This window comes from Corynebacterium sp. (genome assembly GCF_030826625.1).
GTDB lineage: Bacteria > Actinomycetota > Actinomycetes > Mycobacteriales > Mycobacteriaceae > Corynebacterium.
On sequence record NZ_JAPJNQ010000008.1, the window covers coordinates 1 to 41,241 of the forward strand.

37 protein-coding genes and 1 pseudogene are annotated in these 41,241 nt (G+C 58.1%); 27 read left to right on the forward strand and 11 right to left on the reverse strand.

The window, feature by feature from the left end; all coding sequences use genetic code 11:
• Positions 1-33: 33 nt before the first annotated feature.
• Entirely contained in the window at positions 34-510 is a 477-nt protein-coding gene (locus RCH87_RS02005; RefSeq protein WP_018120783.1) for an inorganic diphosphatase, read from the reverse strand.
• Between the two features lie 113 nt (positions 511-623).
• Here RCH87_RS02005 and RCH87_RS02010 point away from each other — a divergent pair, with 113 nt between their 5' ends.
• The 11 genes from RCH87_RS02010 to RCH87_RS02060 all read left to right on the forward strand — a co-directional run bounded on the left by RCH87_RS02010 (position 624) and on the right by RCH87_RS02060 (position 11,442).
• Positions 624-2,000, forward strand: coding sequence for a D-alanyl-D-alanine carboxypeptidase/D-alanyl-D-alanine-endopeptidase (locus RCH87_RS02010; protein ID WP_306515084.1), 1,377 nt, complete (start codon positions 624-626; stop codon positions 1,998-2,000).
• On the forward strand, positions 2,001-3,329 hold the full coding sequence (locus RCH87_RS02015) for a tRNA lysidine(34) synthetase (protein WP_306515085.1): 1,329 nt from the start codon (positions 2,001-2,003) through the stop codon (positions 3,327-3,329).
• Positions 3,330-3,385: 56 nt separating this feature from the next.
• Entirely contained in the window at positions 3,386-3,997 is a 612-nt protein-coding gene (gene hpt, locus RCH87_RS02020) for a hypoxanthine phosphoribosyltransferase (RefSeq protein ID WP_306515086.1), read from the forward strand.
• Positions 3,998-4,104: 107 nt separating this feature from the next.
• On the forward strand, positions 4,105-6,276 hold the full coding sequence (ftsH, locus tag RCH87_RS02025; RefSeq protein WP_306515087.1) for an ATP-dependent zinc metalloprotease FtsH: 2,172 nt from the start codon (positions 4,105-4,107) through the stop codon (positions 6,274-6,276).
• Positions 6,273-6,860, forward strand: a complete 588-nt coding sequence (gene folE / locus RCH87_RS02030; RefSeq protein WP_306515088.1) for a GTP cyclohydrolase I FolE — start codon at positions 6,273-6,275, stop codon at positions 6,858-6,860. The genes ftsH and folE overlap by 4 nt, the downstream gene beginning before the upstream one ends.
• A 120-nt stretch (positions 6,861-6,980) precedes the next feature.
• On the forward strand, positions 6,981-7,784 hold the full coding sequence (gene folP / locus RCH87_RS02035; protein ID WP_306515116.1) for a dihydropteroate synthase: 804 nt from the start codon (positions 6,981-6,983) through the stop codon (positions 7,782-7,784).
• Between the two features lie 83 nt (positions 7,785-7,867).
• Positions 7,868-8,218 (forward strand): dihydroneopterin aldolase, encoded by a 351-nt coding sequence (gene folB, locus RCH87_RS02040; protein WP_306515089.1) that lies wholly within the window; start codon positions 7,868-7,870, stop codon positions 8,216-8,218.
• 2 nt (positions 8,219-8,220) lie between these two features.
• The gene (gene folK, locus RCH87_RS02045) at positions 8,221-8,739 is read left to right on the forward strand and encodes a 2-amino-4-hydroxy-6-hydroxymethyldihydropteridine diphosphokinase (RefSeq protein ID WP_306515117.1); all 519 of its coding nucleotides are present in this window, start codon (positions 8,221-8,223) and stop codon (positions 8,737-8,739) included.
• Between the two features lie 7 nt (positions 8,740-8,746).
• On the forward strand, positions 8,747-9,208 hold the full coding sequence (locus RCH87_RS02050; RefSeq protein ID WP_306515090.1) for a DUF3180 domain-containing protein: 462 nt from the start codon (positions 8,747-8,749) through the stop codon (positions 9,206-9,208).
• Positions 9,209-9,222: 14 nt separating this feature from the next.
• Entirely contained in the window at positions 9,223-10,521 is a 1,299-nt protein-coding gene (locus tag RCH87_RS02055) for a DUF6779 domain-containing protein (RefSeq protein ID WP_306515091.1), read from the forward strand.
• Positions 10,522-10,602: 81 nt separating this feature from the next.
• Positions 10,603-11,442, forward strand: a complete 840-nt coding sequence (locus RCH87_RS02060) for a pantoate--beta-alanine ligase (RefSeq protein ID WP_306515092.1) — start codon at positions 10,603-10,605, stop codon at positions 11,440-11,442.
• 105 nt (positions 11,443-11,547) lie between these two features.
• On the opposite strand, the gene RCH87_RS02065 is transcribed toward RCH87_RS02060, so the two are convergent.
• The 3 genes from RCH87_RS02065 to RCH87_RS02075 are packed head-to-tail and all read right to left on the reverse strand — an operon-like array spanning position 11,548 to position 14,618.
• Positions 11,548-12,606, reverse strand: a complete 1,059-nt coding sequence (locus RCH87_RS02065) for an ArsA family ATPase (RefSeq protein WP_306515093.1) — start codon at positions 12,604-12,606, stop codon at positions 11,548-11,550.
• Positions 12,597-12,860, reverse strand: coding sequence for a cory-CC-star protein (locus RCH87_RS02070; RefSeq protein ID WP_306515094.1), 264 nt, complete (start codon positions 12,858-12,860; stop codon positions 12,597-12,599). Before RCH87_RS02070 ends, RCH87_RS02065 begins: the two co-directional genes overlap by 10 nt.
• Positions 12,861-12,896: 36 nt before the next feature.
• The gene (locus RCH87_RS02075) at positions 12,897-14,618 is read right to left on the reverse strand and encodes a carbon starvation protein A (protein WP_306515095.1); all 1,722 of its coding nucleotides are present in this window, start codon (positions 14,616-14,618) and stop codon (positions 12,897-12,899) included.
• Between the two features lie 222 nt (positions 14,619-14,840).
• Here RCH87_RS02075 and lysS point away from each other — a divergent pair, with 222 nt between their 5' ends.
• The 5 genes from lysS to RCH87_RS02100 all read left to right on the forward strand — a co-directional run bounded on the left by lysS (position 14,841) and on the right by RCH87_RS02100 (position 25,310).
• Entirely contained in the window at positions 14,841-16,484 is a 1,644-nt protein-coding gene (gene lysS, locus RCH87_RS02080; RefSeq protein ID WP_306515096.1) for a lysine--tRNA ligase, read from the forward strand.
• A gap of 16 nt (positions 16,485-16,500) precedes the next feature.
• A complete protein-coding gene (locus RCH87_RS02085) occupies positions 16,501-18,003 on the forward strand; it encodes an MDR family MFS transporter (protein ID WP_306515097.1) in 1,503 nt (500 codons plus the stop codon).
• A 27-nt stretch (positions 18,004-18,030) separates the two neighbouring features.
• Positions 18,031-19,512, forward strand: coding sequence for an NAD-dependent succinate-semialdehyde dehydrogenase (locus tag RCH87_RS02090; protein WP_306515098.1), 1,482 nt, complete (start codon positions 18,031-18,033; stop codon positions 19,510-19,512).
• A gap of 433 nt (positions 19,513-19,945) precedes the next feature.
• On the forward strand, positions 19,946-22,183 hold the full coding sequence (locus tag RCH87_RS02095) for a YhgE/Pip domain-containing protein (RefSeq protein WP_306515099.1): 2,238 nt from the start codon (positions 19,946-19,948) through the stop codon (positions 22,181-22,183).
• Positions 22,184-22,433: 250 nt separating this feature from the next.
• Positions 22,434-25,310, forward strand: a complete 2,877-nt coding sequence (locus RCH87_RS02100) for an ATP-dependent Clp protease ATP-binding subunit (RefSeq protein WP_306515100.1) — start codon at positions 22,434-22,436, stop codon at positions 25,308-25,310.
• A gap of 162 nt (positions 25,311-25,472) precedes the next feature.
• Here RCH87_RS02100 and RCH87_RS02105 read toward each other — a convergent pair whose 3' ends face one another.
• Both RCH87_RS02105 and RCH87_RS02110 read right to left on the reverse strand, forming a co-directional pair.
• Positions 25,473-26,051 carry a lipase family protein gene (locus RCH87_RS02105; RefSeq protein ID WP_306515101.1) on the reverse strand — a complete coding sequence of 193 codons (579 nt, stop codon included), beginning with the start codon at positions 26,049-26,051 and terminating at the stop codon, positions 25,473-25,475.
• Positions 26,048-26,206, reverse strand: a complete 159-nt coding sequence (locus RCH87_RS02110; protein ID WP_306515102.1) for a hypothetical protein — start codon at positions 26,204-26,206, stop codon at positions 26,048-26,050. Before RCH87_RS02110 ends, RCH87_RS02105 begins: the two co-directional genes overlap by 4 nt.
• Positions 26,207-26,272: 66 nt before the next feature.
• Between RCH87_RS02110 and RCH87_RS02115 the strand changes: the two genes are divergently transcribed.
• Together RCH87_RS02115 and RCH87_RS02120 are read left to right on the forward strand one after the other, a co-directional pair.
• Positions 26,273-27,139, forward strand: coding sequence for a type IV toxin-antitoxin system AbiEi family antitoxin domain-containing protein (locus RCH87_RS02115; protein WP_306515103.1), 867 nt, complete (start codon positions 26,273-26,275; stop codon positions 27,137-27,139).
• Complete coding sequence (locus tag RCH87_RS02120; RefSeq protein ID WP_306515104.1) at positions 27,114-27,857, forward strand: hypothetical protein; 744 nt, start codon at positions 27,114-27,116, stop codon at positions 27,855-27,857. Before RCH87_RS02115 ends, RCH87_RS02120 begins: the two co-directional genes overlap by 26 nt.
• An 81-nt stretch (positions 27,858-27,938) precedes the next feature.
• On the opposite strand, the gene RCH87_RS02125 is transcribed toward RCH87_RS02120, so the two are convergent.
• Positions 27,939-28,964 carry an A/G-specific adenine glycosylase gene (locus RCH87_RS02125; protein ID WP_306515105.1) on the reverse strand — a complete coding sequence of 342 codons (1,026 nt, stop codon included), beginning with the start codon at positions 28,962-28,964 and terminating at the stop codon, positions 27,939-27,941.
• A 35-nt stretch (positions 28,965-28,999) separates the two neighbouring features.
• On the opposite strand from RCH87_RS02125, the gene RCH87_RS02130 reads away from it, so the two are divergent.
• Positions 29,000-29,617, forward strand: a complete 618-nt coding sequence (locus RCH87_RS02130; RefSeq protein WP_306515118.1) for a carbonic anhydrase — start codon at positions 29,000-29,002, stop codon at positions 29,615-29,617.
• Positions 29,618-29,738: 121 nt separating this feature from the next.
• A complete protein-coding gene (locus tag RCH87_RS02135; RefSeq protein ID WP_306515106.1) occupies positions 29,739-30,557 on the forward strand; it encodes a hypothetical protein in 819 nt (272 codons plus the stop codon).
• A 131-nt stretch (positions 30,558-30,688) separates the two neighbouring features.
• Here the strand turns inward: RCH87_RS02135 and RCH87_RS02140 are convergent, their stop codons facing one another.
• Together RCH87_RS02140 and RCH87_RS02145 are read right to left on the reverse strand one after the other, a co-directional pair.
• Entirely contained in the window at positions 30,689-31,369 is a 681-nt protein-coding gene (locus tag RCH87_RS02140) for a response regulator transcription factor (RefSeq protein ID WP_306515107.1), read from the reverse strand.
• Between the two features lie 179 nt (positions 31,370-31,548).
• Positions 31,549-32,607, reverse strand: coding sequence for a sensor histidine kinase (locus RCH87_RS02145; protein WP_306515108.1), 1,059 nt, complete (start codon positions 32,605-32,607; stop codon positions 31,549-31,551).
• Positions 32,608-32,995: 388 nt separating this feature from the next.
• Between RCH87_RS02145 and RCH87_RS02150 the strand changes: the two genes are divergently transcribed.
• Together RCH87_RS02150 and RCH87_RS02155 are read left to right on the forward strand one after the other, a co-directional pair.
• Entirely contained in the window at positions 32,996-33,553 is a 558-nt protein-coding gene (locus RCH87_RS02150; RefSeq protein ID WP_306515109.1) for a hypothetical protein, read from the forward strand.
• Entirely contained in the window at positions 33,554-33,832 is a 279-nt protein-coding gene (locus RCH87_RS02155; protein WP_306515110.1) for a hypothetical protein, read from the forward strand.
• Positions 33,833-34,057: 225 nt separating this feature from the next.
• Here RCH87_RS02155 and RCH87_RS02160 read toward each other — a convergent pair whose 3' ends face one another.
• Positions 34,058-35,617, reverse strand: coding sequence for a DNA repair protein RadA (locus RCH87_RS02160; protein ID WP_306515111.1), 1,560 nt, complete (start codon positions 35,615-35,617; stop codon positions 34,058-34,060).
• Positions 35,618-35,773: 156 nt separating this feature from the next.
• On the reverse strand, positions 35,774-36,436 hold the full coding sequence (locus tag RCH87_RS02165; RefSeq protein WP_306515112.1) for a hypothetical protein: 663 nt from the start codon (positions 36,434-36,436) through the stop codon (positions 35,774-35,776).
• Positions 36,437-36,728: 292 nt separating this feature from the next.
• On the opposite strand from RCH87_RS02165, the gene RCH87_RS02170 reads away from it, so the two are divergent.
• The 5 genes and pseudogenes from RCH87_RS02170 to RCH87_RS02190 all read left to right on the forward strand — a co-directional run.
• Positions 36,729-37,313, forward strand: coding sequence for a CarD family transcriptional regulator (locus tag RCH87_RS02170; protein WP_306515113.1), 585 nt, complete (start codon positions 36,729-36,731; stop codon positions 37,311-37,313).
• Positions 37,300-38,211 (forward strand): annotated as a pseudogene (locus RCH87_RS02175) (2-C-methyl-D-erythritol 4-phosphate cytidylyltransferase); the annotation flags it as partial. The gene RCH87_RS02170 and the pseudogene RCH87_RS02175, both read left to right, overlap by 14 nt.
• A 129-nt stretch (positions 38,212-38,340) precedes the next feature.
• Positions 38,341-38,817 carry a 2-C-methyl-D-erythritol 2,4-cyclodiphosphate synthase gene (gene ispF / locus RCH87_RS02180; protein WP_306515119.1) on the forward strand — a complete coding sequence of 159 codons (477 nt, stop codon included), beginning with the start codon at positions 38,341-38,343 and terminating at the stop codon, positions 38,815-38,817.
• A gap of 30 nt (positions 38,818-38,847) precedes the next feature.
• The gene (gene cysS, locus RCH87_RS02185) at positions 38,848-40,323 is read left to right on the forward strand and encodes a cysteine--tRNA ligase (protein ID WP_306515114.1); all 1,476 of its coding nucleotides are present in this window, start codon (positions 38,848-38,850) and stop codon (positions 40,321-40,323) included.
• A gap of 119 nt (positions 40,324-40,442) precedes the next feature.
• On the forward strand, positions 40,443-41,241 hold a 799-nt coding region (locus RCH87_RS02190; RefSeq protein WP_306515115.1), incomplete at its 3' end, for an RNA methyltransferase.

The window sequence follows — 41,241 nt, forward strand, 5'->3', positions numbered from 1 at the left end:
CCCCCGCACCCCCTGCACGGCGCCGCAGCAGCTCTAGCCCTTGTAGCGCTCCAAAGCCTCGGCGTGAATCTTTTCAGCTTCTGCCTTGTCGCCCCAACCCGAACCGGTGACTTCCTTGTTTGGCTCGAGGTCCTTGTAGCGGGTGAAGAAGTGCTCGATTTCGTCCTTGGTGTGCTGGTCGACGTCGTCGATGTCCTGGATGTGCGCCCAGCGTGGGTCGTCGACAACTGCCAGCAGCTTGTCGTCGCCGCCAGCTTCGTCGGTCATTTTGAACACGCCGACGATGCGCGATTCCACCACCACGCCCGGGAACACTGGCTCTGGCAGGATGACCAGCGCGTCGAGAGGGTCGCCGTCCTCGCCGAGGGTGTGGTCGATGAAGCCGTAGTCAGCCGGGTATGCCATCGGGGTGAACAGGTAACGGTCCAGGTAAACCTTGCCGGACTCGTGGTCGATCTCGTACTTGTTGCGGGAACCGCGTGGGATTTCAATGGTTACTTCTACGCTCATTGCATCCACCTTTCTGTGTTGGAAAATTCGAGGAACTCGATTGCACAGTTTACCTTCCTCGCCGCTGGACCTGCGCAGACCTTCGGCACCCATCCGCGCTAGAATCAACCGCCATGAAAGTTTTTTGGTGGGTATCGCTGGTCATTGCCATCGTTGTCGTCGCTGCTACCACGGTGGTTGGCGTTGCCTACCACCAGGCTTATCGTGATGTGGAATCCGCGCCCGCCTATGAGCTGGCGCCCGCGCAGTTGCCGGTTCACCCGGTAGAAACCGCGCTTGACGACGGCACCCCGCCCGCCAGCCCTGCCGCAGGGTTCCAGGCACCGTTGATTGATGGCGAGCTGGGCGCATCCGTCGTTGATCTAACCGCAGGTCAGTCGGTCTATGAGCACCAGCCAGATCGCCAGCTGCTGCCGGCCTCGTCGACGAAAATTTTGACCGCCACCGCCGCATTGGCGGGCATGGACCTGGATAAACGCCTGGAAACCGTCGTCGAGCAAGACGGCGGCCGCGTGGTGATTCGTGCCGCTGGCGACGTGTGGTTGGATGATGCTGACCTTGATGCCGCAGCAGCGGTGATTGGTCAGGCGGATTCCGTTGAGATTGATACCAGTGTGTGGTCTGGGCCGAGCCAGGCTGAGGGGTGGGATCCGTCGAATGTGGCCGAAGGCTACATCGCGCCGATGGAACCAGCGATGCTCTATGGTGGTCGCATTGGTGCAAAAACCGGTGATGTGCCGCGTTCTACGCACCCGGCTTTCGACGTTGCGCAGGCTTTGGCCGATCGGGTGGGGGCGAGCCAAGTTGGCGTGGTCGACGGCGCACCGCCAATGTCGCAGGTTGCTGTGATGGAATCGCCGATTCTGCGTGAACGCTTGGAATTGATGATTAAGCATTCCGACAATGTCATGGCCGAGGCGATCGCTCGTGAACTTGCTGTTGCCCGTTCCGGCGGACAGCCCGCTTCGTTTGCTGACGCCACCACCGCTACGCTGCACATTTTGCGCGAGATCGGCGTTGAAGTGGGCAATGCGCAGATCCGCGATAACTCGGGTCTTTCTTCAGAAAACCGCCTGACCGCGAACCTTTTGGTGCAGTGCCTGCAACTAGCCGCACTCGACGAGGGTTCTGCCGGTGCCGCGGTTGGTGGCGCCACGGGCCAGTCCCGCGGTGCCGAGGTTGGTGGAGCTACGGGCGAGTCCCACGGTGCGGACGGTGCGAACAGCATTGACGGCGATGTGCGCACGCTGTTGGATTTGCTGCCGGTGGCTGGTGGCGATGGCACCTTGGACGATCGTTATGCCGACCTTTCAGCTCGCGGCTATGCCCGCGCAAAAACCGGCACGTTGACTGATACTTCGGCGCTCGTGGGCATTGTTACTGGGCGTTCGGGTCATACCTACGCCTATGGCTTGTTGGTTAATGATGCGCCGATTCTGTCGGCTCGGTCGCAGTTGGATGAGTTCGTCTCGGCCTTAAGGGAGCATTAAGTGGCGGAAGTCGGCGGCATGGCAGCCCACGGTGACCCAGCGCGGCGTAATCGTGCGACGCAACATAAAAGCGCAGCCCCGTTTTGGCCGCGACGCTCGCCGCATTTCCTTCGGGTGCGCACTGCGTTGCGGGAGTGCGTAGAACGGCACAACGCGCAGATGTATCGCGAGCACCAAGAATGCAGCGGCGAGAACGAGCACCAAGAATGCAGGGGCCAAAACAGTGAACACCAAGAATGCAGCGGCCAAAACAGCGAGCAACGGCATCGTAAGCATCCAGAATTTGTGATTGCCGTGAGTGGAGGTCCCGACTCCCTGGCTTTAGCCGCGGCGGCAGCCGCAGAAAAACTCCCGGCGCATGTCGTCAGCGTTGATCACCAGCTGCAAGCTGGTTCGCGGGAAGTCTCTGACAACGCCATCGCGCAGGTGCGGCGCTGGGGGCTGAGTGGGGAAGTGGTCGCCGTGGATCTCGGTGTTGCGGCTGGCGCTGCCACCACCTCTGAGCCGGACTATCCGGAGCCGATGGATTCAGCGCCGAACCACCCCGAGCCGGATCACTCTGCGACGGGTAGCCTGGAATCTGCCGCCCGTCATGCCCGCTACCGCGCACTCTGTGAAGTCGCTGGCCAGCGTCCGATTCTGGTGGCACACACCGGTGACGACCAAGCAGAAACCCTGTTGCTTGGTCTGCTGCGCGGCAAAGCGGCAGCGATGGCAGAAATCGCCGACTACCAGGGGCATACTATTCTGCGCCCGCTGCTAAACATCCGTCGCGCAGACACCGTCGGGGCCTGCAGGGAGCTCGGAGTGGATGCCTGGGACGATCCCCACAACAGCCAGGAAGCTTTTCGACGTGTCGCAATCCGCAGGCAAGTGCTTCCGCTGTTGGACGAAATCGTCGGTGGGGATGCCACCGCACCGCTGCAGCAGGCAGCCGAGCTTTTGCGCGAGGACGACGCCTACCTGCAAACATTGGCACACACCGCATTGACGGAATCTGCGGCCGCCGAAAATCTGCACCACCACCGCGACCAACACCATCACCGCGACCAACACCACCACCGCGGGCAGAACCAGCAGCCGAGACACCAATCACCACCGCGTCTCACTATCGCCACGCTGGGGCCTGCCCCGGTGGCGCGCCGGGCGATCGCTGCCTTCCTGCACCAGCACGGGGCGCGGGTAACGGGTAGCGCATTAACGGCTATCATGGCGTTAATCGACGACTGGCACGGGCAAGGTGCCGTTTCTGTCGGTAACGGGTTGGAACTATCCCGGCAAGCTGGCACACTGGTGCTACTACACAGTGAACTTGACGGTGCTACCTAAGCGTCGGCAAGAATTGCGTGATACAACAATTACACAGCCTCACCGAAAGGCCACCCATGGCAGATCACACTCACACCACGGTGCAAAAATCCGTTGACGATAAGTTCTATGACGTCCCGGAAAATCGCTACGGCCGCGATGTTGAATCGGTGCTGATCAGCGAAGCCGAGATCAAACAGCGCGTGCAGCAACTCGCAGACAAGGTCTCGGAAGAATACCGAGGGCGCGACCTTCTGCTGGTGTGCGTGCTCAAAGGCGCGGCTGTATTTTTGACGGATTTCGCCCGCGCGCTGTCGATTCCTTCCGAGATGGAATTCATGGCTGTTTCTTCCTACGGCAACTCGACGACGTCGTCGGGCGTGGTGCGGATTCTGAAAGATCTTGACCGTGAAATCGAAGGCAAAGACGTGTTGATCGTCGAAGACATCATCGACTCGGGTTTGACGCTTTCGTGGTTGATGCGCAACCTGCGCAACCGTAACCCTCACTCGCTGAACGTGATCACGCTGCTGCGGAAACCAGAGGTCGTGACCGCCAAGCTTGATCTTTACGACGTCGGCTTCGACATCCCCAACGAGTTCGTCATCGGTTACGGGCTGGACTACGCGGAAAGCTACCGCGACCTGCCTTATGTTGGCACCCTGCACCCGGACGTGTATTCGTCGTAAAGCACATCTGGCACAGCGTAAAGCACATCTGGCACAGCGTAAAGCACATCTGGCACAGCGCAAAGCACATCTGGCACAGCAATGTGTACTGCTCATAAATAGGATTCATGAAAAACAAACGCATTATTCAAATCGGGGTCGGCGCTGCCGTCTTCCTGATGCTGTTGTTCACCATTACTCGGCTGAGCGACGATACCCGCCATTTTCTTGACGTAGATACTTCTGTTGCGCTGGAGCAGCTGAAGGATAACAACGTCGAAAAGGCGCAGATCGACGACCGTGAACAGACCCTGCGTCTGGAGCTGCGCGATGAGATTACCGTCGACGAACAAGACGGTGTCGAGTCCGTGATCACGCAATACCCTGCGCGCACGTCCCCGGAGATTTTCCGTGCGGTGCAGGACGCTGACGTGCAAGAATATGACACGAACGTCACCAGCGACAGCTTCTTGATGAGCATGCTCTCGTTCATGCTGCCGATGCTGTTGCTGTTTGGTCTGCTGTTTTTCTTCCTTACGCGCATGCAAAAGGGCAGCATGTTGGGCATCGGCGGCAACAAAGCCAAAGAGCTCACCAAAGATATGCCCACCAACACGTTTAACGACGTCGCTGGTGCTGATGAGGCCGTCGACGAGTTGCACGAGATCAAAGATTTCTTGGAAGATCCCACTCGCTACCACGAGCTGGGCGCGAAAATCCCGCGCGGTGTGCTGCTCTACGGCCCACCGGGTACGGGTAAAACCTTGCTGGCGCGTGCCGTTGCCGGCGAGGCAGGGGTGCCGTTTTATACCATCTCGGGTTCGGACTTCGTCGAAATGTTCGTTGGCGTGGGTGCCTCGCGCGTGCGTGATCTGTTCAAGACGGCGAAGGAAAACTCGCCGTGCATCATCTTCATCGACGAGATTGATGCTGTGGGACGCCAGCGTGGTTCGGGTACCGGCGGTGGCCACGACGAGCGCGAACAAACCTTGAACCAGATGTTGGTGGAAATGGATGGCTTCGGCGACCGCGAAGGCGTGATCCTCATTGCCGCGACCAACCGTCCGGACATCCTGGACCCGGCGCTGCTGCGTCCGGGGCGTTTCGACCGGCAGATTCCGGTGACCCCGCCGGACCTGAAGGGCCGCGAGGCGATCCTGCGCGTGCATTCTGAGGGCAAACCGTTGGCGAAGCATGTCGACGTGGCGCAGTTGGCAAAGCGCACCGCTGGTATGTCGGGTGCGGACCTGGCGAATGTTCTCAACGAGGCTGCGCTGTTGACCGCGCGCATTGGTGGCAACGTGATCACAGCCGACGCCTTGGAAGAAGCCACCGACCGCGTGGTGGGCGGACCGCGTCGTTCCAGCAAGGTGATTTCGGAGCACGAAAAGAAAGTCACCGCTTATCACGAAGGCGGCCACACGCTGGCGGCTTGGGCACTGCGCGATATCGAGCGCGTGTACAAGGTGACCATTTTGGCTCGTGGACGCACCGGTGGGCACGCGATGACCGCGCAAGAAGACGACAAAGGCATGTACAACCGCGAGGAAATGTTTGCCCGCTTGGTCTTCGCCATGGGCGGACGTGCTGCCGAAGAACTCGTCTTCGGTACCCCAACGACGGGTGCTTCCAGCGATATCGAACAAGCCACCAAAATCGCCCGCGCGATGATCACCGAATACGGCTTTTCGCCGGCACTCGGCACCGTGAAATACGGTGAGGAGCAGGGCGATCCGTTTTCTGGTCGCGGTGGCGGCAGCAGTTCTGGCTACTCAGAGCAGGTTGCGCGCACCATCGACGAAGAATTGCAATACCTGCTCGATAACGCACACCGCAAGGCGTATTCCATCCTGGCTGAACACCGCGGCTACCTGGACACACTCGCACTGAAACTATTGGAAAAAGAAACCCTGCGTCGGCCAGACCTGGAGTCGATTTTCGACGGAATTGACCCGCAGCGCGTGGATATTTTCGATACTGACGTGCGATTCCCACAGCAGGCCGGGCATGATCCGGTAAAGACGCCCGCAGAACTGGCAGAAGAGCGCGGTGAGGAACCACCGAAGCGACTTTCGCTGCTGGAGGCTTCGCTGCTGGCACGTGAGCGTCGGCAAGCAGCTCAGCAAAACGGCGCGGGTGCTGGTTCTGGAGCTGGGGCTGGCTCTGGCGAGCACGGTGTGGAAGAAGGCGAGATCGGTCTGATTTTCGGCGATAATAATGCCGTTGGTGTAACCGGATTGCCGGAGCTGGATAGCGACGAGCAGGATAACGACGAACAATATGGAAAGACCGAGCGATGACTAACTCCGAGGCCACCGGCAACTTCGATCAGGAACGCGCAGAAGCTGCCGTCCGCGAGCTGTTGTTTGCCGTCGGCGAAGATCCAGACCGGGAAGGCCTGCGCGATACGCCGGCTCGAGTGGCTCGTGCTTACAAGGAATCTTTCGCCGGCCTATACGAAGATCCCACCGCGGTGTTGGAGCGCACCTTTTCTGAAGATCACCAAGAACTGGTTTTGGTGCGCGATATCCCGATTTATTCGACCTGCGAGCACCACCTGGTGCCGTTTTTCGGCAATGCCCACATCGGCTACATCCCGGGTCGCAATGGCGATGTCACTGGGCTGTCGAAGCTCGCGCGTCTGGCGGATCTCTATGCCAAGCGCCCACAGGTACAAGAACGTCTGACTAGCCAAATCGCGGATGCCCTGGTGGAAAAACTGCAGGCGCAGTCAGTGATCGTCGTGATCGAATGCGAGCACCTGTGCATGGCGATGCGTGGCATCCGGAAGCCGGGCGCGGTGACGACGACGTCTGCCGTACGCGGTGGTTTCCGTGTCAATGCGTCATCGCGAGCAGAAGTTATGAGCCTCATTAGGAGTTAATCAGCCAGAATGGATAATTCGGATTTCTCGCACGAGCGCTCCCACGAGTCTTCGCTCCGCCCGCCAGCGTTAGTGTTGCCGGATGATACTGAGGCAGCCCGTCGAGCACGTTGCCAGGTCATGGGTATCGTGAACGTCACCGATGATTCCTTTTCCGATGGTGGCAAGTTCAACACCGTGGATCGGGCCGTTGAGCACGCACACCGGTTGATCCACCAGGGTGCAGACATCATCGACGTGGGCGGCGAATCGACTCGGCCGGGGGCTACGCGCGTAGATCCAGAACAAGAAAAGCAACGCATTCAGCCGGTGATCCGAGAATTGGCTGCCGCGGGGATCGTGACGTCGATCGATACCATGCGCGCAGCCACCGCAGAGGTAGCGGTGGAAGCTGGCGTTTCTATGATCAATGACGTATCCGGTGGCATAGCGGACCCACACATGTACCGGGTGATGGCGCAATCCCAGCTGCCGGTATGCCTGATGCACTGGCAGACTCTGCAATTTGGAGATGCCAGCGGCGAACACGATGGCGATGTGGTCGCTGATGTGCATGCGAGCCTGGACCGGCTCGTCGACAATGCCCTGGCCGCTGGAGTCGCAGAACACAACATCGCGTTGGATCCAGGGCTGGGCTTCGCGAAATCTGCCCAGGATAATTGGGCGCTGCTACACGCATTGCGCAGCTTCACCGAAGGCCGTTTCCCGATTTTGGTTGGCGCTTCGCGCAAGCGATTCCTGGCTGCGATCCGTGGGGCGCGCGGGCTGGAATCCGGCCCACAACTGGCAGACCCAGCCACCGCCGCAGTCACCGCATTATCTGCGCAGGCTGGAGCGTGGGCGGTGCGGGTGCACGAAGTAGCGGTATCCCGGGATTCTGTTGACGTCGCGCATGCCTGGCAGACTGGTGGCAAGCAAACATAAAGCGCAACGGCGGCGGGCGTTGGCGTCGGCAAGCACCGAACCAGCGCGCTCACGGCGAAAGAGTGAGAAAGGCAGACACTGCGATGGATCGGATCGAACTGAAAGGTGTGGAGTGTTACGGCTACCACGGTGTGCTGGAACAAGAACGCCAGCACGGCCAAACCTTTTATGTAGATTTGACGTGTTGGTTGGATTTTTCCCAGGCCAAGCAGCTGGATGACACCGTCAATTACGCAGAATTGGCCCAGTTAGCGCACGACATTGTCACCGGCGAACCAGAAGATCTGATTGAGACCGTGGCCAATCGCATCGCCGACCAGGCGCTGGCTAGGCATGAGCAGCTGGCGGCGGTTGAGGTCACGGTCCACAAACCGGATGCCCCAATCCCGCTGCCGTTCGCCAACGTCGCAGTCGTTGCCAGGAGGCGCCGATGAGCATCACCGCAGTACTCTCTATCGGCTCCAATATGGATGATTCTCGCGAATTGTTGGATTCCGTGTACCGAGATTTCGCCAGCACGGGGCAGTTGCGGGCGGCGTCGTCGATTTACCGCACCCCGGCGTGGGGCGTCGAGGAGCAGCCGGATTTTTTGAATGCAATTTTGGTGGTGGAGGTCGACCAGACGCCGCTGGAATTGTTGCACCGCGGCCAGGAGCTGGAGAATTCCGCTGGGCGCGTACGTGTGCAGAAATGGGGCCCGCGCACCCTGGATGTCGATATTGTTGCGGCATGGGAAGGCAGCGAGCCGGACGCCACAGAAGCAACGCATATCACCAGCGACACCGAGGAACTTCGCCTGCCGCACCCGCACGCCCACCAGCGTGCGTTCGTCTTGCAACCGTGGCTGGAGGTCAACCCTGATGCGGTGCTCGGCGGACGTCGAGTAGCGGAACTGTTGGACGAGCTTGCCGACGACGAAAAAGCCGGAATCACCCGTGGGGAAAGTTTCCGGTGATGGTGTCATGAAAACCACCTCGATTCCGTGGCTTGTAGCTACCGGTTTATTCGCTGCAGCTTGCACTGCTATCGTCGCCTGGCAACTGTACGGGCGCATGCCGTCGGTGCCGGTGCTGGTTTCGATAGCGCTGTGGGCGATGGTTCTCATTTGTGTGATGCTCGGCCGCCGCGTGTCGAGTTCCCGGGAAGATCACGGCATCGGGATGGACCGCAGCCAACTCGACCCGCTGACTGCTGCCCGGTACTTAGTTTTTGGCCAGGCCGCGGGATGGACAGGCGCGATTTTGGGTGGCGGTTATGCCGGGATTGCGAGCTATGTGATCCCGAAATCCAGTGAATTGGTTGCCGCTCGCGAAGACCTGCCGGCTGTGGTCGCCGCTGCATTGGGCGGGGTGGCGCTGGCTGCTGCAGGTGTCTATTTGGAACGAGCTTGCCAAAACCCGATGCCACCGAACGCGAGTTTTTAGCTAAAGTGATGCCCATGGAGCAGGAGAAAACTTCGAACCCCGCCCGGCGTGGCCAGGTTGATCGTGGCCAGGTTGATCGTGGCCATGCTGGTCACAGGCCGACTGATCGTGGCCAGGTCGATCGGGGCCAGGTTGGCGTGATCGTTCTGATCGTGTTGGCGGTTATCGCTACCGTCGTCATGCTGCTGTCGAATTCCGAGGTCGCGTTGCGTTTGGCGCTGCTGGCGTCGTTGTGGTCCGCGGTCATCGGGTTTTTCCTGGTTACTCGTTATCGTAGGCAGGCGGAATCTGCGGAGCAGCGGGTGGCAGATCACGAGCGTTTTGTGCGCGAGCAGCAGGAATCGGCGCGCGCAGCGGGAACAGGTGCTGGTGTTCCGGCGCAACAAGTGCTTGCCGACGGCGGCAGCAACGGCATTGACCCTGAGCGTTTTGAAGAAATGTGGGAGTCGATTCGCGCGGAGCTGTCGGTGATTCGCACGCATTTGGAAGAGTTGCAGGATCGCGAGTTCGGCTATGAGCCCGCTGCGTTGCAAGCAGAGGCGCGCCGGATCCAGGAGCTGGAGCAGCACACTGAACAGCACACTGCGCAGGCCGGTTTTAGTGCCGGATTCGGTGCTAGCTCTGGTGCTCCAAGTCGTGATGCGATCGACGGCAAACTGGGGAGCCAGCCGAGCCAGCCGCAGCCAAATCCGTTGTCTGCGCTGATTAGCGAGCGCGAGCAAGAAAAGCAATCGCAGCGCGCTGAGTACAAGCCTGCAGAAACTGTGAAGGCTGAACCTGCTGCAGCGAAAGCTGCTGCACCCAAATCTGCTCAACCAAAGCCTTCTGCTTCCACGACGGCTGCTACGAAGTCAGAGTCTGCTCCAGCGGCGAAACCAACTGCGGCACAGCCCGCTGCAGCGCAGAACACCACTGCGCAGAACCGCACTGGGCAGAACCGCTCTGCGCAGAACCGCACTACGCAAGCTGCCGCAGAGCCACGCCAGCGCTCGAAGGATCCAGTGTTTGATACCTCCCGCTTCCACGCGGTGCGGTGGGATTCGGTCGGGGAAACCTCCAAGAAGCCGTCTACCTCGGAGAACCAGCAGCCAGCGTCGGCAAGCGAGAGCTCTGCTGCGGCGGAGGTATCCGCGAGCTCGAACCGACTGCGCCCCTACAATGCTTCTGCACAAGGCTCCGGCTCACACGCCGCACCGCAGGAGGCAGCCAGCAGCGCGAGTGGCGAGGATGATAACAGGCCACACCGGCGCCGTCGTGATGAGAACACCTCGGGAATTTCTGTTGCCGAGTTGCTCAAGCGCACGAAGAAATAAGCAACGCGCGGCGGTAGTTGCTAGCTAGCGCGCACAGAGACCAACACTTCGACTACGAAAGATAAATCAGGTTCGTCGATTATGAGTTTTGCTTTCGGGCAAGCCACGCAGTTTGACCTCGCGGAGATCGCGAGGTTTTCGCGTGTCATGCGCACTACCGGAAAATCCTTGCACCTGGTGGTCCTTGGCCAAGACATGCACGCAGGCCACCGCGTGCTGCTGCGTACCGCGGAACAACTTGGTGTTGCAGTGGCAGCGCTGGAGCTTCCCGACGATGGGACACTGGCGCCGGAAACCCTGGAGATCCTGCGGGAATCCGGCGTCGATGCCGTGGTTGCCTATACCCGAAAACCAGGCCAGCCACACAGCCTGTGGCCACAAGGCTTGCGCACCCAAATCACCGCCCCGGCGGGTTTGGAAGATCCCGTCGAGCTTGCGCAGGCGCTTACCACCCACCTCAGCCTGGTACACGCCGTGTCTCCCGAGACGATCGTGGCCGGGGAAAAAGACTACGAATTCTTGCTGCGCCTGCAGCAGGCGGTGACGGATCTGCACCTGCCCGTTAAGGTGCAGGGGGTGCCGACGGTACGGATGCCCGACGGATTGGCGATGAGCCTGCGTAACACGCAGATCCCAGAAGAATACCGCGAACCTGCCATGGCTTTATCCGCGGCGTTGACTGCCGGCGCGCACGTTGCAGAACGCGGCGGGCAGGCAGTTGTGGATACCGCGGCGGAGGTATTGCAGGCCGCCGGAGTGCAACCGGAGTATCTGCAGCTGCGCGCCCGCGATTTCGGCCCAGCGCCGGAACAGGGCGATGCCCGTTTGCTGGTAGCCGCGAGCTTCGGTGGGGTGCGCTTAGTCGACAACGTCGGGGTGCCCGTCGGGATTGGTTTCCGCAACTTGGATGGCGAGAATTAGTTCGCACAGTTCCGCCTAGTTGGCGTAGTCCCGCCAGCGCCGCAGCGGCAAAGCTTGCCAGCGACGCAATGCTTGCTGACGATTCCAGCTGCCGTCGGCAAGCGATTATTTCTGACGCAAGTGCGTGGCGATCTCTGCTAAAGCGGCCGGGGTGCCGACCTCCGAATCCAGCAGCGGCACCTCCGTCACGGCGACGTCCGGCAACCGGCGGTGGAGATCGTCCAGCGCAGCATCTTCTAGGCGCCGACGGTTCGCCAAAAATCTACCCTGATCGGCCGGTGAGCGCCGGTTGACCACCGCGCCGCCCACGTCAATCCCGGTTTTCGCCAGCTCCGCGTGCAGCTCTGCGGTTTCCATAACCGGCACCTTTTCCGCTGTGAGCACCAGGTAAAATACCGCCTGGTTCTGCAGCGCATCCCTCAGCCGCGCAAAACGCTGCTGGCGCTTGTGCAAGATTGAGCGCAGTTCCTGGTTACGGCGGTCCACTGCGTCCTCGGCAGTGTGCTTCGGATCCATCCCGCGGATCAGCTCGGAAAACCGCTCGGATTTATCCCGTCGGTTCATCAGCCCCTGTGTCCAGGCATTCATCAACTCTGGCATCGCCAACAGCCGGGAGGTGTGCCCGGACGGGGCGGTATCGAAAATTAAAAAATCGTGGGTGGAATCTTCCACCACCTGCGCGATTGCCTCGACCATCGCTGCTTCATGGGTGCCGGGAGAATTCCGCGCCAAATCCAGGTGCTTGGCCACCTCGCCGTGCAGGCGCTCAGGCATCATCCGGCGCATGGTGTCTTCTACCTGTGCAATATGCGCTTCGGTGGTCGCTGCCGGATCCAGCTCCAGCAAGTGCAGGTTCTTACTCGCTGTCGCGGCCACACCACGCGCGCCGACGGATTGTTCCCACATATGCCCCAGGTTGTGCGCAGGGTCAGTGGAAACCAATTGCACGCGGTAGCCGTCTTCGGCTAGCCCGAGGGCAACCGCCGAAGCGATCGTAGACTTTCCGACGCCACCCTTGCCACCGAAAAACACGATGCGCGGCTGGTTTGCACCGTTAGCTTGGGCCCGGGCCCGGTTGCTACCACGAGCCGTGCCCCCAGCGCGAGCACCGCTTCGGGTGAGGCCGCCGCCGTCGGCAAGCGCTTTGATCTGCTCTAACAGCATTGGATCTCCTCCAAAGGCGAGCGCAACATCCCCATGCGGCGGTGCCAAGCATGGAAATCCTCATAGATGATCGGCAACAACTCCAAGGTATAAAAACTCGCCGGGTTCGGAATTCTCAGGGCCTCGGACATCACGAGCAGCTGGAACAGATCGTCTTCTTCCTGCCGCGCGCGGGCAAACGTCGCCCGGTACGGCGCAGAGTAGAACTCGTTGAGGCCTTGGCCGAAGGCTTTCAGCTTGTCGACGATGGACATGGTGCGTTCCTGGTCTTCATTAAATGCTGAGGTTTTCTATTTGCCACGTTTGATGGCTTGGACCTGTGGCAGTGGGGCATCGGAATCGTCGTCAGTCCACACCACCTTCGGGGTGTTGTGCGCGCGGCGGTAGGCTGCGGTGGCTTCGATGACCACCCAGACCGCGCATACCAGAATCACGACGTCGATAAGCACGAGCAGCCAATTGCCGTCGGAAACGAAGGTGCCCAGCTGTGAGATGGCAGCCCACAGGGAAGCGACCATGACGAAGATCGCCGGGACGACCACCATCCAGGATGGGCGACGCAGGTGTGCCAGGATGATCGCGATGATCGACAGCGACAGCGCCGCCATGATCTGGTTGGTGGTGCCGAATAGCGGCCACAGCGTCATGCCGCCGGAGCCGTCGGCGCCCGCGGAGAAGGTGAGCACGAGGGCGATGCCGACCGCGATGATGGTGGCGGAGAATGCTTTCAGGCGTACCCCGGCGACTTCGGCGATTTCTTGGACCACCAGGCGCTGCAGACGCACGCCGGTATCCATGGTGGTGGCGGCGAATAGCACTGCCATCGTCGCCAAGATCGTCGTCGAAATGCCCACCGGAATGCCCAGGCCAGCGTTGACAATGTTGGTGCCGCCCTCGACGAAGGCGTTGATGCCGCCTTCGTTGAATGCGCTGTAGATTTCTTCCCATTCCGCCAGCGACTGGAAACCGGCCGAGACCGCGATGATGGTACCGAGCGCAAGCAGACCCTCGCCGACGGCGCCGAAGTAACCGACGAAGCGAGAATCGGTTTCTTTTTCCAGCTGCTTGGACGAGGTGCCTGACGAGACCATGCCGTGGAAACCAGAGATGGCACCGCAGGCGATGGTGACGAACAGCAGCGGCCACATCGAGGGGGTGCCTTCAGGCACGTTTGTGTTCAGCGTCGGAGCAACGATCGACGGTGCGGAGATCAGCATGGAGCCGTACAGGATGCCCAGTGCGATGAACAGTTGCAGGCCGTTGATGTAGTCGCGTGGCTGCAGCAAGACCCACACTGGCAGCAGTGAGGCGATGGCGGCGTAGACGAACAGCAGGATGATCCACACGCCGTTAGCAGGGATGCCCCAGACGGATTCCGGGAGTGCGATAGGGAAACGGTCGCCAATGAGAACCAGTGCGTACAGCGCAATTACGCCGAGCAAGGAAACCACCGGCAGGTTCCATTGCATGCGGTAGACGGCCTGGCCGATCAGTAGCGCGACGACGATCGCGCCCCAGGTGGGGATGACGGCAGAAGGGTTGGCGATGAGCAGGTTGGAGATGACGACGGCGAAGGCGGCGACGACCATCAGCAACAGCAAGAAGATGACGACGAGGAATAAGTTGCGCCCGCGTTTACCGATATAGCGTCCGGATAGTGTGCCGATGGACTGGCCGCGGTGACGCTGCGAAGCCCACAAAATACCCATGTCATGCATACCGGCGATGAAGATGGTGCCCAGGGTGACCCACAAGAAGGCCGGCAGCCAGCCCCAGATGATGGCGACGGCAGGACCGACGATGGGGGCGGCACCGGCGACGGAGGTGAAGTGGTGACCCCAGAGCACGAATTTGTTCGTCGGCACGTAGTCCACGCCGTCGTTCATGGCGTGAGCTGGGGTTTTATATCGTTCGGAAAGCTGGAAAATGCTTTTACCGAGGAATTTCGAGTAGATGAGGTATCCACCGATGATCATCGCGAGTCCGATGACAACTAAATACAGTGAGTTCACCGCTGTAGCCTCCTGTGTAGTTCAAGGTTGCGTGCGCGCAGTTCAAGGTTGCGCTCGTGCGCGAGAATCGTGCTAAAAATACCGGGCTGCCTGTTTCGGCCATCACGCCAAGAGTTACCCGTGTATCGCATCACAGATATTGTCGCATGAGAGTAGCAAAATACTGTTATTCGGGGTTGCTGGGCTTATCTTTTGCGGCAGTTTTCGACTACCCTGGGCCGGGTGAGTCAGCAGAAAAATTCCCCCGATGCCCCTGATAGCCTGCCGGAACAGTTGCGTATCCGGCGGGAAAAGCGCCAACGTTTGCTTGACCGTGGTGAACAGGCTTACCCGGTTGCAGTAGAACGCACCATGAGTCTTGCCGAGTTGCGCAAGGCCTACGTTGTGGTGCAGCCGGAAGCAGACGCCGACGGTGCTAGCGCTCCTAACGGTGCAGCCAACAACCAAGAGGCGGGCGAGCAGCCGCAGGTCACCCGCGAAAACGGCGTGACTTATATCCAGCCGGGTGGAGATTCCGGCGACGAGGTGGCTATCGCCGGGCGCCTGTTGTTCAAGCGCGATACCGGCAAGCTGTGTTTCGCCACCCTGCAAGACGGTGACGGCACCCAGGTGCAGGCGATGCTCTCGCTGGCTGAGGTAGGCAAGGAAGCGCTGGATGCGTGGAAGGCTGACGTCGACATGGGCGATTTCGTCGCCGTGCAAGGTCGGGTTATTTCTTCCCGACGCGGCGAGCTGTCCGTGTTCGTGAAGTCTTGGCAGATGGCGTCGAAGTCGATCCGCCCGTTGCCGGTCTCGTTCGCGGAGATGGCGGAAGATACCCGCGTGCGCCAGCGCTATAACGACCTGATCGTGCGCAAAGAAGCCCGTGAGAATGCGATGACCCGCGTCAAGGTCATCCGTGCGCTGCGCAATTACTTGGAAGGTCAGGATTTCGTCGAGATCGAAACCCCGATGCTGCAAACCCAGCACGGTGGAGCGGCCGCGCGCCCATTCGTCACCCACTCGAACGCGCTGGATCTTGATCTCTACCTGCGTATTGCCCCAGAGTTGTTCTTGAAGCGCGCCGTCGTCGGCGGTATTGATCGCGTTTTCGAAATTAACCGTAACTTCCGTAATGAGGGGATTGACCGCTCGCACTCGCCGGAGTTCGCGATGCTGGAAACCTACCAGGCTTGGGGCGATTACAACACCGGCGCGACGATGATTCGCGAGGCCGTGCAATATATTGCGCAGGAAGTTTTCGGTTCTCAGGTGGTCACGCTTGCCGACGGTACTGAGTATGATTTCTCCGGCGAATGGCCAGAAATCGAAATGTATCCTTCGTTGAACGAGGCGCTGGCGCGCAAGTTCCCGGGCCAGCCTGAAGTTACCGTCGACTCGTCTGTTGAGGAATTGCTAGAGATCGCCGATGTCATCGGCCTGCAGGTTCCGAAAGACGGCGGCTGGCAGCACGGCAAGTTGGTTGAAGAAATCTGGGAGTTGTTGTGTGAAGACCAGTTGGACGGCCCAATCTTTGTCAAGGACTTCCCGGTTGAGACTTCGCCGTTGACCCGCGATCACCGCTCGAAGCCGAAGGTCACCGAGAAGTGGGACCTTTATGTGCGTGGTTTCGAATTGGCGACCGGCTACTCCGAGTTGATCGACCCTGTGATCCAGCGTGAGCGATTCGAAGACCAGGCCCGTTTGGCTGCCGGTGGCGATGAAGAAGCCATGGTCTTGGATGAGGAATTCTTGGCTGCCATGGAACAAGGCATGCCACCAACAGCTGGTACTGGCATGGGCATCGACCGTTTGTTGATGGCGCTGACTGGTTTGGGTATTCGCGAAACGGTGCTTTTCCCGATCGTGAAGCCAGAACAAAGCTAGCGGGCGCCACAAAAGCATGAGCAAAGTCAACGGTGATGCACACGGTGGTGCGAACGGTGGTCACGCGCAGCTGAATTCCGCGGCAGATACTTCAAGCGGGAAGCTTTCTTCGCAGGTGGTCGCGGTGCTTGCCACGTTAGTATCGGCAGCGACGGTCATGATTTTGAATGAGACCTCGCTTTCGGTTGCGCTGCCTGCGATTATGCGGGATTTTGGTATTAACGCCGCCAGCGCGCAGTGGTTGATCACTGTGTTCATGTTGACTATGGCCGTGGTTATCCCCACCACTGGGTTTTTGATTCAACGGTTCACCACCCGGCAGATCTTTTTCAGCTCGATGGGGCTTTTTATTGTTGGCACGATCATGGGGGCGGTTGCGCCAGCTTTTTCCGTGCTGCTGCTTGCCCGTATCGTGCAGGCAGCTGGCACTGCGATGATCGTCCCGCTGCTGATGACGGTGATGCTGCAGTTGGTGCCGCTGGAGCGACGCGGCACGGTGATGGGCTTTATTGGTGTCGTCATCGCGGTTGCGCCGGCGACCGGTCCCACCGTTGGCGGTATCATTCTGGAGGCTTTTAGCTGGCACGCGATTTTCTTGTGCATGTTGCCGCTGTTGGGCGCTGTGGCGTTGCTGGGTGCGAAGCTGCTGTCCAACGTGGGTGAAGAGATTCGGCAACCGATTGATGTGATTTCGGTGCTGCTTTCCGTGGTGGCCTTCGGCGGGATCGTGTACTCGCTGTCGTCGTTGGAAACTGCGGTGGCTAGCGGGAATAACGTCGGGTTGTTGATCGCAATGCTGATCGTTGCTGTGATCGCGCTGGTGGTCTTCGTCCTTCGGCAATTGCGCCTGGGGAAAAAGAAAAAAGCGCTGTTGGATTTGCGTCCGTTCACAATTCGTAATTTCAGCCTGGCCGTGCTGATAGCGTTGCTATCGTTTTCGATGTTGATCGGCACCGTGACGATGCTGCCGATCTTCGTGCAAAACGGTTTGGGCGAAGGCGCGCGTACTGCCGGGCTGATCGTGCTGCCCGGTGGGGTGCTGCAAGCAGTGATGTCGCCGATCATTGGGCGTATTTACGATTCCATTGGCCCGAAGCCGATCATGATTCCCGGTGCGATTTTGATGGCGACCGGTTCCTGGCTATTTTCGATGCTGTCTGTCGACGCACAGATTTGGCAGCTGGTTGCCTACCATATGATTTTCGCCTTTGGCTTCGGTTTGTTGATGACCCCGATGATGACGACCGCGTTGAGTTCGTTGACTGGCGAGCTCTACAGCCATGGTTCGGCGATTTTGACGACGCTCCAGCAACTCGCTGCTGCGGCAGGCACGGCGTTGTTGATGGCGGTGCTGACTTTGGGCACCGACTCCGGTTTGTCGGCTGGTTTGGGTGAGGCTGCCGCAACTGCCGATGGCATCCGTTCGGCGTTTTTCGTTGGGGCGTTGATGGTTACGGTAATCATTCCAGTGACTTTTTTCATGCAACGCCCGGAATCTGTGCCTGGATCACACAACTAGCGCGTTCATTCCGCGTAGAGTGTGAGTATGAGTTTCGATTACGCACCATATACCGAATTGATCAACAATCTGCCCACCAAGATCTGGATGGGAAGTGAGCAGGTCGACGCCGTCGGCGGGGCTTATTTTGAGGTCGAGGATCCAGCCACCGGCGAGGTTTTAGCCAAGGTTGCTGACGCTGATTCTTCGCAGTGGAAGAAAACCTTGGATCTTGCCGACGGTGTGCAAAATACGTGGGCGAAAGATTTTACGGCCCGCCAACGCGCTGATGTGCTGATGGCGCTTTTTGACGCTGTGCAGAACCGCGCGGATGATTTCGCCAAGGTTATGACCCTGGAAATGGGCAAGACTTTTGCCGAGGCTAAAGGTGAGGTCACCTATGGTTCCGAGTACTTGCGTTGGTTTGCCGAAGAAGCCGTGCGTATCGATGGCCACTATGGCAAGTCGCCTTCTGGTGCTGGCACAATTCGTGTTACTCACGACCCGGTCGGCCCCTGCCTGGCGGTTACGCCGTGGAACTTCCCGTTCGCCATGGCTACCCGGAAGATCGCCCCGGCGCTGGCGGCCGGTTGCACGATGATCGTCAAACCAGCCAAGGAAACCCCGCTGACGATGCTGTTGCTCGGTGAGGTGATCGCAGACGTATTTGCCAAGCACAACGTGCCAAGCGGTGTGGTTTCTATCGTTCCGACGACGAAGTCTTCTGCGATGTCGCGTGAGTTGATGGAAGATCCGCGGCTGCGCAAGGTTACTTTTACTGGTTCGACGGGCGTCGGCAAGATTTTGGTGGAGCAGTCTGCGAAGAATCTGCAGCGCACCTCGATGGAGTTGGGCGGTAATGCGCCGTTTGTGATCCACAAGGATGCGGATCTCGATAGCGTGCTGGAGTGCGCTTATGCCGCCAAGATGCGCAATGGCGGGCAGGCGTGTGTTTCGGCGAACCGCTTTATCGTGCACGAGGATGTGGCTGCAGAATTCACGCGTCGCATTACCCAGAAGCTCGCGCAGGTGAAGGCTGGTCATGGTCTGAACGAGGGGGTTGGCTTGGGCCCGATGATTACTGCTGCCCAGCGCGATGGCATTGCCGAGCTTGTCGACGAAGCCCGCAAGGGTGGTGCTACCGTGCACACCGGCGGTGAGGTCCCAGAGGGTGAGGGCTATTTCTATCCGGCGACTGTCTTGTCTGAGATCCCAGCGGATGCGGCGATTCTGCGCGAAGAGATTTTCGGGCCGGTAGTGGCAATCACTACCTACTCGGATCTTGATGACGCCATTGCCACCGCGAACGATACTTCCGTTGGCTTGGCAGCGTATGGCTTTAGCGAAAACGTGCATACCGCAGAGCGCTTGGCGCATGAGCTGAACGCGGGCATGGTGGCTATCAACCGTGGTGGTGTCTCTGATGTGGCGGCGCCATTCGGAGGTATTAAAGAATCGGGATTCGGCCGTGAAGGCGGTACCGAAGGCATCCTCGAATACTTGGATACTCGTTATATTGCTACGCCGTAGCATCATGTCGCTGTGGTGGAGTATTCCGCTAGTGCCGTAGCACGTCGCTGCGCTGGAGTGCTCCGCTAGTGCTCATCTTCGCCCATCCTCACCTGGGTTGCCGCCGGGTAGGGGGTGGGCGTTTTTCGTGCCTGGGTATGCGCTAATTTTTCGCAGAAATTGGGCAAACAGTTAATCGTCATATACTGTGGTGTTCCATATCATAGCTAATTGTTTAGGTGTGATGCCTTATAAAAACCAAGCACGTTTGCTAGGAAAACTATACTAATAAAGTCTCGCGAAAATTTGCTCTTGCGAGCCTCTTTATTTTGTTTTCCAACCAAGCACGGGTCAGTGCCAGTCGCTACACACCAAACCGGTATATCGCAGGTTTATTGCGGTCGCGTCGCCCAGGAACTGAGCTGTATTAGACATTTAGTGGAGGTGTCTTTCCGTGAGTACTGCAGATAACACAGCCGCGGCATCATCAGGCATGCCGGATAATTCATCGAACTCGGCTGCAACATCCAGCACAAACACCGCGGGCAATAAAAACCTGTGGCATCGCATGCTCGACTGGCGACCGAATTCAACGATTCCGCGAATCCTCGTCGTACTCACGCTGGTCCTGCCGCTCGCCGGGGCGGCTACTTTCATGTGGGCGATGTGGGACCCGTCGAAGTATCTGCGCGAAGTCTCGCTGGCCGTTGTCAACGAGGACGCCGGCGTCGAACGCGATGGAAAAGAGATCAACTACGGCGACCAGGTGGTTAAAGGCCTACTGGAAACTGATTATTTGAATTTCTCCGAAGTCGATGAAAAACAGGGTGAGGACGGCTTGACCCGTGGCGATTATCTTTTCGTCGTCACGATCCCGAAAGAATTCTCCAGCGATGCGGTGACCGTCATCAGTGACAACCCGCGGCAGCCAAACATCCACTTCGCAAAAAACGACTTCTACGGCACCAACGGTGCAGTGATCACCAACAGTTTGATCCCGCAGGTGCAAAACAGTGTCGCGAATGCGATCTCCAAGAAATACGCCGACCAAGTGATTGCCGGGTTGGACCGGATGGGCCAAGGTCTGCACCAGGCTGCGGATGGTGCTGGGCGTTTGGATGATGGTGCCACCCAGCTGAAAGATGGCGGTGCCCGCGCGGTCGACGGCATCAATCGCCTGAACAACGGCGCTTCTGACTTGCAGGACGGCGCTGGCCGCCTGCATCAAGGAACCACGGATCTGAAGGCTGGCACGACTCGCCTGCAGAACGGTGTTGCGGAATTATCGAATGGTGCGGCCCGCCTGCAGGATGGATCGATGCGCTTGGCCAACGGTACTGACTCCTTGGTTTCTGGTACGGATCAGCTTGCCGACGGCGCGCGGCAGATCGACGCCGGCGTTAATCAGCTGACCGGCATGCTGCTGCCAATGCTTGAACAGGTGCAGGGCACGATGCCAGACATGCAACCAGCGATTGATTTGCTGCGTTCTGTCGGCGCCCACGCGGAAGCAGAGAAATTGGCTGGAATCGTCAATCGTTTGGATCCGGCGAATCAGCAAAACATGGTCGCCCAGCTGAACAAGCTGCGCGACGGCACGGGGCAGCTGTACTACAACTTGGCTGATCCGAACGCGCCCTACCGTGCTGGTGTGCTGAAGTTGCAGGATGGTGCCCACCAACTGAATGACGGTATTGGCCAGCTCAACGGTGGTGTTGGACGTTTGGCTGATGGTGCTAGCCAGCTCGATAACGGTGCGAGCCGGTTGAATAAAGGTACTGGTGATCTGACTGACGGCGTCGGGCGTTTGAAAGATGGCACCACCCAGCTTGCCGACGGCGGTGGCCAACTGATGGACGGCATGCAGCGTTTGAAAGATGGCACCAGCGAGCTTTCGACCAAGCTGGCTGATGGTGCTGCGAAGGCTCCAAACATCGCGAAGCCGGAAGATTCTGCGCAGAATATTGCTGTACCAATCAATTTCACATCGTCGAATGTGCACCCGGTGCAGACTGTGGTCGATGAATCTGACCCGACCGTGAAAAACGTGACTGCCGGTGCAGCAATCCTGATCGTTGTCGTCTTTGGATTCTTGGCGATGGCGCTGCTGTCGATTCTGCTGCCACACATCGTCGGCAAGCGGGCCAATAGCTATACCGTGCTGGGGCCGGTGCTGCGTGCCTTGGGCTTGATCTCGCTGGTGAACATGGCGGTCGTGGGATTCTTCGCTGGATTCTCTGCAGCCCTGGGCTGGCAGCCGGCGAACTGGGCAGCCACCATTGGGGTACTCGCGCTGACTGCGGTGACAGGCTCGGCCGTCTTCCAGTTCCTGCGTATTTTGTTCGGACGGATGTACGGCGGGGTGTTCTCACTGGGATTGTTCGCGCTCGGATTGTTCGTATTCGGTGGAATTTGGCCATTAGATACCACCCCAGGCCCACTGCGGATGCTGCATAATTTCCACCCGATGAGCTACGCCCGCGATGCGTTCATCCGCGCAACCGACGGTTTGTATGACGCGACCTTCTGGGGCGGCATTGGCGGCTTGCTTGTGTTCGCACTCGTGTCGACGGGCTTGTCTCTAGTCATCTATGCTTCCCGACGTCGTGGCGCGGCCACAGAGTTGGATGAAGAGACCCGCTACGTGAACAAGCCACGCTTGGGTGAGGAACCAGCAACCATCGCTCGCTAGGTATGGCTCGCACTAGCGCACACGGCGCCCGGAAATATCTCCACGATTTTCCTTCCGGGTGCCGTTTTTGCGTCTGAAAAATGCGCTAGAAATCAGGTAAGAGCCCCGTTCGCTATTGGCGAACAGGCCCTTGAGCTGCACTAACGCGGCTATTTGCTGAATTGGTTCGCAAAACGGGAAGGGTTGGTGATAGTTGCGCGTTATGGTGGGTGGAACATAACGCAAATCGGTTAGGGAGAACTAAGAGCACATGTTTGAACGGTTTACGGACCGAGCTCGCCGCGTCATTGTTTTGGCGCAAGAAGAAGCTCGCATGCTTAACCACAACTACATCGGCACCGAGCACATTCTGCTTGGTCTGATCCACGAGGGTGAAGGGGTGGCAGCCAAAGCCCTGGAATCCATGGGGATCTCCTTAGACGATGTCCGCAATGAGGTCGAAGAGATCATCGGCCAGGGCTCCCAACCACACAGTGGGCACATCCCATTTACTCCACGTGCAAAGAAAGTCCTGGAGCTTTCACTGCGTGAAGGTCTGCAGATGGGCCACAAATACATCGGTACTGAGTTCTTGCTGCTCGGTCTGATCCGCGAAGGTGAAGGAGTTGCCGCCCAGGTATTGACCAAGCTGGGTGCTGACCTGCCACGCGTGCGTCAGCAAGTTATTCAGCTGCTGTCTGGTTATGAAGGCGGTAACCAGGACGGATCTGGTAGCGGTTCTTCGTCCGCACCTGGCGGCGGTGGCCTGGCAGGCGCCGGTGCTGGTCCTTCCATGGGTGGCGGCTCCGGCGGGGGCGGCAAGGGCGATCGTTCCAACTCGTTGGTGCTTGATCAGTTCGGTCGTAACCTCACCCAGGCTGCTAAGGAAGGCAAGCTAGACCCAGTAGTGGGTCGCGATTCTGAGGTTGAGCGCATCATGCAGGTGCTTTCGCGCCGCACGAAGAACAACCCGGTGCTCATCGGTGAGCCTGGCGTTGGTAAAACCGCCGTCGTCGAGGGCTTGGCCCTGGATATCGTCAACGGCAAGGTTCCCGAAACGCTGAAAGATAAGCAGCTGTACTCGCTGGATCTCGGCTCGCTGATTGCTGGTTCTCGTTACCGTGGTGATTTCGAAGAGCGCCTGAAGAAGGTTCTCAAAGAGATTAACCAGCGCGGTGACATCATTTTGTTCATCGACGAGATCCATAACCTGGTTGGTGCTGGTGCCGCAGAAGGTGCCATCGACGCTGCATCGCTGTTGAAGCCGAAGCTGGCTCGCGGTGAACTGCAGACCATCGGTGCTACCACGCTTGAGGAATACCGTAAGCACATCGAAAAGGATGCTGCGCTGGAGCGTCGTTTCCAGCCGGTGAAGGTAGAAGAGCCTTCATTGGAAGATACCGTGCTGATCCTCAAGGGGCTGCGCGATAAGTACGAAGCGCACCACCGGGTCTCCTACACCGACGATGCACTGGAAGCAGCTGCGAAGCTGGCGCACCGCTATATCAATGATCGCTTCTTGCCAGATAAGGCCGTCGACCTGCTCGATGAGGCCGGCGCACGCATGCGCATCAAGCGCCTGATTGCTCCGGATAGCCTGCGTGAGGTGGACGAGCGCATTGCGGAGGTACGCCGCAACAAGGAAGCCGCCATTGATGGCCAGGACTTCGAAAAGGCTGCACGTTTGCGCGATAGTGAACGCAAGCTGAACGAAGAGCGCGCGGAGAAGGAAAAGGCGTGGCGTGAAAACGATCTGGAAGATATCGCCGAGGTCGGCGAAGACCAGATCGCAGACGTTTTGTCGCACTGGACTGGTATCCCTGCACTGCGTATGACCGAGGCCGAGTCCAACCGGCTGCTCAACATGGAAGAAGAGCTGCATAAGCGCATCATCGGGCAGGACGAAGCCGTTAAGGCTGTCTCCCGTGCGATCCGCCGTACCCGTGCAGGTTTGAAGGATCCAAACCGCCCATCCGGTTCCTTCATCTTCGCCGGGCCATCCGGTGTGGGTAAAACGGAGCTGTCGAAGTCTCTGGCGAACTACCTGTTCGGTAACGACGATGACCTGATCCAGATCGACATGTCGGAGTTCCACGACCGCTTCACGGCATCCCGCCTGTTCGGTGCCCCTCCGGGATACGTCGGACACGAAGAAGGCGGCCAGCTCACCGAAAAGGTTCGTCGCAAGCCATTTTCCGTGGTGCTTTTCGACGAGATCGAAAAAGCACACAAGGAGATCTACAACACCTTGCTGCAGGTGCTGGAAGAAGGCCGATTGACTGATGGCCAGGGCCGTGAGGTTGACTTCAAGAACACCGTGCTGATCTTCACCTCGAACCTGGGTACCTCGGATATCTCGAAGGCCGTCGGTTTGGGCTTCTCCTCGGAATCAGAGACGGACCCAGATTCGCGCTACGAGCGGATGAAGAACAAGGTCGATGAAGAGCTGAAGAAGCACTTCCGCCCAGAGTTCTTGAACCGTATCGACGAAACCGTTGTCTTCCACCAGCTGACCCAGGAACAGATCGTGGAGATGGTCGATCTGTTGATTGGTCGCGTTGCCAAGCAGCTGCGTGATCGTGACATGGACATCGAGCTTTCTGAGAACGCCAAGAAGCTCCTGGCACGTCGTGGTTTCGATCCAGTATTGGGTGCGCGTCCGTTGCGTCGTACTATCCAGCGCGAGATCGAAGACCCAATGTCGGAGAAGATCTTGTTCGGTGAGCTCGGTGCAGGCGAAATTGTTTCTGTCGACGTGGAAGACTTCGACGAAGACAACAAGAAGAAGGGCACGTTCACCTTCAGCCCACGTCCGAAGCCACTGCCGGAAGAAGAATTCGGCGACTTGGACGAGGATGACGTTCGTGAAGTAGAAAACCCAACCGAGTCTGATGACGCCGCTGGTTCCGATGACCAGGACGGTAACGACGGCAAGGGTGGCGGCTCTGGCTCCGATGGGGATAACCCAGATGATCAGCCGGGCACCGTCGGTGAACCGAATGGTCAGCCAGATACGTTGAGCCCAGACACGCCAAACAACGGTGGTTCCGGCGCCTTGCTGGAACGCCCAGAAGACGAGCGTGGTTCGGATGACTCTGATGATTCGGATGGTCCAGCTGGCCCACAGCCACAGCCGCAGCGCGACTAGAAACCGTTGCTAAGCAAACACGGCTGCGAGCCGAGCACATAAGCGCGGCTAAGTAAGCGCGTTTAAGCTGGCCTGTTACCTCGCAATGAGGCGCAGGCCAGCTTTTGCTATTTTTGCTACGGCTACATGGTATTGCCGGAGTGCGAGCCCCACGGCCGTGGCTTAAAAACTCCCGCAATCATTGTGCGGTGCGATGCCATTAAAACGACCAATCAGATACTGCAAGCCTTGGGGCATATCCGTGAATAACGGTAGGGCGTGGTTAACGCCTGCCTTGAGTTCCGGGTGTCGGTTGATCACCTCTGAGAAGGAGTCGCCGCTCTTGGTCAGCGTGCGGGTATCTGTAAAACCCCAGTTTATGGTGGCATCGCCAATGCAGCTGATTTCTGCATCTTGTAAAAAGCGTTTGCCTTCCTCGTTGAATTCTTCGTCAATGATCCGTTGCAGCGCGGGGTAGCGGTCTACCAATCCATTGAGCGTGTAACCCAAGGCAACCACGATGGACGAATTATCGAAGGCTTCCAACACGTGGCGCAGATCCGCCGGTGGGGCGCCTGCGAAGGTGCCCACAAGGTTCAGCTCTGGCGCGTAGCTGGCTTTGTGTTCTGCGGCTGCTGCAGCCGCGCCTCCACCTTGGGAATAACCGGCGAAGCCAACCGGAGAATCTGCTGGGACACCGGCTGCTTGCAACCCAGCCCTGGCGGCATCCAGGACCGCGTGGGCTTCTTCGACTGAGTTCACGTAAGTGTGGTGTGGTCTGGAGTTCCCATGCCCATGTAGTCGGTGCTGATAATGCGGATGCCGGTGAGGTTCGCGAGGTATTGCAGCGGAAGCTCGTAGTTAGCATTGGTGCTCAGATACGGCTGCCCAGCGGGGTTGGCCCGTTGCCTTGCCAAGGGGTAGTTTCACTGCACTAATTGGGTGAGTGGCACAAAAATTACGTATATAGTAATTTTTGAGTCATGAAAGGTGTTGAGGCAGCAGAAATTATTGGTGATTTAGCCTCTCAACAGTGGGGGTTGGTCACTTCAGCGCAAGCGAAAGAAAGTGGAATTGACCTTCCATCGCTATCTCGTCTGGAACAGCGCGGCATGTTCGCTCGTATCCGTCACGGTGTTTATGCGAGTGCAGCGATCGCCCAATCTGCAGTACTGGAGCTCCAGGCTCAGTGGCTCGCGCTGCGCCCAGAGCTGATGGCTGCAGACCGTATTAACAATCTTCAGCTGGCTGCTGAAGCCATAGTCTCGCACACGACTGCAGCTGAAATGTGGGGAATCGGCGATCTTTGGCCCGATGGTGTTCACTTCACCGTGAGACGACGGCGACGCAGCAGACAAATAGATGTTCAGTTTCACAGAGCTGACTTAGCTGATTCCGATTGGACCGTCCACCCGCAATCTGGACTTCCCATAACGACAGTTGCCCGGACAATCTATGACTTGGCACAAGACGGGCACGAGCCAGAGCATTTGTTGGCTTTGATATCTGATGCTGGGAATAAGTTTTTACTGGATAAACAGGAATTAATTGATGTCTTCAGCGGATTTGAAGATGCTTTTGGAGCTAGTAAGGGAGACAGGCAGGAATTCGATGCGCTCGTAAAAGACTATTTTCCTGAGGTCAATGATGTTAAGCACATAAATTTCCGCATTGAAGAGGCTTTGCGTCCGCTTCAAACCCAGATTGCTGCATTGATGGCGAGACTGAGCACATTGGCGATGGTCGATTTAGTCGTTCCGCCATCGATCGAATGCCAGCCACGAGAATTGCAGCAGACCAAGTTACGGGGAGGGATTGATCGTAGTGAAGAAAAAGCCTTCAACGATTAAAAAATCTCATGGTCAGATCGCCACAGCCTTGAAGAATGAGGCGAAGACCCGCGGAGAAAATCCAAATGATGTCTACAATCAATTCTTTCGGGAGACCTTTCTCTATGCATTGATGAACAAACAAAGCGGATGGGTTCTCAAGGGAGGATCGAATATTTATTGTCGTATCCCAGGGGCGCGCCAGACCAAAGATTTAGATTTTTATCGGCAACATGAACCTACTTCATCAGTAGGGGCTGCTGAAGCGCTCGTTGCCCAGATGAACGGTCACAGAGAAGGCCCCTATACCTTTCCAGTCTTCCGTTCCCCGCCGGCAGCCGCCCAGCGGACCGTTGATAGCCAACGCATTATTGTCAAGGTCGTGCATGGTGTGAATAACCAGCTGATTGAGTTTGGGGTTGATGTGAGCGGAGACCTCGAGGTTACTGGGCATGAAGAGCGGCTGGTCGTAGAGAAGACCTACGAGGTGCAGACCGAGTTTCTACCGTCCAGATTTCAAATTAGTTCATATCCGATTGCCAGCCAGATTGCGCTACCAGATGAAAATTGGAAAACCAGGTATCCCATTACCGTCCAAAAACTTGGAGCTAAGTATGCGGACCTCACAAGCATCGATTTGGCATTGCAAATAGCCGGATTGTTGGTCGACCCGATTTTGTGCTGTGAGATCGGCACTGAGAATTTAACGTGGGACTATTCGTCTTTGCAGTGGACATAGCAAAACATACGAAAAGCAAAATTGTGTGTTTGGATATATCTTGGCAGTTCGCCGGAGCTAAAGGTCGTACTGCCGAAATCACTACTCTGGAAGGCAAAATTTCGGCACACGGTGTGTCTCCAGGCCGCGCGTAGTGTGATCATCTCGTATGCGTCTGCCATTTTCGTCTGTGCTGTTAATATCGTCACCACCAGGAACTTCGCGCACCAAGCCGTCGGCAAGCAAGGACCGCAACGCTCGCTCCCGCTGCTCATCCTTCGGCCACACCAGGTCGATTTCCGGCTTCGGCACCGGCTCGGAAGCCTCCCGCAGCACTGCCATGATCTTGCCGCGCACCTGTCGGTCGGTGCCCGCGAATTTCTGCACTCGCTTTTTCTGTTGCGCCAATTCCGTCTCACTAGGCGCCGGCGAGCCTGCCCGCACCCACGCGCAACCGGCGTGCAACGGACATACCGAACACTGCGGCGAGCGAGCCGTGCACACCAAAGCGCCCAACTCCATCAAAGCCACTGAAGTTTGCGGCCCGCAGCCGTCGGCAAGCAACTCACCCACCTGAGCCAACTGCCTTTTCGCTGGCTGCGGCGCCAGAAACTGCCCCTGCCAGGCACGGGCATACACCCGGCGCACGTTCGTATCCACCACCGGGACATTCTGCCCGAAAGCAAAACACGCCACCGCCCGCGCGGTGTAATCGCCAATGCCTGGAAGCGCTAGCAGCTCATCCACATCACTCGGCACCGTCCCGCCGTGCCGCGCAACGATAGCCTGCGCACACTCCCACAAACGCAACGCCCGCCGCGGATACCCCAACCGGCCCCACGCGCGCAGCACATCAGCCTGGCTAGCCGGGGCAAAATCCTGCGGGGTGGGCCAGCGATCCATCCACTCCAACCACTGTGGTGCAACACGGGCGACGGGGGTTTGCTGGCTCATCACCTCCGAGACCAACACACCCCACGCGGTGGTTTCGGCAGCGCGCCACGGCAGGTCGCGCCCGGTGGTTTCGTACCAACCCCGCAGGTCAGGTAGAAGCGCGGTGGCATTCAGTTCGGTGGATGCTTGGGCGCTTCGCTTTGATTCCGTGTGCGCGTCCGAGTGATTCGTCATCGCGCATATTTTAGGACAAAATAGAAGTTGTGAGTATGCAGAATGTGGCCAAGACTCCGCAGGCAGTGTGGGAGGCCCTTCGGGAGGGCAATGAGCGGTTTATTGCGAACCGCTCCGAGCGGCCAAATCAGGACCCGGAATACCGTTCGTTGTTGAGTGTTGGCCAGTCGCCGCGCGTGGTCATCTTCTCGTGTTCTGACTCGCGCGTGCCCGTCGAAATGGTTTTCGACCTGGGGCTTGGCGACGCTTTCGTGATCCGCACCGCCGGGCAGATCATTGACAGCTCGATCATTGCGTCGGTGGAATATGCCATCGAGAAATTCGACGTGAACCTCCTGGTGGTCATGGGGCACGAATCTTGCGGTGCGGTCCGCGCGACGATGGAATTCGCCGAAGGTGGTTCTGCACCAAACGGCTTCCAACGCACCATTGTCGAGCGTGTATTGATGTCGGTGACGGAAGCGAATAAGCGTGGACTGATTACGCGTGAGGACGTCGAACGCCAGCACATCACCGAAACCGTCTACCAGCTGATGGCGCGTGCACCAGGACTGGGGCAGGGGCTGATTCGGCAATCGATGGGCATCGTCGGCCTGCGTTATAACTTGGCCGAGGGCCGGGTAGAGCCGGTTGTGCTCAACGGTGTGCACTAACAGGGGCGTGCCGACGTCTGGCTAGCTGCATGGCGCGGCAGCTGTAGTTACCCGCCGGATGACGTAGGACACGCGCGGTAGTTGTCCCAGCCCAGCAGTGTTTCGTTATAAATTAGGAACTGTGACTTCCCCTCAACACCCACAACGACGCCTCCCGGAAGAAATTTACCGGCGCCGCCGGATCGCTGGATTCGCAATTTTATTGTTGCTGGTGCTCATCCTGGTCTGGTTCTTGAGCGCCGTTTTTGGCGGCAATGGCGACGAGAACCCGCAGTCTGCCGCAGATAGTTCTGCTGCTAACCAGACCGCGACCGCCACTGCCACTGCTGCGCGCGACGACAAAGATGGCAAAGCTTCTGCGACCAAGGATGATGCTGACGACGCCGATGATGCAGCCAACGACAGCGCGGCACAGGAAGCCGATGATATCGACGGTGCTGGTGAGGCGAAGGATGCCGATCGCCCGAAGAAAGATAAGGATAAAAACTCAGCCGATGAGCGTCCTTCGCCGTATGCCGAAGCCGATGAGGCACACGCTGCCGCGAATGCGTGCGACCTGCACAATCTGCGCGTGACGGCCAACAGCAACAAGGCATACTACGGCCCGGGGGATCAACCTTCGTTCTACATGTCCATCGAAAACCCCACCGAGCATGATTGCACGGTGAACTTGGACGAGAACCCACTGCGCTTCGAGGTTTATGATCTCAACACCAACCACCGCATGTGGGCAGATACCGATTGCTACCCAGCGGTGATCACCGGTGAGCAGGAATTCAAGGCTGGGCAAACCCGCCACTTCGAAGCCGTGTGGTCGCGTACCAACTCCGCGCCGGGCGAGTGCAACCACCGTCCAGCTACCCCGGCAGGCAACTACTTCCTGCACGCAGTCGTTGGCGATAACGCCTCTGACGCTCTTACCTTCGCGCTGCGGGCCTAGGGGATAGCGGCATGCCTGCCGCAGGGTGCTGACAAACAGCCTCGCGAGTGGATTAATGTCGGCGTATCAAAAGCTGCAGTGCGGATGCGATTCCCCCTGAAGAGGTGGCCAATCGGTGAGTCACTAGGTGTCTAGTTTTCTGAAGGTAGGCGCACCGTGGCACCTTGGTTTGAATCCTTGACTGCCTGGTATCTGACTGCGAGATCTACGCGGTTCCTAGCAGAGAATTGGATGAAAAGGTTTGCGATCGCTTTTTTGACTGTGATTTCTGCCAGGCACAGTGACTTGGCGATTTCTCCATTTGTCTTGCCTTCACAGATTAGGGCCAAGATAGTTCGTTCACGGTTGTTGATCTTTGGAATTCGAAACTCACTTCCGTCGTTTCTGTTTACGGCAGTTTTGCTGGCAATGAGTCGATTGAGACAGTCGGGAGAGAGAACTGTTCCCCCGTGTGCTACATCGCGTAGAGAGTGGATGATTGATTCACTCTCCTGGCCTTTGGTGATGTAGCCCACTGCGCCAAGACTGAGGCACTTGAGCATTGTTTCATCAGTGTCGAAGGAAGTCATTGCAATGAACAGTGGTGGTTGAGGAAACTGCTGGATGCCTTGGAGCAATTCAATGCCGTCAATATCTGGCATTTGAATATCGGACAACACAAGATCGCATGTATTGTTTTCTAACCACTGCAATGCCTGTTGGCCGGTGGTGGCGGTGCCTGCTACTTCCAAATCGTCGGCGGTCGAGAAGTACACGGGAAACGCCTCGAGGATGGTGAGGTCATCATCAACGAGTAGAATGCGTGCCGTCATTAATTACACCAGGGCAGTTGTGGTTTCTTCGAGCAACTCAACCAATCAGTGATGTTGTAGAACACAGGTGCGTTCGCTTCGTCTGTCGGTGGTGTGGTGGTAGCAGGGGCCAGGGGCAACAGTGTGCCAATGACTGCGAGTGCGATGGCTTTAGTCATATCTGTAGGTATATACCACCGTTATTTTCTAGAAAAGGGGATGTGGGCAGTTGTGACCCATTCTTTATTGGCGCTATATGTTCTCAGTTCTCCTCCGACGGTATGGAGAGTGTTCGACATGCTGGTGAGGCCAAGATTGGTGGATGCTGAGGTTTTCTTTGTTGGGGTGCGGGCGTTGGTGAAGGTGAGTGTGACGCCTTGATCATTGGATGTTGCTGAGATAATGACACGGGATTGTGGGGTGGCGTGCTTGATGATGTTGGTGACTGTCTCGCTGAGCACGCGTTCTAGGGCGGTGGTGTGCAGCGTGTTTGTCACAGGCGTGGACAGTTCGGTGGTGGTTGTGACGGTGAAACTGTGGTCGTGTAGGCGTTGGGTCATGGCTTCGAGTGTGGTTGGCAAGGATGGTGCAGGGTGTGTCTCTGGTTGGGTGTTCAGGGTGGTGAGTAGTTGCCGGATTTTATTGAGGGCCTCTCGGGCTGTGTGGGCGGTGGTTTTTAGCTCTGCGTTGCGTTCTGGCGTGGTGATGGCGAGCTTTTCCAGTCGCACGATGACGGATGTCAGATCGGCGGCGATGGTGTCGTGGAGCAGACTGGTGAGTTGTTTCTGGCGGGTTTGCTGTTTGCGTTGGGTTTGGAAGTGTTGTTGGCGGTTGTGGTGGATCCAGAAGCCAAGGAGGTAGGCCAGGGTGATGATGGTGAGGAAGATGATTGCTGCGCCAATGTCGAATTCGACGCGGCTGTTGGCTGGCGAGTAGAAGCCGCCGAGTGTGATGGTGGCAGCGATTAGGGCTGCTAAAAGATGGTCGCCGATGGCGGTGATGGTGGTGATGAGGAAGATACCGAGGAAGAGTTCCAAGCCTGTCGAATGACCTGCCAATAAAGCCCCGATGAAGGATGCGGTGAAGGTAGCGGCACTCGTGCGTGGGTGGTTGGGGGAGGTGATGAGGCTGAGGGCTTGGAGGATGATTAGGGTGGTGATCAGTGGTGTGATGTTGGTGCCACTGATGATGCTGGCACCGCTGAAAATGAGTGCGAGTGCTGGCAGCGCCAGTGTGGTGGTGAAACGCTGGGCAAGCATGTCTTTTAGACTACCGCTCATGGAATCCGACAGTGGATGCCGAGCGTGAGCAGGCCGCAGGAGTCTTCGCTGCGTTGGAGGATGCCGGTATGTGGGTTGATAGTGCTGCCCAGCCCCTATTGGCAGCCTGCTCTGTTCTATGCCGCCCTTTGAAACGCATGGTGTACGGGAGCGAAGAAAATTCTTGAAGGAATGGTCATGCTGGCGTGTAGCCGAAAACCTCATTCCTCAGGACGTGCGTGTTCGTCCTGGCTATGAGAGTTATTCGGCACACCTATTGAGGTGTATACATGCGTATACTATTTTCCAATTCTCTTCCTTATAAGGCAAAGGCGTAATTACGATTGAAGCGAAAGAGAAAACCCCTGACCTTGGACGGTAGGAATCTATGTCAAAGAAAAACCTTTTTTCTGTTGTCGTTATGGCAACAGCGTTGATTTCAGCAATTGGTAGTTCGCCAGCGCTAGCTGAGACTGCCAGTGGTACCGTAACTAATGAAACAGCTCAATCCAATGAAATGCATGAAGATTCTGTGCTCTTTGGCCGTCCTGGGGAATCAGCAAGGGAGGTTAAAACTATTCCGGATAACAATGGTCTTGCCTTCACTTTGGAGAATACGGACGAACTTCGTTTGGACGGCGATACCGTTCAAGTTTTTGATGAAGCCGGAGAAAAACTTCTTGATGTTACTCCTGAACTTCCCGAAGGCATGACCCTGTGGCTTGATAAGGAACACAATGAGGTGTTTGCTATTCAAGCTGGCACCTCGTTTAGGGGATGTACTTCTAATAAATGGGTGAAGTGGGGACTTCAAGCGGCTTGGGATGGATTGGTTTGTGTTCCAGGTACTGCTGCTGCAACTCCATTAACTCCTATTGGACAGGCAGGAGTGGCGGCGGCATGTCATGGAGCTGGCTCTGGTCTAGTTACGGCTGTGAGCTGCTAGATGGAAAAGAGTCGTGATCGAGATCTGCATGCCCATAAAGGAATGGGCTGGGCGTTTGCTTTAGTTATTGCTGGCATCTTCACTATTGACTTTTCCTTATTTAGTGAAGATCACGTTCCTTACTGGGCTTACGTGCTTAAGTTTTTCGCCCTTTTCTTTACTTTGTTCACGGTGAGTCGTTTTATCTCTGGTTCTACCAATGCAAAAAAGTTGATTTCACTATCTGTTGTATCGGCAATTTCAATAGCAGCGTTTGTTGCCGTGTTTATTTTGATGTGAAATAAGCATTACCTTTTTAAATGAATGTTGTGGCCCCTTGGGAAACTCAAGATTTTCATTTATCGATATGAGTCTACCGGCTCCTGGTTCTTCTTCTAAGCTTACTGGTGGCATGTTCAGCATCACCGTGTTGACCACCTAACTTATCTGCGTGACGAAGTGAGAACCATGACCAGCCGACCCTCCCTGGAGCAGGACCAGCTCCAGGAGGCCTCTCCGTAGCGACTAACCGCGCAGTTCACGCACCACGGCCAGTGCCTGGTGCAGGGTGCTGACGCTGCGCAGATCCAGCCCGTCGGCTGCAAGATCTTTTGCCAACGCGCGGTCTTCGGCTTCGTTGAGGCTTGGGGCAACGGCGCAGCGATAACCGATACGCGCGGCTTCTTGCAGGCGCCGTTTTAGATTCGGCACCGTGCGCAACTCGCCGGCCAGACCGATTTCTCCAATGAACACGGTCTTGGCCGGCAGTGGTGTTTCATGCAGCGATGACCACGTCGCCAGCGCCACCGCTAGATCCGTGGCGGTCTCTGTGATGCGCACCCCGCCGACGGTGGCGACGTAGGCGTCTTTTTCATTGGTGCGCTCACCAGCGCGCGCCTGCAGCACAGCCAGAACCAGTGGGATGCGGTTTTGATCCAGTCCGGTGACCACCCGGCGGGGGTTCTTGGCGACGGGATCTACCGTCAGCGATTGCACCTCTGCCACCAGTGGGCGCACCCCATCCATGGCGACGGTGACCGCGGAACCGTTGGGTGTCGCGCCGTGGTGGGATAAAAATAAGCCGGATGGGTCGGCGACTTCGCGGATACCGTCGGCGGTTTGTTCAAAACAACCGACCTCGTCGGTAGCGCCAAAACGGTTTTTAATTCCGCGCAGCATCCGCAAACTGGATTGCCGTTCGCCTTCGAAGTTGAGCACGACATCCACCAGGTGCTCCAGCACGCGGGGACCGGCGACGTTGCCGTCCTTGGTTACGTGCCCGACCAGCAAAATCGGAATGCCCGTGGTCTTGGCCAGGGTGGTCAGCGCCGCGGTTACCGCACGTGATTGGGCGACCCCACCTGCTACGCCTTCGACGCCGCTGGCCTGCATGGTTTGCACGGAATCGACGATGATGAGTGACGGACGAAGCGCCTCAACCTGGGCAAAGACCACATCCAGGTCTGATTCTGCCGCCAGGTATAGCGTGGGAGAAAGCCCGCCGGTACGTTTAGCGCGGGAATAAACTTGCGCGGCGGATTCTTCTGCCGTCACATACAACGCCGTGCGGGTGGCAGGCTGAGCTTGCTGGTCTGCAGCGCTTTCGGTAGCGGCAGCGGAGCTTTCTCCGCTATCTGCCTGGGGTTCTGGTTCTTGGCTCCAGCGTGCGGCGACTTCCAACAGCAAAGTAGATTTACCCACCCCAGGCTCACCGGCCATTAACACCACAGAACCGGCGACGATGCCGTCGCCAAGCACCCGGTCCAACTCCCCGATGCCGGTGTGCATGCTGCGGGCTGAGCTCGCAGAAATCTGCGTAATCGGCACCGCCGCGCTGCTGGGCGTAAGGCCGCCCCGAGAGTTCTTTCCGCTGTTGCTGCGACTAGCTCCACCGCCGAAACCGCCCCCGCGCGTTGCACCACCCGAGGCGCCTGAACCGAGGCCGGAAGCAAGCCCGGCAGAAAAAAGTGGGGCCGTTTCTTCCAACGTGCCCCACGAACCGCATTCCGGGCAGCGCCCCAACCATTTCGGGGAGGAATAGCCGCACTCGGAACAAGTGTGAATAGCCCGCTGTTTTTTCGCCATGTCTTCATCCTAAGACAGTGGCCTCACACTCAACCCACCAGCGGGGCTAAATTCGAACAATAAATCGAATGGATTGGGTGCTTGATGCTTAGCGCCAAAGGTGTGGCGCTAGCAGACAATGCTTAGCGCCAAAGGCCTGGCGCCGGCAGTCAATTCTTAGTGGTTGTGGCCGCTGTGATCGCCGTGGTCATGGGAGTGGCCACTGTGATCGTCGCCGTGGCTGTGATCGTGGCCGTGCGAATCGCCACTGATGGAGCCTTCACCGCGTGGGGCGTAGCCGTCTTCCCATTCGCGGTCATGCTCGCCGGTAACCAGTGGAGCAGCAGCAACCGCAGCGTCGACGGTGATGGTGCCTGAGTCGAAAACGAATGAGACTTCGCGGCTGCCGCCCGGTGCGAAATCATCGTTTTCCAGGGTGGTTTCGATGTACTGGATGCAGGCCTTTTCAGCCTGTGGGACTTCCTTCAGAGCCATGGCGCTATCGCCAAAGACTGAGCATCCCGACTCGATTGGTTCGAGGGAACCCACAGAAACCTGGGTGCCGTCGACCGAAATCGATTCCAGGGTGTGAGCCTTCATTGATGGGTCCTGGTTGGTGGCGGTGAACTTCAGTGCAGCGGCATTATCGTCCACAGTGATGGTGACATCGCGTACTGAAAGCTCGCCGTTTTCGCTGTTGGCGCTCTGGCCGTCGACCGTCGCTACCTGCGAAGACGTCTGGGTGATGTGGCCAGCCGAGCAGGCGGCCAGCGTCAAGGCGGCCAAGGCGGCAGCGGACATGGTTCCGCCGCGACGAACTACAGATTTCAGGGACGTCACTGTGGGGTCCTCCAACAACTCATCGAGCACAAAGAATTTTCAGACTTTACCTTAGCCGTTTACCCCCGCGCGCACACAGTTTGCGGTTTTATTGGCGAATACCGGAGGGGCATTCGGGGGCAAACTTTTTATGGGTGCTTGTCGACGGCTGTTCTTGGTTTGCTCTCCGGCTGCACTTCGTCTCCTCTTCGGCTGCTCTTCGGCGCCGCCGGTCGGTGCTCCCTCCGTCGGCAAGCATGTGTGGCGTGTTAAACTGACGGATTGAAGTCTGCCTGTTAAGCGAGGAGTGGGAATGGAAATCAAGGTCGGCGAGGTTGTTGTCTACCCGCACCACGGCGCGGCGAAGGTCGAAGCCATTGAAACGCGCGAGATGGGCGGGGAGACGCTTGAGTACGTCGTGCTTTCCATCAACCAATCTGACCTGGTTGTTCGCGTGCCATCGAAAAACGTCGAGCGCGTTGGCGTGCGCGATGTCGTTGGAAAAGAAGGCCTTGAGAAGGTCTTTTCCGTGCTGCGCGAGACGGATGTAGAAGAGGCCGGCAACTGGTCCCGTCGCTATAAGGCGAATCAGGAGCGCCTGGCTTCCGGTGATATTAACCAGGTTGCTGAGGTCGTGCGCGATCTGTGGCGTCGCGACCAAGACCGGGGCCTTTCCGCAGGTGAAAAGCGCATGTTGGTGAAAGCTCGACAGATTCTGGTCGGTGAGCTCGCGCTGGCGGGCCCGGTTGATGAGGACAAGGCCGACAAGATGATCGCCGAGGTTGATGCCACCATCGAGCGCCACCGTGCCGCTGGATTGACTGGCACTTCTGGCCCAGAGGTGGATACCAAGGTTGACGTCGACTTGGATGACCTCAGCTTTGATGACGAAGATTAACCCCGCAGTGATCAACCCCGCAGTGATCAACCCTGCAGTGAATAACCCCGCTGTGTTCGACAACCCTGCCCCAGTAATTGCCATCGTGGCTGCTGCCGGGCAGGGTCATCGTTTAGGCGCGGAAAAACCAAAAGCTTTTGTCGAACTTTCTGGCAAAACGCTGCTTGAGCGCACGATTAATTCGCTGCAGGCCACCGGGCTTGTCGACGAAATCATTGCGGTTGCGGCCCCAGACATGCTTGACGACGCCGCCGCGGTCCTCGAACGCTGCCAGTCCAACCCTGCCGAGCCGGTCTCCAGTGCTGCTGTCGGCGGCGGGGCGACGGCTAAAACCCCGGAGCTGCGCTTGGTGCCTGGCCGGGGCGAGCGTGTTGATTCCGTGATGGCTGGATTGGAAGCCATCTCAGTACCCGTGGCAGGGGAGGCTGGTGCTGCGCCTGCGAGTGATCCAGTGGTGTTGGTCCACGATGCCGCTCGCGCGTTGACCCCACCAGCGATGATCACTCGCGTGATCGGGGCGGTCGTTGACGGAGCTGCCGGAGTGATTCCGGTGGTGCCGGTGGTCGATACCATCAAAACCGTCGCAGGTAGTGCTAGCGGCGAACCCGATGGCGCAACCGACGGCAAACCCGGTGATGAGTTGGTCGTCGGCAAGACTGTGGATCGCAGTGAATTGCGAGCCGCACAAACCCCACAAGCGTTCCGCTATAGCGTGCTCCTTTCCGCTAACCAGGCTTATCTCGCCAGCGTGCAGGCAGATAAAGAAGCTGGAGCGAGAAGTTTTGTGCCTACCGATGATGCTTCTTTGCTGGAGTGGCAAGGCGTGCCGGTGGCTTGTGTTGCCGGTGATGAGCAGGCATTGAAAATCACTACGCGTAAGGATCTGTTGTTGGCGCAGGCGTATCTGCAGGAAGCTGCGCAGAGCCTTGACGACGCGCAATCCACGGCGCAGCACCCGGACGCCGCGCAGTCCAGCGCGCAACCGCAGCAAACCACTGCGCAGCAACAGCAATCTCAACCCGCTGCGATGCCCGTCCCGCGCGTGGGTATCGCCAGCGACGCCCACCAAATTGAAGCGGGCAAGCCGTGCTGGATCGCCGGGCTGCTTTTCGACGGCGTCGACGGCTGCGAGGGGCACTCTGACGGTGATGTCGTCTCGCACGCGATGGTTGATGCCCTGCTGTCGGCTTCCGGCCTGGGCGATCTCGGCTCTTTCGTCGGCGTCGGCAGGCCAGAATATGCCAACGTCTCCGGGGCGCAGCTTTTGCGCGAGGTCCGCGAGCTTCTCGACGACAACGACTTCCAGATCGGCAACGTCGCCGTGCAGTTGATCGGGCAAACCCCGAAATTCAGCCCGCGTCGTGAAGAAGCCCAACAAGTATTGTCCGAGCTGCTCGGCGCACCAGTTTCGGTATCAGCGACGACGACGGACCACCTGGGATTCACCGGCCGCGAAGAAGGCCGCGCGGCAATCGCGAACGCGGTGGTATGGCGCGCTAACTAGTGCGCGCGGCAGTGCGTAGACTAGTACCCTGTGAGCTTACGGATTTTTGACACCGCGACGCGCAAGACCCACGACTTTCAACCCCTGCGCTCTGGCCAGGTTTCGATCTACCTGTGTGGGGCAACCCCGCAGGCGAAACCACACATCGGCCATCTGCGCTCTGGGGTGGCGTTCGATATTGTGCGCCGCTGGTTTCTGGCAAAAGGCTATGATGTCGCCTTCGTGCGCAACGTCACCGATATTGACGACAAAATCCTCACCAAAGCCGCAGCCCACTCGCGCCCCTGGTGGGAATGGGTCTCTACCCACGAGCGTGAATTCACCCGCGCTTATCAGTCCCTCGGCGTGATGCCTCCGAGCGTGGAGCCACGCGCCACCGGGCACGTGACGCAAATGATCACCTATATGCAGCGCCTGATGGATAACGGCTTTGCCTATGCCGTCGACGGTTCGGTGTATTTCGATGTCGCCGCTTGGCTACAGGCAGAAGGTTCGGATTACGGCCACCTTTCCGGCAATCGCCCAGAAGACATGGAGCAGGGTGAGGCGGAAAATTCCGCGAAGAAAAGCCCGCTTGATTTCGCGTTGTGGAAGGCTGCGAAACCCGGTGAACCGTCGTGGCCGACGCCGTGGGGTGATGGCCGCCCTGGCTGGCACCTGGAGTGTTCGGCGATGGCGACGTATTACTTGGGCGCGGAATTCGACGTGCATTGTGGCGGGTTGGATTTGCAGTTCCCACATCATGAAAACGAGATTGCGCAATCGCATGCCGCCGGCGACGGCTTTGCCCGCTACTGGATGCACAACCATTGGGTGACGATGGCCGGCGAGAAGATGTCGAAATCGCTGGGCAACGTGCTCGACATCGATGCGTTGCTGGAAAAGGTCCGCCCGGTGGAGCTGCGCTATTACTTGGGCAGTGCGCATTACCGCAGCGTTTTGGAATATTCTGAGCCGTCTGTGCATGAGGCAGCCGCGGGCTACCGCCGGATTGAGGATTTCGTGGCACGGGCGTCGAAGCTGGCGGGCGCAAACGTCGACAAGCTTGGCATCGTGGGTGGTGAGCTTGCCGACGATTGCTTGCCGACGGGTGATGATGCTGCTGAATTGCGCGCGCACTGGGAGAAGTTTGCCGCGGCGTTAGATGATGATTTTGCGGTTCCGCGGGCACTTGCGGTGATTCACACGACGGTGAAAGCTGGTAATAATGCGTTGGCCGAAAAAGCTGCCACCAAGGCCGTCGCTTTAGCTTCGCTGGTGCGGTCGATGACGGCGATTTTGGGCATCGATCCGTTCGATGCGCAGTGGTCGGGCAGCGCCGCGCAATCTACGGATAGTGGTGTGCAGCAGGCTCTTGCTAGTTTGGTGGAACACGAACTCGCGCTGCGGGCGGCTGCGCGGAAAGACAAAGATTTCGCAACAGCCGACGGAGTGCGTGACCGCTTGAGCGCTGCTGGGATCGAAGTGATCGATACCCCGGATGGCGCGGAGTGGAAGCTGCGCTAGCAGACGTTGCGCTAGTACTGCGTTGGCGCAAACTGGATTAGCGTAATTGCGCTAGCCTGCGCAGCGTAGTGCTGGGAATACAGAATTTTAGATTTTTAGAGCAAGGATAGTGAATAGTTATGGCACGAACCCATGGTAGGGGCGGAGCGGGAATCCGCAAGACCAACAAAAAGGGCGCCACCAAAGGCTCCGGTGCAGTCCGCCGCCGTGGGCTGGCCGGTAAAGGGCCTACCCCGAAGGCAGAAGACCGCGTCTATCACGCGAAGCACAAGGCGAAAAACAAGCGTGAGCGTTCCAACTCGGGTCGGCATGAGGCCACGACGGAGCTGGTTGTCGGCAGGAACCCGGTGGTGGAATGCTTGAATGCGAAGGTTCCGGCGAGCATGTTGTTTGTGGTGGCTGGCACCGGTTCGGATGAGCGGCTGACGCAAGCTGTGCAGATGGCGAACAGTCGTGGTATTCCGATTACCGAACTGCCGCGGCATGAGATGGACGTGAAAACCGGCAACGGCATGCACCAGGGCATTGGTTTGCAGATTCCGCCGTTTAAATACGCGGAAGTAGAGGATCTGCTTGCTGATGTGCAGCAGCGCAATGAGACCGGCATGTTTGTCATTCTGGATAACATCACTGACCCGCGGAATTTGGGTGCGGTGATTCGTTCGGCGGCTGCTTTTGGTGGCCACGGTGTGATTATTCCGGAGCGTCGCTCGGCTTCGGTCACGGCTGTGGCTTGGCGTACTTCTGCTGGTACGGCCGCGCAGTTGCCGGTGGCGCGGGCGACGAACCTGACGCGCACGGTAAAGGAATTCCAGAAGAACGGCTACCAGGTTGTTGGGCTGGAAGCTGGCGGAGAGCACACTCTGGATACCTACGACGGAGGCACAGATCCCGTGGTTATTGTTGTTGGCTCGGAAG

Bases quoted from the DNA above. Each gene is read 5' to 3' on its own strand.
- RCH87_RS02005 (WP_018120783.1), bottom strand. From the start codon at position 510: ATGAGCGTAGAAGTAACCATTGAAATCCCACGCGGTTCCCGCAACAAG.
- RCH87_RS02010 (WP_306515084.1), top strand. From the start codon at position 624: ATGAAAGTTTTTTGGTGGGTATCGCTGGTCATTGCCATCGTTGTCGTC.
- hpt (WP_306515086.1), top strand. From the start codon at position 3,386: ATGGCAGATCACACTCACACCACGGTGCAAAAATCCGTTGACGATAAG.
- ftsH (WP_306515087.1), top strand. From the start codon at position 4,105: ATGAAAAACAAACGCATTATTCAAATCGGGGTCGGCGCTGCCGTCTTC.
- folE (WP_306515088.1), top strand. From the start codon at position 6,273: ATGACTAACTCCGAGGCCACCGGCAACTTCGATCAGGAACGCGCAGAA.
- folP (WP_306515116.1), top strand. From the start codon at position 6,981: ATGGGTATCGTGAACGTCACCGATGATTCCTTTTCCGATGGTGGCAAG.
- folB (WP_306515089.1), top strand. From the start codon at position 7,868: ATGGATCGGATCGAACTGAAAGGTGTGGAGTGTTACGGCTACCACGGT.
- RCH87_RS02050 (WP_306515090.1), top strand. From the start codon at position 8,747: ATGAAAACCACCTCGATTCCGTGGCTTGTAGCTACCGGTTTATTCGCT.
- RCH87_RS02055 (WP_306515091.1), top strand. From the start codon at position 9,223: ATGGAGCAGGAGAAAACTTCGAACCCCGCCCGGCGTGGCCAGGTTGAT.
- RCH87_RS02060 (WP_306515092.1), top strand. From the start codon at position 10,603: ATGAGTTTTGCTTTCGGGCAAGCCACGCAGTTTGACCTCGCGGAGATC.
- RCH87_RS02065 (WP_306515093.1), bottom strand. From the start codon at position 12,606: ATGCTGTTAGAGCAGATCAAAGCGCTTGCCGACGGCGGCGGCCTCACC.
- RCH87_RS02070 (WP_306515094.1), bottom strand. From the start codon at position 12,860: ATGTCCATCGTCGACAAGCTGAAAGCCTTCGGCCAAGGCCTCAACGAG.
- RCH87_RS02085 (WP_306515097.1), top strand. From the start codon at position 16,501: ATGAGCAAAGTCAACGGTGATGCACACGGTGGTGCGAACGGTGGTCAC.
- RCH87_RS02090 (WP_306515098.1), top strand. From the start codon at position 18,031: ATGAGTTTCGATTACGCACCATATACCGAATTGATCAACAATCTGCCC.
- RCH87_RS02100 (WP_306515100.1), top strand. From the start codon at position 22,434: ATGTTTGAACGGTTTACGGACCGAGCTCGCCGCGTCATTGTTTTGGCG.
- RCH87_RS02115 (WP_306515103.1), top strand. From the start codon at position 26,273: ATGAAAGGTGTTGAGGCAGCAGAAATTATTGGTGATTTAGCCTCTCAA.
- RCH87_RS02125 (WP_306515105.1), bottom strand. From the start codon at position 28,964: ATGACGAATCACTCGGACGCGCACACGGAATCAAAGCGAAGCGCCCAA.
- RCH87_RS02130 (WP_306515118.1), top strand. From the start codon at position 29,000: ATGCAGAATGTGGCCAAGACTCCGCAGGCAGTGTGGGAGGCCCTTCGG.
- RCH87_RS02140 (WP_306515107.1), bottom strand. From the start codon at position 31,369: ATGACGGCACGCATTCTACTCGTTGATGATGACCTCACCATCCTCGAG.
- RCH87_RS02145 (WP_306515108.1), bottom strand. From the start codon at position 32,607: ATGCTTGCCCAGCGTTTCACCACCACACTGGCGCTGCCAGCACTCGCA.
- RCH87_RS02150 (WP_306515109.1), top strand. From the start codon at position 32,996: ATGTCAAAGAAAAACCTTTTTTCTGTTGTCGTTATGGCAACAGCGTTG.
- RCH87_RS02155 (WP_306515110.1), top strand. From the start codon at position 33,554: ATGGAAAAGAGTCGTGATCGAGATCTGCATGCCCATAAAGGAATGGGC.
- RCH87_RS02160 (WP_306515111.1), bottom strand. From the start codon at position 35,617: ATGGCGAAAAAACAGCGGGCTATTCACACTTGTTCCGAGTGCGGCTAT.
- RCH87_RS02170 (WP_306515113.1), top strand. From the start codon at position 36,729: ATGGAAATCAAGGTCGGCGAGGTTGTTGTCTACCCGCACCACGGCGCG.
- ispF (WP_306515119.1), top strand. From the start codon at position 38,341: ATGCCCGTCCCGCGCGTGGGTATCGCCAGCGACGCCCACCAAATTGAA.